Origin of the sequence: Algoriphagus sp. (assembly GCF_030694375.1) — a bacterium.
In the GTDB taxonomy this organism is placed as follows: Bacteria; Bacteroidota; Bacteroidia; order Cytophagales; family Cyclobacteriaceae; genus Algoriphagus.
This window is the reverse complement of sequence record NZ_JAUXYL010000027.1, coordinates 57,672-100,132: the sequence shown is the minus strand read 5'-3', so window position 1 is coordinate 100,132 and position 42,461 is coordinate 57,672. Positions and strand designations below refer to the sequence as shown.

Genomic DNA, 42,461 nt, shown 5'->3' with positions numbered 1-42,461 from the left:
AAAAGCCTTTGGAGCAATCCAGAGGCTTTTTTGCGTTTAAACCCTCCCTGTTTTGAAGGGAAGAAGCAGGAGCGAAACAGAAATACAAGCCTGACAGGATTTAGATCGCTCGCATCAGGTCAAACTCATCCAAGCTTGGTCCGGTTACTTCTTGGGTCAGGTATGCTGAGCGCGCTCTGCTTGAATCTATTGCCTTCTTATTATTCAAAAGAATTTGGTGACAATTGATTGTCTCTGAGTTAAGGTTTCTTGGTTTACTTAATGCTTAATTTTCTAGTGGAGACCGTATGAAACTATTTTTCGGAGTCTTTGAAATTTAAAATCCTGATTTTTATCATAATTCTTAACCACATAAGTCAGGCAACGCTGAAAAATCAAAATTTAGCTTTGGGTATAAAAACAACCCATGGAACTAAAATCACCACAAGCCCTGAGATTTGGTTTGCCTGAGGAAATTGTAAAGGAATTTTTCTATGAAAAATTACCTCCATCTTTTGCCCCGTCAATTCCTGAACTCGGGATTTACAGGCAAGAAGGTGATCCAACGCTGTTTGCCTTAGACTTATTCAAAACGCTTGAATGGTTGCATGATAAAGATTATCCTCGGCCCTTGGGGAATGAAGTTTGTTCAATTCCTGTTATGCTTTCTGTTCCTGATTTTTCAACAGAGCATTTATTGTTTCATTTTGATGGATCACCAAATTCTGTGGAACTGATTCGAAAATTCATCGATCTCTTCGGAGATTTGATAAAGGAAAGTAAAGCTACTATCATCTCACCCAACTTTATTCCCAAATCCAAAATTCGGGAAGAACGCGAAATTATTCAGTTAGTCACTTCTAATACAAAGGAAACCAGTTTTATAAAATTCAATTTTTCCAGAATTGGAGATTTTTGGTCTTATGGAGTTAAGAATGATTGTACACTCCTTGTGACGACGAAAAATTACCAGGCAGAATTAGCCAAAGTGCTTTTTCATTTCTACCAAGGAAAAATTTGGAGTAATAAGTTATCCTTTTACCTCTCGGTGTAAGTCATGGCTTTCAATGATTTTAGTCATGTTTTTTCAATCAGTGTCAGGGTAATTTTATAAAAATATTTCAGAATGCATCCAGTATTACCTTCAGAAATCCAATCCAAATGCTACCATTGCGGAGAGAGCTGTGAGCAGGAATTCATTTCAGTTGAAGATAAAAAATTCTGCTGTCAGGGATGTAAACTGGTGTATGAAGTTTTGACTCAAAACGATCTCTGCGAATACTATGAACTTGATGCAAATCCTGGAAAGAGTCAAAAAGATAATTCTAGGTTAAAAAATAGATTTGACTATTTAGATGATTTAGATGTTGGGCAGAAATTATTGGATTTCAAAAACGACTTAGAAAGTCATATTACTTTTTACATCCCTTTAATTCACTGTGCATCTTGTATATGGCTTTTGGAAAACTTATTCCAAATCAATAAATCTATATTTAGTAGCCGAGTTGATTTTATTAAAAAGAAAGTTCAGGTCAAGTTTCTTCATGATCAAATCAGTTTAAAAGAGGTAGTAAGTCTCCTTTCTTCTCTCGGATATGAACCCAAGATTAATCTTTCGGACTTAGATCATAAGTCCAAAAATCCAGTGGATCGCAAGACCCTGACCAAACTGGGAGTTGCAGGTTTTTGCTTTGGAAATATGATGCTATTCAGTATGCCTGAGTATTTTTCTGAAGCAGAATTGCTTGGCGAAGGGTTTAAAAGATTATTTGATTACCTCAATGTAGTCCTTTCGCTTCCGATTGTATTTTATTCAGCAAGTGATTATTACACGTCTGCTTGGAACGCTATCCGCCAGCGTAAAATCAATATGGATGTCCCCATAGTATTGGGAATTATTGCCTTTTTTCTTTATTCCCTTTGGGAGATTTTTGTTCAGGGAAATGCCGGATACATGGACAGCCTTGGGGGTTTGCTTTTCTTTCTACTATTAGGGAAAGTTTACCAGCAAAAGACCTTTGCTACGCTTGAATTTGACCGGGATTATAAGTCCTATTTTCCAATCGCTGTAACTCGCCTTATACAAGATCGAGAAGAAGTGATTCCACTTTTTAAGCTTCAGGTAGGTGATGTCGTTTTGGTCCGGGATGAAGAATTGATCCCCGCGGATGCCCTGTTATTGAGTGATCAAGCTGATATCGATTACAGCTTTGTGACAGGGGAAGAAGTACCGATTCCCAAGCGGAAAGGGGAGTTGATTTACGCTGGTGGAAGACAAAAAGGTGAACCCATTTTGTTGACTATTCAAAAATCTCCCTCTCAGGGCTACCTTACGGATTTGTGGAATAATGAGTCTTTTGAGAAATCCAACAAACGTCTTTTGGAGCCTTTGGCAAATCGAATCAGTGGAGTCTTTACCTGGACAGTGCTCAGCATTGCGCTTGTTGCATTTGTTTTCTGGATGGGCAAGGATCTCTCTATTGCGGTGAAAGCCTTTACCACTGTCCTAATTGTAGCCTGCCCCTGTGCACTTTCCATGTCGACTCCATTTACTTTGGGCAATACCCTGAGAATATTCGGTAAAGGGAAATTTTACCTTAAAAATGCAGCTGTAGTCGAAAGACTTGCCCTATTGGATACTGTTGTCTTTGACAAAACCGGGACCTTGACTGATCCTGCAAATGCTTCCATTGAATATTTTGGGGAGCCACTCTCAGCTGAAACCAAGTCAATTATCAAAGCGATGGTAGCTCGATCTACACATCCGCTTAGTAACAGAATTAATCTTTTTTTAGGCAAAATTCATCCGGTTCATTTGGAAAAAGTTCAGGAATTAAAAGGGGCTGGAGTTTTAGCTGTTTACAAAAACCAAGAATTCCGTCTGGGTTCGAAAAGCTTCACCGGTGTGAAGGGCGATCATTTTTCAGAAGGCGGAAATCATGTTTTCCTTAATGTGGAAGGAGTCAACTTGGGCTATTTTCACATTCAGTCCGGGTTGAGAAATGGGGCATCTAAGGTGGTAAAAGGACTAGCGGAGAACTATGAACTCCATGTACTTTCGGGGGATCATGCACATGAAAGGGAGTCTTTGGCTCTTCAACTTTCATCTGAGCTTAAGTTCAACTTTGAGCAAAGTCCTACAGACAAACTTAACTACCTAAAAGCACTCAATATCAAGGGGAAGAACACATTGATGATAGGAGATGGACTCAATGATGCAGGGGCACTTCAAGAAAGTCAGGTAGGGATAGCAATTACAGACCGAGTCAGTCATTTTTCTCCTGCAAGTGATGCCATACTCGATGCAGAATCTTTTGTCAGAATTCCAAATTTCCTTGCCTTTGCCCGAAATAGCCGATTGATAATCAAAGCCAGTTTTGGACTGAGCTTTTTATATAATATTCTAGGGATCAGTCTAGCAGTTCAGGGACTACTCAGCCCTGTTCTCTGCGCTATTCTAATGCCTCTGAGCAGTATTTCAGTGGTGGTCTTTACGACATTGGCTACCAATTTCATGGGGGTTCGCAAGAGTCTCATTCATTTAAACAAACACTAATATGGAAGTCATTTTCATACTCATTGCAGTGAGTCTCATCCTGGCAGTCACGTTTTTATTCCTCTTTTTCAGAGCAATGAAAGACGGGCAGTTTGACGATAGCTACACTCCTTCTATCCGAATTTTATTTGAAAATCAGCCTAAAAAATCAAAAAAAGATCAACCAAAAAAAACCAAGTCCTATGAATGATTCTACTTTGGAACGGTTCCACTATGACAATAAAATTGTCAAGTACTTCAGTGCCGCTACGATTATCTGGGGTCTAGTTGGTATGTTAGTGGGGCTACTCGCCGCCACCCAGCTTTTCCTTCCTGAGGCCAATTTGGGTAATCCCTACACTACATTTGGAAGGATTCGCCCGCTGCATACCAATGCAGTCATCTTCGCTTTTGTGGGTAACGCAATTTTCGCAGGGATTTATTATTCCATGCCAAGGCTGCTCAAAACACCGATGTGGAACAGCATGCTCAGTTGGTTCCACTTTTGGGGCTGGCAACTAATTATCGTAGCAGCTGCTATCACTTTGCCTTTGGGACTAACTACTTCCAAAGAATATGCGGAGTTGGAGTGGCCTATTGATATCGCAATTGCCATTGTTTGGGTAGCATTCGGTGCAAATATGATCGGTACGCTGATTAAGCGTAGAGAACGGCATATGTATGTAGCTATTTGGTTCTATTTAGCATCATTTGTTACAGTTGCAGTGCTCCATATTTTCAATTCGTTTGAGCTGCCAGTTTCATTTATGAAGAGTTACTCCGGCTATGCCGGTGTGCAGGATGCTCTAGTACAGTGGTGGTATGGACACAATGCTGTCGCATTCTTTCTTACGACTCCATTTTTGGGATTGATGTATTATTTCTTACCAAAAGCTGCAAATCGACCGGTTTATTCATATAAGCTATCTATTGTCCACTTTTGGTCGCTGATCTTCCTCTATATGTGGGCGGGTCCTCACCATTTGCTTTACACAGCGCTGCCAGAGTGGGCTCAAGTATTGGGAACAGTATTTTCAGTGATGCTTATCGCTCCTTCTTGGGGTGGTATGGTCAATGGACTTTTGACATTAAGAGGAGCTTGGGACAAAGTTAGGACCGAACCCGTTTTGAAATTTTTGGTGGTAGCTATTACAGCTTATGGTATGGCCACTTTTGAAGGGCCGATGTTGTCACTCAAAAATGTAAATGCTATAGCCCACTACACAGACTGGATAGTAGGGCACGTGCACATTGGTGGACTTGGCTGGAATGGCTTCCTGACTTTTGGAATGCTGTATTGGATGTGGCCAAGACTTTTCAAAACGACTTTGTACTCTACAAAACTTGCGAATACGCACTTTTGGCTCGGAACACTGGGTATTATTTTCTACGCGCTTCCACTTTATGTCTCAGGGCTGACTCAATTTCTGATGCTGAAAGAATTCAATGAAGCGGGTCGTCTAGCATATCCAAATTTCCTGGAAACTGTGATCCAAATCGTTCCGATGTATATACTTCGTGCTTTTGGTGGAGTACTTTACCTAAGTGGTGCCATTGTGATGATGTACAATATGTGGAAGACCGCGAAGCAAGGTGTTTTCCAGGAGACAGAAGAAGATCAAGCACCTGCCTTGGCCAAAGCATACAACCCTAGCGGTGAGTTCTGGCACAGAGCATGGGAAAGAAAGCCTGTATTCTTTACCATTTTGGCAACTCTTGCGATTGCCATAGGAGGTGCCATTGAAATCATTCCTACGATTTTGATAAAATCCAATGTGCCTACAATCAGTGCTGTAAAACCATACACACCACTCGAATTAGAGGGACGGGACCTTTATATAGCCAACGGTTGCGTGGGTTGCCACTCTCAGATGATCCGACCTTTCAGATCAGAGACCGAACGATATGGAGAATATTCCAAAGCCGGTGAATTCGTCTATGACCGTCCTTTCCTCTGGGGCTCCAAGCGAACCGGCCCGGATCTTCATCGAATCGGCGGAAAGTATCCTGACAGCTGGCATTATTACCACATGACTGATCCGAGATCAATGTCCCCTGGTTCTTTGATGCCTCCTTATCCTTGGATGGCTACCAATGAACTGGATAATTCGGATTTACCTGCAAAAATCAGAACCCTTCAAAAACTGGGCGTTCCTTATCCCGAAGGATTTGATCAGGAAGCGACTGCTGATTACGATGCCCAAGCAGCCAAAGTGGTTGCAAACCTTAAAGAGGCAGGTGTCGAGGTCGGTCCGAATACTGAAATTGTCGCCTTGATAGCTTATCTACAGCGAATGGGTACAGATATCAAACAATCCTCCGCATCCAACCAATAACCATTGAAGCCATGTATAAAGAAATTCTTAGATCAATCGACAACATAGAGATCTATCCGATCATTTCATTGATCATCTTCTTGCTGTTTTTTGTGGGGATGTTTATCTGGGTGGTGAGAACACCCAAAGACCATATTAAACACATGGAATCTCTCCCTTTTGACGACCAAGAATCAACCATCAATCAGCCATGAAGAAGCTATTTTCATTACTCGCAATTTTGGGGCTTACGACTTTTCCAGTCTGGGCACAAGCTGAAGAATCAAATTGGTATACCAAATTACAAGCCATGGATTCTGGTCAGTTGACGCTTTTGGTGATTTTAGGGATTGTACTAGGCGTCATCGTTCTCCTGTTGATTTTGATGGTTTATCTCATGTCTTTCATAGCGGCAGTGCTCCGCAAGGAAGATCCAAGTTTGGCTAATCAGCCTTCTTGGTGGGATTCCTTCAAAGAACGTTTTGTGACAGGACAAGTGGATGAAGTCGGAGGCAAAGCAGAAAAAGCCAAAATGATGGCCGATCACTCCTACGATGGAATTACTGAATTGGATAATTTCATGCCTCCCTGGCTTCAGGGCGTATTTGTGGGGACGGTTATTTTTGCGGTTGTTTATTTCGTCAACTATTCAGTGTTGGGAAATGGCCCCACAGGAGTAGAGGAATATGAAGAAGAATTGCGTATCGAAGCAGTTGCCGCTGAAGTCCGAAAAGCCAATATGGTAGCAGGGATTGATGAGAATACGGTAGTATTTGATGAATCAGCGACAGCCTTGGCCTCAGGAAAGACCATTTTCGAAACCAATTGTGCAGCATGTCATGCATCTGACGGAGGTGGCGGTGTTGGGCCAAACCTTACGGATGAGTATTGGATTCATGGTGGATCTATTGCTGATGTTTTCAAAATTATCAAATATGGTGTCGTAGAAAAAGGGATGATTCCTTGGCAAGATCAGCTGAGTCCTGAGCAAATGCAGCAAGTTTCTTCTTATATTCTTGCCATGAAAGGCACCTCACCTGCTGTTCCTAAAGAACCTCAGGGCGAGCGCTATGCCCCAACTTCTGAAGAGAAAGCACCTGTGACTGATAGCACATCTGTTGTTGCATCGATAGAGTAAATTTATCACTGCCGGGAGATTTTCTCTCGGCAGTATTTTGCTTAAACTATGGCTAAGAAGAACCAAAACCCACATTTGAACCCGGAAAGTTTCCGGGACGCACTCGCCACTGTCAAAGAAGACGGAAAGCGAAATTGGGTGTATCCAAAAAAGGTTTCCGGTTATTTTTATAGATACCGGACCTATCTGTCATGGGTTTTATTGGCGATTTTGTTTGCTGGCCCCTTTATTCAAGTTAATGGCAGGCCATACATGCTTTTCAATATTTTCGAACGAAAGTTCATCATCTTTGGAGCTGCATTTTGGCCCCAGGATACACACTTGTTGATTTTTCTCCTTCTGATATTCTTTGTGTTCATTATTTTGTTCACCGTTGTCTTTGGAAGGGTTTGGTGCGGTTGGGCATGCCCCCAAACACTTTTCATGGAGATGGTTTTTCGTAAAATCGAATACCTGATTGAAGGGGATGCCAATCAGCAGAGAACCTTAAATGAGTCACCTTGGAATGCTGAGAAAGTAATAAAAAAGGGACTGAAAATCAGTGTTTTCGCCTTGATATCCTTAATGATAGGGCATTTGGTAATGGCATACTTGATTGGAATTGATCAGGTGAAAGAAATTGTTTCCAAACCGCCCACTGAAAACATGGCCGGGTTTATCGGACTTGTTGCATTTTCAGGAATTTTCATGTTGGTATTTTCTTGGTTTAGAGAGCAAGCTTGCCTGGTTGTTTGTCCTTATGGCAGGCTTCAGGGGGTTCTTTTGGATAACAACAGTATCAATGTCTTGTATGATTATGTACGAGGAGAACCACGGACTCCAATCCGGAAAAATGAAGTGGCACCAGCGCCAAAGGGTGACTGTATCGATTGTGGTCTTTGTGTTCAGGTTTGTCCCACCGGTATTGATATCCGAAATGGAACCCAGATGGAATGTGTCAGTTGTACCGCATGCATCGACGCATGTGATGAGGTGATGATCAAAGTAGATAGACCGGTTGGACTGATTCGTTATGCATCTGAAAACAGTATTAAACAAGGCTTTCAAAAATTGCTAACCGGTAGAGTCAAAGGATATACCGTGGTCCTTTTAGTATTAGTGGCTGCATTTATTGCCCTCATAGCTACCAGAGAGGATTTGGAGGGGACGATAACACGTTTTCCCGGAATGACCTATCAGCAACGGGAAGCTGGTATGGTTTCCAATCTCTATAATATCACTTTGATCAACAAAACCTTTGAACCGCAGCGTGTGGACATTAAGGCAATGGCTGAGGGGATGAAGGTTGAAATCGTAGGGGCTACGGAATGGGTTTTGGAGCCTCAAACAAAGTTTGAAGGCAGGTTCTTCTTGGTAAGGGACCAATCTTCGGTAAAAATACCTCAGGAGAAGGTGATGCTTCAGCTCTTCAGTGAAGGGCGGGAATTTGATGAGATTCAAACAAACTTTATGGCGCCGGTGGGTGTCAAAAAATAACAGAAACTATGGATTGGGGAAAAGGAATTCTATTGACCATCATTGCCTTCGTTGGCTTCATTTTGACTTTGGTAGTCATTTCAGTAAGGCAGGATGATATCCATCTTGTCACTGAGAATTATTACGAAAAGGAGATCAAATATCAGGATCAGATAGATCGAGAGACTTCTGCAGCAGGACTGGACCGGGAAGTTTTGCTTTTTGATTCCCAATCAAAAAGTATGGTTTTGGATCTTCCTGTGGGGGCGAAGGGGAATTTGCAGCTTTTCCGACCATCTGATGCCAGATTGGATCAGGAACTTGCTCTGGACATTCAGGAGGAAGGAAAGACTACTGTGTCTCTTGATAAATTAAAATCGGGATACTGGAAAGTTCAATTGACGTGGACTGAAAATGGCACAGACTTTTATCAGGAAAAGAAAATAAGTCTCTGATGCTTTGGACGGCTTTGGTTTTGGGATTTTTAGGATCATTTCATTGCATTGGAATGTGTGGCCCTATTGCCTTGGCTGTCGGGGGAAACAAGGGACAGACTTTCCTTTGGAACAAAATCATTTACAATTTGGGTCGAAGTTTGACCTACGCTTTTCTGGGTTTGATTATTGGGAGTTTAGGTTTTTCCTTGTCGTTGGCAGGAGTGCAGCAAGGAATCTCAATCACAATGGGGGTTTTGGTTGTTTTGCTCTCTGTTAGTTATAAAAAAGCAGATCGATTTTTGACAATTCCGGCACTTTCGGGTGTAGTCACTTGGGTCAAAAGTCACCTTGCCCGTAACCTCAAATCAGGAAGCAAGCTTGCTTTTTTTGCCACAGGAATAGTTAATGGGCTTTTGCCATGCGGGATGGTTTACATGGCTTTGGTGGTAGCGATGGGGATGCAAAGTCCGCTTTTAGGAGCCACTTACATGTTCTTTTTTGGTATTGGGACAATTCCCATGTTACTTGGGTTGATGGTGTCCGGAAGTCTTTTACCTGCGATCCGTAGACAGCAATTCCAAAAGGCTATCCCATATTTAGGGATTTTGATTGGAGTATTAATGGTCTTTCGTGGACTTGGACTCGGGATTCCAGGTTTCAGTCCTGAATTGGCCACTTTTGATTATGGAGCACAGCAAGTTGAGATTACCATGTGTCATTAATTAGATAGACTTACTGAAGGTGGGTTTTTGCGCTTTAGAAGCGATCATTCTCATATCAAACAGCATACAAATATTCCTTACCACCGCCATCCCTTCAGATGTGACCGAAATAGTGCCTTCATCTATCCTGACCAAGCCCTCCTCCTCCATTTCAAAGAGGGATTGCATGTTTTCGAGCGGTAACTTCTCCCATATTGAAAAGGGAACATTAGCCCTTCCTTGGCAGATCAAATCCATAATCAATTTCCGGGTGACCTTATCTTCTTCTGTTTGAATGTGGCCCTTGATGACAGGGAGTCTGTTTTCCTTCAGAATTTGCTCATAGGATAAGCTGTTTTTTTCATTTTGGGCAAAGCCCAATCCAATATCACTGATACTACTTGATCCTAATCCAATGAGCATTTCCGAAGGAGAGGTGGTGTAGCCCATAAAATTACGATGCAGGTTACCTGATCTTTTTGCTTTGCAAAGTGGATCATCCGGCAAAGCGAAGTGATCCATTCCAACCTCTTCATAGCCCATTTCAATCAGCATTTTTTTTCCAGCATCATATAGTGCTCTTTTTTCTCGCTCATTGGGAAGGAAGGCTTCAAAGCTTTTTTGGGCCGGAAATGCAGATGGCAAATGTGCATAGCTGTAAAAGGCGATTCGATCAGGCTTTAATTCATACACCCGATCAAAGGTTTCTTTTAGGGTTTCCAAAGTTTGGTGCGGTAATCCATAAATTAAATCGAAATTCACCGAGGTATAGCCGAGTTTTCGGGCATTTTCAGTTGCTTCCCTGACTTTTTCAAATGGTTGAATTCTGTGAATGGCTTTTTGAACAGTCAGATCAAAATCCTGAATCCCATAACTCACTCGATTAAATCCTAATCGAGCTAATTCCTGCAGATGACCAAAAGTTGTGTTGTTTGGATGTCCTTCAAAGCTGAATTCGTGATCCGGTAAAACTTCGGCTGATTTTAAAATCTTTGAGATCAGAAAATTGAGATTTTGTGCCGAAAAAAAAGTTGGAGTACCTCCGCCCAAGTGAATTCCCGCGATTTTTGGTAAGTCTTCAAAGAGACCCAAATAATGCGACCATTCTCTGATTACAGCCTCGAGGTATGGGTCTTCGACGTCATGATTCTTTGTAATTCGCTTGGTACATCCACAATAAGTACATAGACTTTCGCAAAATGGCAAATGGATATAGAGCGTAAGCCCCTCCTTGCTCCCCGTCATCTTGAAGGCTTTCCTCACCAGATTTTCCCATCCCGATGAACTTAGCTCCTCCTCCCAAAGCGGTACTGTGGGGTAGGAAGTATATCTTGGGACAGGGCGATTATATTTTTGGACAAGTATTGGGGACAATGCCATCGATCAGTATTTTAATCAAAGATGTACATAAGCTCTTGGCTTTTAAGTGACCTAAATAATATCTAAACCTGACTTTTATCAGGCTTTTTGAGCCGCCACTTCAGCTAAAATTTATTATCAAAATCCAGAAGATTCTTTTTAAATTTTGACCAAATCATTCGCTCTATGTACAGCGGTTTAAAAAAAATTGGCTTCTTCAGCGCATTGATCCTGCCTGCTTTACTTGTCTCAGGGTATTATCTGGGAGGGTTCAATCTTTGGCTGATTCATGGGTTTGTTTTTGTGTTAGTCCCCTTGATGGATTATGTGATTAGTACCGATACTTCCAATGTCCCCAAGGAAGCGATAAGCCGCATGACTAAGGCGTATTTTTACAAACTTGTCACCTTTATTTGGGTCTATGTACAACTTGCAGTTTTGATTTGGGGGTTTTATGTGGTGAGTACAGCCGATTTTGTAGGGTGGGAGTGGTTGGCTTTTACTTCCGGTATGGCCTTGGTCACTGGTGGGATCGGGATTACAGTTGCTCATGAATTGGGGCATAAAGCTGAAAAAATCGAGCAGGTTTACGCGCAAATTTTGCTGATGACGGTGTCTTATATGCACTTTTTTATAGAACATAATCGTGGACACCATGTCCGGGTGGCAACTGCAGAGGACCCTGCGACGAGCCGTTTTGGAGAGAATTTCTATTCGTTTTGGCTCAGGTCGGTGAAAGATGGATACCTCAGTGCGTGGGAATTAGAACGAGAGCGACTATCAAAAAGGGGCTGTCCATTCTTTTCCTGGAGCAATCAAATGATCTGGTTTCAGGTTTTACCAATTGCATTTGCAGGTTTGGGATTTCTTGTTTTTTCAATGTTACAGGACAGATGGGTATGGGAAGTTCCCGTATTCTTCTTTGCCCAAAGTCTCCTTGCTTTCTCCTTGTTGGAGGCGGTGAATTATCTGGAACATTATGGAATGGAAAGGAAAAAACTGCAAACTGGATTTTACGAAAAAGTGACTCCACTTCATTCTTGGAATGCCAGCCAAAGAGTCAGTAATTTTCTTTTATTTCAGCTTCAGCGGCATTCTGACCACCATGCTTTTGCATTCAAGCGGTATCAGATCTTGAATCACTACGACGAAAGTCCACAGCTTCCGGCTGGATACTCGGCAATGATCTTGGTGGCTTTTTTCCCTCCACTTTGGTTTTCATTAATGAATCCTCGCTTAGAAAAATGGAAAGAAATGCGGATTTCCTGATTAATCCAGAAGGAAATTATTGAAGAATGTGCTCTTCAAAGCCAGCCAAATAAGGAAAAACAGCATTGCCCAAAAGAGATATATCCGATAATAATCTGCGGTCTCTTTGTATCGATTTTCCTGAATCTCTGCTTTTTCCAAAACGTCAATTCGATCAAAAATCTGCTGAAGGGTGTTTCCGTCAGCAGCCCTATAGAATTCTCCGTTTCCGATTCTGGCAATTTCCCGAAGGGTAGTCTCATCAAGATAACTCTCAACCATTTGTGGTCTTCCAAAAAAGTCGGTTCCATAAGGGACCATTCCGTCTTTGCCTACTGCGATAGTGTAGATCTTGATATTGAAAGCGGAGGCAAGTTGGGCCGCAAACAGGGGGTCGACATTGCCCGCGTTACTTTCCCCGTCAGAAAGGAGAATCATCACCTTTGAAGGAGTTTCGCTATCCTTCAGGCGATTGGTCCCTGCTGCGATGGCAGAACCAATGGCAGTGCCCTTGGGCTCGATCATGTCAAAGGAAATATCCGCAATCAAGGCTGTCAACAGTTCGTAATCATTGGTCAATGGGGCCAAAGAATAGGCTTCTCCTGCGAATATCACCATGCCAATTCGATCTCCGAATCGACCATTTATAAAATCCACAGCTGTGCTTTTGGCTGCTTCAAGCCGATTGGGCCTAAAATCCTGCAAATCCATTGATTCAGAAATATCCAGTACCAAAAGAATATCTATTCCTTCGGTAAACTGCTCTACCCGCTCATTGCTTCGCTGTGGGCGTGCCAATGCGATGACTATGCCCAACAGTGCCAAAAAGAAAAATCCGGTAGGGACGAGTCGCAAATAGGTCCAAGGATTACCTCTGGCCACTCGTTTGGGAAGCGAAAGTTCCAAAACCGGATTTTTCAAAAACTTGATACCTTTTCGCAAGAGAATCAGGAGTGGAATCATCCAAAGCAAATTCAACAGGATGGGGTTATCCCATTCATAGGTTTTGAAGGTCTCCGGAAGAAACCATGACCAATCAAAAAACTCAGCGACTTGCTTTCTCATTTCTGATTCGGTTTAATTTTTCCTGATACTTAGATTTGGCCACCTCCAATAAATAATTTGTTGCTTCTCCTGTTTTCGCCTCCTTACCGGCATAAATGATCATATCGATTGACCGAAGTGCCTGGAATATTTCCTTATCGTCGAGGGCCTCTGCTATTTCACTTGAGGTCCATTCTTGAAAAGGGAGATCAGTAATGCTTTCAAGATATCCTTTCCAAAGTCCAACGACCTCATCAGCCAATTCCAAAGCTGGATTTTGAGCCAGTAATCCGGTTAGTTTTTTCCATTTGCGCTCAAACTGAATCCACCTGAGTTTTTCGCGGTTTTTCTGGAATAAGGCTTTGATTCGCTTCGCAAAAAGTAAAGCAAGTCCACCAAGTAGGAGAAGTATTCCCGCTGTAATTACTGAAGCAAGGAGCCAGTTGAAAGTGGTTTCAATAGGTTGATAGACATTGTTTTCCTGAAAAACAGGCTGTTCAGGGATTGAGTCGAGCACTAATTTTAGCTTCAGTTCGGCTTCTGTGGAGAAATACGTGACGCTATCGTATCTGCTCAATTCATAGACAGGCAAGGAAAGAAAAATACTGGGATCCAGAGAAAAATTGGAAACGTAGTAAATCGCGCTATCCAAAGTTTCACCTTCTCGAGTTTGAGACATGAAAGTTTTCTTTTCCAGTAATACTAAAGGAGAGAAATCAAAGGTGGAATCCGGGAAGATCAACTGAGCGGATTCGGGGTGACGGACTTTTAATACAAAACCTACACGCTCACCAAGCCTGGCTGAATCCTGAGTGAAATAGCCATCCACTTGCACAGATTGTGCAAAGGATGATATACTTAAGCCCAGAAATAGGAGAAAAACACCGATTCTACCCACGTTTCATTCGTTTGTTTCGGTACTTAAAAAGGTCGATAAGTGGCCCTACGATATCCTGAGTGGTATCCATCGCAAGATAATTGATCTGATTTTTTTTACAGATATCCTTCAGATATTCCCGCTCGGTGGTAAAGGTTTCGGATATTCTTTTCGAAAAACTGCCAAACGCCGTGTTTACCCATGTAGTTTTTCCTTTCTCTTTATCATAGATTGGAATTATACCAAGTGAAGGTAAGGCAGATTCTCTAGGGTCGGTAAGTTGAATTGCCACGACGTCATGACGTTCTGCCAAAGCGCGAAAAGGCCGCTCGTAGTCTTGATCTATGAAATCTGAAATGATAATGATGATGCTTCGCTTCTTTATAAGATTCAGCGCAAAGGTAAACATCCCGTTGAGGTTTGTTCTTAAACTTTTATTTTGATGGTCAAATATTCCACGGATGATCTTGACCCCTTGCTTACTGCCTTTGGATGGGAGAATTAGCTTTTCCTGCTCATCTGAATAGGAAATAAGTCCGATTTGGCTTCCTTCATAAACAGCTGCGAGCGTCAATACCCCTGCTATTAATTTTCCCTGGTCAATTTTTTTATTTCCTTGCTGCCCGATGTCCTGACTGCCTGAAATATCCAAAAGAAAATAGACGGACTGTTCTTTTTCTTCACGGAAGGTCTTCACAAAGGTCCCGTGACCTTTTGCAGACACTTTCCATTCGATGGTCCTGATATCATCTCCGTACTGATATGGCCGTAAATCGTCAAATTCAAGCCCAGATCCTTTGAAAAGAGATTGGTATTCCCCTTGGAGATGGTTGTTGGCCACCTTCCTGATCATTATTTCGTATTTTCTAAGCTTGTTGAACAGCTGATCCATGCCAGAGATTTGAACTGGCTAAGTTAAAGTCTTGAACTGAATTATAAAATTTGAGTTAGGTAATCGGTCAGGTCATTATCAGTTAAAAAAACCTAATTTTAAGCCGTGAAACGAATTCTTACCCTTTTGCTTTTTCTGACGCTCTTCAGTAGTTGTGATCGCTACACTACGCCCTCTGGCATTTTGTCTGAGAATGAGTTGGTCAATGTGCTGATAGATATCCAGTTGACCGAAGGAATTGTAAGTGCACTTCCCATTCCCTATGATTCTTCCCAGATCCTTTATTCGCTGATGGAGAAAGATGTTTTTATTAAACATGGCGTTGAAGATTCGGTTTTCACCAGAAGTATGCTGTACTACCTGGAGGATGCCAAAAAAATGGACCGAATCTATGCCCGAGTGATCGATTCGCTTGTGGTAAGAGAATCTGTTCCGGAAAAAAAGGAGGATTTATTCTAATGCTTTACCCATCCAATCTCGATCAAAAGATCAATTTTGTCAAAATCAAAGACTTGCTCAAGGCGGAATGCACTTCTTCTTTGGGTCAGGACTATGTGGAAAAGGTTGCTTTTTCTTCAGATTATAACCTTGTCCAGCGGCTTTTAGACCAAACCGAAGAGTTTAGACAGATTCTCATAGCAGGTGAGGTTTTTCCAAACTCCAATTTCACCAATCTTCAGCCTTTTCTTGAAAAAGCCAAGCTGGAAGGAGCTTTTTTGGATCAGGAGGAATTCTACGAAGTAAAGCTTGCGCTTCAAACCCTAAAAGGCTGTGTTACTTTTTTCCAAAATCATGGAGAAAAATATCCAACCCTTAGCGCGCTATTGGGACTTCTGCTCGATCTGGACATGAATCTCCTCAAAGCAATTGATCTGATCATCGATGAGAAAGGGAAGATTCGTAGCAATGCCAGCAAAGAATTGCAACTGATCAGAACTCAGCTTTTGTATGAGGAAGGAAGGCTGCGAAAAGTGATGGAGCGGATTTTCAAAGAAGCGCGTGCCAAAGGATTAACCCCTGATGATGCCTCCATGACCATACGAAGTGGTCGGATGGTGATTCCTGTGTCTGCTGAAAACAAGCGAAAGCTCAGAGGATTTATCCATGACGAATCGGCCACGGGTCAGACCGTATTCATGGAGCCTGAGGAAGCGCTCGACATCAATAATGAAATCCGTGACCTGGAATACATGGAGCGTCGGGAGATCATCCGGATTTTGACTCGACTCACAGATCAGCTTAGGCCTGCAATTCCCGCTTTGCGCAAGGCAACCAACTTCCTTGGGTTAATGGATTTTATCCGTGCCAAAGCAAAGTTTGCCCAAAAGACAGACAGCTGCAGACCTGAATTGGTCAAAGAGCGAATACTGAGTTGGAATCGGGCAAGGCATCCAATCTTGGAGATGGCGCTCAAATCTCAAGGGAAAAAAATTGTTCCCATAGATATCAAGCTGGGTGGTCACGAGCGGCTACTGGTGATATCCGGACCAAATGCAGGGGGGAAATCTGTCACCTTAAAGACTGTGGCACTGCTTCAATACATGTTGCAGTGTGGACTGTTGATACCGGTTCATCCGGATTCCAAGAGTTCGCTTTTCGATAATTTCTTTATTGATATCGGTGACGAGCAAAATCTGGAAAATGACCTGAGTACATACAGCTCGCACCTGATGAGCATGAAGCATTTCACCCAATTTGCCAATAAGAAAACTATCCTTTTTATTGACGAATTTGGTACAGGCACAGAGCCCCAATTTGGAGGGGCGATTGCGGAATCAATTTTACTTTCCTTAAATAAACTTGGGGCCTTCGGAGTATTAACCACACACTATGGCAATCTGAAGCAGATTGCCAATAAAAATCAAGGCTTAGTCAACGGTGCTATGCGCTACGATGTGGATCGCCTGGAGCCACTTTATCAATTGGAAATCGGAAAGCCAGGCTCTTCATTTGCATTGGAGATTGCTTCTAAAATTGGTCTATCCAAGGAGATTTTAGCCTATGCCAAAGCGAATATTGGAGAAGAGCGCGTGCGTTATGATCGGCTTTTGACCCAATTGGAAAATGAAAAGAACCAATATTCAGGTTTGCTGAAGGACGTAAAGGAAAAAGATAAGTTTCTTCAGGTTAGGCTGAAAGAATACAATCAGCTGAAGGAAACCCTGGAATTGACTAAGAAGAAATACATCCAGGAGGCCAAGCAGGAGGCGAAATCTTTGTTGGATCAGACTAACAAAAAGATTGAAGCGACTATTCGGGAAATCCGTGAAGGAAATGCCGAAAAAGAAATAACCAAGCAGGTTCGTCAGGAATTGGAAGAATTCAAGAAAGAGGTTAAGCCTGAAAAATTGCTTGTCAAAGATCCTGAAATCGTGGTAATCGGTGGGAAAATCGAGTCAGGAGATTGGGTTAGATTGAAAGACAATGGTGCAGTAGCTCAGGTAGTTGTGGTCCGAAATAAGGACGTTGATATCACAATTGGGGATTTAAAGTCCAATGTCAAGCTTTCCAGATTGGAGAAAATCTCAAAAACGGAGGTCAAAAAAGAGCAGAAGGCATTGGCGCAGCGAGGAAATTACAATACCAATGCTAAGATGATGGACTACTCCCCAAATCTTGACCTGAGAGGCAAGCGAGGAGAGGAGATCCTATCCTTGATTCAGACATTCATCGATGAGGGGCATATGCTTGGTGTGAAACACTTACGGATTGTTCATGGAAAAGGAGACGGAATTCTTCGGGAAATCACCAGAAATCTACTTAGAGCCATGCCACCGGTAGGTAAAATGGAAGACGAACACGCCGATCGTGGTGGCGCAGGAGTTACATTGGTGACCTTGAAATAAAAAAGGGAGCTTAGTGGGCTCCCTTTCGATTTTTTAGAGTTTATTTTTATTTTTTCTGTATATCCGCTCTCTTACCAGTTGCCATAGGAAATAAGGCTAGAAGTCCGATGAGACGAGCTGTGGACTGTGGACGGTCGTCTGTCGACGATTATCCGCTCTTTTCATGTTCAATTTTAGCATACTGGTAGAATTGCGGATAATCACATTATTTTTTAATCAAATCAAACACATAATCCCCTGCAATGGCAAACTGCCCGTTAATTCTTGCGCCGGGTGCCGGGATGGAAAATACCAATTTTAGGTTAGTGCCGGTCTGGGTAAACGACATTTCTCTTGCAGCTGCAGGTTTTGTTCCAGTCAGTGTGATTTTATCAAAGTTGGTTCCTGCAAACGCCCAATTTCCGTTGGCATCAAATAGATCATTACTATTTCTGGTGGTGTAGGTTTTGGAAGAACCTGAGTTGAGAATCAGCTCAAAAGTCGAATAGAGGTCTGTAACATTATTTCCTCCTCGGGTGACTCTACCTCCACCGGCAATTCCCCAAGTTTGGGTTCCTGTTCCTGTCAAAGCTTCAGTAGCGATTTGTTCAGGTGTTTTTGGGGGAGTTGGAGTAGGGCCATCGCCGCCACAAGACTGCAAACCGACAAGCAATAAAGCCACAACGGCTACTTTCCACACGTTCAAATTCATAAAAACTAAATTTTAATGCTGTAAAATTAAAGATATCAAGCAGAGTTCAAAGGTTAATTTTTTACTTAAAATCTTCCAAAGCAAGTTTTTGTAAACAAAACTCATATTCTCGGGGCTCATTGGAGCATATAACGAGAATTCTGTCATTTTGGAAATTTTTAATCAAGTCAGTGTACCAGGAAATCCCCTTTTTATCAAGATTGGAGGTCGGTTCATCTAACAAAATAAGCGGCACGTCTGAAAATAACGCAATTCCCAATTTAAGTCGTTGCTTCATGCCTGAAGAAAATTGGGAAACAGGCTTTGTTGCATGCTGATCGAGGTAAAGTATCTCAATCAATTCTTTGGGTTGGACCTGATTGAGGGGACGCTTGAATTTAAAATGAAAGTCAATTAGTTCGATGAGGCTGAACTCCTCAGGTAACTCCAGGTAAGGTGCCGAAATGGAGAGATAGTTATACCATTCTGATTCGGGAATAAGATTTCCCTCAGATTCAAAAGTGATATTTCCGGATGAAAAAGGAATAGCTCCGGAAAGGCATTTAAGCAAAGTTGACTTTCCAGAGCCATTTCCTCCGGTTATTGCAAGAGAATCTCCCTTCTTGAGTTGAAGGCTTAAATTTTTAAAAATCCATTCGTATTGAAAGCGCTTAGAAGCCTCATGCAACTGGATTTTCATAGGATTAAAATTTGTTTTTTAAAGGCATCACCTGCCTACCGGAAGACAAGCTCGATTTCACCATATCAATTGATATAGCCTTTCATTACTCCTCGTTCTGAGGATCGAATAAAGTTTAGGATTTCATCTCGCTCCTTGGTTGCAGGCAGATTGACTTCGATCTCTTCAAGAGCCCGGCTGTTGTTGAGACTATTGAGGAAAAGGTAGCGGTAGACTTCCTGGATGTGTGAGATGGTTTCGCTGGAAAACCCACGTCTCCTCATTCCCAAAGAATTGACCCCTGCATAAGAAAGAGGTTCCCGAGCAGCTTTGGTGAATGGTGGAACATCTTTTCTGACTAATGAACCTCCCGAGATCATGGCATGCATTCCAACTTTTACAAATTGGTGAACCGCGCTGGATCCTCCAATGATTGCCCAGTCGTCTATCGATACGTGCCCGGCGATTTGAACGGAGTTTGCGATGATCACATTACTTCCGATGACACAGTCGTGTGCTACGTGTACATAGGCCATCAAAAGGCAATTGTTACCGATGATGGTGGTTTGTTTGTCGACAGTGCCACGGCTGATGGTGACACACTCTCTGATGGTGGTGTTGTCTCCGATGACGACTGTAGAATCTTCTCCCTGAAACTTCAGATCCTGTGGGATACCTGCAATCACTGCTCCTGGGAAAACACGGCAGTTTTTGCCGATTCTAGCTCCTGGGTAAATAGTTACATTAGAACCAATCCACGAATTCTCACCGATGATCACATCCTCATGGATCATAGTAAATGGATCTACTTGAACATTCCCCCCAAGTGTTGCGCCGGGATGAATAGAAGACATGGTGCTGATCATGATTCTTTTCGAGTTATACTGGCAGTCATCACAGCTTCACAGACGAGTGTATTTCCAACATAGGCTTCGCCTTTCATCTTTGCTATTCCTCTGCGGATTGGCGCCAAAAGTTCACATTTAAAAACTAAGGTATCGCCTGGCAATACCATTTTTCTGAATTTGCAATTTTCTATTCCAAGAAAGTAAGTCCAGTAATTTTCCGGATCATCGACGGTACTCAAGACCAAAATACCTCCGGTTTGAGCCATTGCCTCAACTTGAAGTACTCCCGGCATTACAGGATTCCCGGGAAAGTGTCCCATGAAAAATGGTTCGTTCATCGTTACATTTTTCACTCCAGCCACCACATTTTCATCCAGATAGATAATTTTATCAATTAATTGAAATGGATAACGGTGCGGTAGGATATTGCTGATCTGATTGATGTCCATTACCGGAGGGAGCTTTGGATCGTAATGTGGAATATGGGAGGCTCCGGCTTTTTCCATTGCTCTTTTTAGCTTTTTGGCAAAGGCCACATTCGCAGCATGCCCTGGGCGGGCAGCTAGAATTTGTGCTTTAAGCGGCCTACCGACCAAGGCTAGATCCCCAACGACATCGAGTAATTTGTGACGGGCAGGCTCATTTCTGTATCTTAAGTCTACATTATTTAGAATTCCTTCCTTCTTGACCTCTACGGATTGCTTATTGAACATTTTGGCCAGATTGGCCAATTCGTCTTTTTCTACGACCCGATCGACTACTACTATTGCGTTATTCAGATCTCCGCCTTTGATCAAGTTGGAGTTATAGAGCATTTCAAGTTCATGAAGGAAGCAGAAGGTTCTGCAGTTGGCAATCTCAGACCTGAATTGGCTGATGTCTGTAATAGAGGCGTGCTGACTTCCCAATACCGGTGAATTGTAATCCACCATCACAGTCACGCGATAATTATCAGTGGGAAGAGCTACCATTTCCACTTCGCGAGCGACATCTTTATATTGGATGCTTTCTTGAACTTCAAAAAATCTTCTGAGCGCATTCTGTTCTTCAAAACCGGCATCTTCCAAAACCTCAATAAACTGGATCGAGGATCCATCCATAATCGGAGGCTCAGGACCATCCAACTGAATCATCACGTTATCAATCTCAAGTCCTACCAATGCTGCCAAGACATGCTCCACGGTATAAACTCTTGCACCATTTTGTTCTAAAGTTGTACCACGAGAAACATCCACAACCAAATCGCAATCTGCGTCAACTGTAGGTCTGCCCTCCAGATCAATCCGCTGGAATTTGATGCCGTGATTGGGAGGGGCGGGCAGGAAAGTCATGTTGGAAACTACCCCGGTGTGAAGTCCTACTCCGGAAAGCTCCACCTGTCTCTTAATGGTATGTTGTTTTACTTTCATGTGTTTAAAATTGATTTAATAGGGCCATATGCCCGCCTGTAGTCGGACAGGGAATCTTCGCATGCATTCCCCGATAGCTCGGGGCATCCCTCTGTGTGTCGCTTTGGGTCATGCTTGATTTCATGTGTTTATAATTTTTTCTTTAAGGCCACATGGAATCTCGCATGGTCGATAATCATCCCAGTGTGTGACTTTTTAGTCATGCTCGATTTCATCTGTTTATAATTGTTTTTTATCGGTCAGATGGAATGCCCTGGATAATCATCCCCCTGTGTGAGAAGCTATTCTCATGGGCATTTCATATGATTATAATTTGCCCTTCAGAGGCCATATGCCCGCCTGTATTCGGACAGGGAATCTCGCATGGGGAATAATCATCCCAGTGTGTGACGTACTCGTCATGCTTGATTTCATGTTTTTTTTCCTTTCGGAATTTCAAGGCAACAAAATTAGCCCTTTTTTTCCAGTTCTCTGATTCGCTTCTCTAGCTCATCCAGATTTTTGAATAGCGCATAGGATTTCAAAAAATCTTTCATGTCCATGGACATGTACCCAAATAGTGTCTGACCTGATTTTTTGATGGATTTACTGATCCCTGTATTAGCTCCTATAGTAGTATGGTCTGCAATTTTGATGTGTCCTACAATTCCGGCTTTTCCTGCGATAACACAGTTTTTTCCGATTTCAGTTGAGCCGGAAACACCCGTTTGAGCTGCAATGACCGTATTTTCGCCGATGATCACGTTATGTGCTATGTGTACTTGATTGTCTATTTTAACCCCTTTGCGGATAATAGTCGAGCCCATGGTGGCGCAATCAATAGTGGTGTTTGAGCCAATCCTTACATCGTCTTCCAATATTACGTTACCGATTTGAGGGATTGCTTTGAATGTGCCGTCTGGCTGTGGTGCAAAACCGAATCCATCGGCTCCAATTACAGCTCCGGGTAGGATTTCACAATTGTTACCGATTTGCGTATCGGAATTGATTTTGGCACCGGAATGAATGATGCAATTATCACCCATTTTTACATTGTTGCCGATGAATGCTTGGGGATGGATTTTTACATTTTGGCCCAGTTGGCAATTTTTCCCGATGTAAGAAAATGCCCCCCGGTAACAATTTTCGCCGATTACACTGGAAGGATGGATGTAGCTGGGTTCTTCTACGCCCACCACCATGGCTTTGGTGAATTGAGTGTATGCTTCCAGCAGCTTAGTAAATCCCACATAGGCATCTTTTACCCGTATCAATGTGGTTTTATATGGTTTTGCGGGAATAAAATCCTCTGAGACAATGACTGCAGTTGAATTGGTCTCGTACAGAAAGTGCTCGTATTTCTCATTGGCTAGAAAACTGATTCCTCCCGATTTGCCATCTTGGATTTTGTCAAGCCGGTTTACCGTTTGATTTTCATCTCCTTCTGCTTTTCCTTCTAAAAGTGCGGCAAGTTGGCCTACTGTGAATTCCATAACTGGCTAACGAGTTTATTTAGTTAAAATTAGGTTTTTAGCCTTACATATGTAGTGTTTCTCCACGATCTTACTCATTACTTTGATATTCGGTAAATCTGCTGCCAAAGCCACGTCCATTACCTTTCCTTTTTTGGTCAAAATATTAATTCGATCGGTAGCCAAATAGCCATAGTTGCTCACTTTGCCTGAACAAAAAAAGTAATCGATGTCGATCGCAGGTATCTGAAGCTTTTTGAGCGTTTTAACTTTCATTTCTTCAAGTTCAGCGATTGAAAATGGCTCGTTGACCAAATTAATCTTGAAAAGATTTCGAGTCAAAAACATCTGAGAAATATTGCGAAGCACGTAGTCTTCGTGGCTTTTCCAAAGTTTGATTGCGCCCCAGATATCAAAATCATCCAAACTCAAAAAGCTTTCTAGGATTCTTCGGTCATTTCTGAAGTCTTTGAGTTCGAAGTCATTTTTGAGGAAAAATTCAAACTCCTCAGTCACAGTAAATATCATTCCGGCTTGAGCGAGATTTTTTGCTCTTTGGATGAGATTGATAAGCATTTTTTCTGCACTGACAGTCGTTTTGTGAAGGTAGACCTGCCAATACATTAATCTACGGGCACTCAGGAAATTTTCAATGGAGTAAATCCCTTTTTCCTCGATTACCAATTGTCCGTCCTTGACAGCCATCATTTTGATGATTCGATCTGCCCCGATTGTGCCTTCCGAAACTCCCGTAAAGAAACAATCGCGTTGAAGGTAGTCCAATCGATCAATATCCAATTGGCTGGACACCAATTGATTCAGAAATTTTCGATCATATTGATTCTTAAAAATTCGTAAAGCGAGCGCTAATTGACCTCCTAATTGTTCGTTTAGGAGTTCAATAGTCATAAGCGATAGCGCTTCATGAGGAATTCCTTTGAGTAGACTGGATTCGAGCGCATGAGAAAACGGCCCGTGTCCAATATCATGAAGTAAAATTGCAATCAAGGCAGCTTCATATTCCTGATCGGATATTTCCGTGCCTTTAATTCGTAGATTGTCCAGCGTTATACTCATCAGATGCATCGCGCCTATGGCATGATGGAATCGGGTATGGAGCGCACCGGGATAGACAAAGTCTGTCAAACCCAACTGTCTGATCCGGCGTAATCTCTGGAAGTATGGATGGTCAATGATTGTGAAAATTAACTCACTCGGGATGGTAATGAATCCATAAACTGGATCATTAATTATTTTCTGGCTTTTCAATCAGCGCTCATTTGATTGACTCAAAAGTAATTATAATTTTAAAAGAAAGGGAAATACACATGTCTCAAAAATTCAATATCCTCTGGGCCGATGATGAAATCGACCTGCTTAAGCCCCACATTCTTTTTTTGGAGCAAAAAGGCTATGCGATCACTACAGTTAATTCGGGTGTAGATGCGATAGAACAGGTTGAAGAGCGGAACTTTGATGTGATTTTTTTGGATGAAATGATGCCGGGGATGACGGGATTGGAGACCCTTCAGCAGATCAAGCAGATTAAGCCGCAGATTCCGGTGGTGATGATCACCAAAAGTGAAGAAGAGCACATCATGGACGACGCGATAGGCGGCAAAATTGCTGACTATCTGATCAAACCGCTCAATCCAAGTCAGATTTGGCTTTCGGTAAAGAAAATCCTTCAGAACAAACAACTGATCGACACCAAGACAACTCAGAATTATCAGCAGGAATTCATGCAAATCAGTATGGCTTTAGGAGATGCACAGGATCACAGAGACTGGGCTGACCTATACCGGAAGCTGACTTTTTGGGAATTACAGATTGATTCTACAGAAAACAAGAACATGCTGGAGGTCCTGGATAATCAAAAATCCGAGGCCAATACCTCTTTTGCCAGATTTGTCAAAGACAACTATTTGGATTGGATGGAGGAGAAAAACACCGATAAACCCCTGCTTTCCCACCGGGTTTTGAAGGAGAAAGTATTTCCTGTTTTGAAAGACAAAAAGCCTTTGTTCCTCATCGTGATCGATAACCTTCGCTTGGATCAGTGGGAAGTTTTGGAGCATCTGTTGAATCCATATTTCAATGTGCAGGAAAAGGATACTTATTACAGTATTTTACCCACCACCACTGCCTTTGCCAGAAATGCATTATTCAGTGGTATGATGCCAATGGATATGGCGCGATTTTATCCGTCGCTTTGGGAAGATGAAGATTCTGATGAAGGGAAAAATAAATTCGAAGAAGATTGGATTAGGATCAATCTGGACAAAAATCGTCTTCCGATAAAGTTTACCTACAACAAAATCATTCAGACCCAGCAGGGGAAGGCAGTTTTGGATCAATTCCACACCTTCCTACAGAATGATCTGAATATTCTGGTTTACAACTTTGTAGACATGGTGTCTCATGCCCGAACTGACATGAAAATGATCCGTGAATTGGCTCCGGATGAGTCGGCCTATCGCTCCCTTACCCGAAGTTGGTTTGAGCATTCCTCACTATTTGATTTATTCAAAAAAATCCAAAGTGCGGGAGCGGATGTCATTGTCACTACTGACCACGGTACCAAAAAAGTAAACAAACCCTATCGAATCATCGGAGACAAAAATGTGACGACCAATCTCCGTTACAAGCAAGGGAAAAACCTGAATTTTGAGCACGGAAAGGTATTTGAAATCAAAAAACCTGAGGATGCAAAGTTGCCGCGATTGAATGTTTCTTCCTCGTATGTTTTTGCAGTGGAGGATTATTTTTTCGCCTATCCAAACAACTATAATTATTATGTCAATTATTATAAGGACACTTTTCAGCATGGTGGTATATCTTTGGAGGAAATGATTGTGCCAATTGTGCACCTGACAGCCAAACGATAAAATACCATTGATTACCGTTCAATACCGACTCGATCAGATTCAAGATGCTGCACGTCAAATTATTGCATTTGCGGGTAGTGAAAAGATCTGGGTTTTTCAGGGCCAAATGGGTGCCGGAAAGACGACCATGATCAAGGCGCTTTCAAAAGAAATGGGCGTGTATGATCAGGTAAGCAGCCCGACCTTTGGGATCGTCAACGAATATGATGCTTCCTCAGGAATCAAAATTTATCATTTTGATTTTTATAGATTGGATGATCCTACCGAGGCTTTGGATATCGGAATAGAAGAGTATTTTTATAGTGGCGATTATTGCTGGATTGAATGGGCTGAAAAAATCGCTCAATTTCTCCCGAATGAATTTTTGCTCATTAGGATTATCTCGGATTCTGAACAAGATAGAACCATCACCCTTCAACACGCCCAAGATGTCAACTGAATTAAGCGAACTCACTTCTGTTAGTCTGATTGCTAAAGAATCACCTTTGCAGGTAAAAAAAGGTGCCAAGCCGCTTCATGTAGGAATTCCCAAGGAAATTTCTTCACAGGAAAAGCGGGTTGTACTAACGCCGGAAGCTGTTGGACTGCTGAGTAATAATGATATTCAGGTAATAGTGGAGACCGGTGCAGGCCTAAGTGCCAAGTTTAAGGATCAGGATTATTCAGATGCAGGGGCAAAAATTGCTTATTCCCGTAAGGAAGTTCTGTCGGCAGATGTAGTCCTGAAAGTTGATCCTTTGAGTGTGGAGGAGATTGCTGAAATGTCTCCTGGTAGCTGTTTGATTTCTGCGTTACAATTGGAAAAGCAAGATGCCGAGTTTATTAAAGCACTCAATGAAAAAAAGATTACTGCAGTAGCTTTTGAATATCTCGAAGACAAAGTTGGGGGAATGCCAGTAGTTAGAGCCATGGCAGAAATTGCCGGAAGTACCGTTATGCTCATTGCTTCAGAATACCTGTCCAGCGTAAATGAAGGTAAGGGAATGATTCTGGGAGGTGTGACGGGTGTTCCACCTACTCAGGTTGTTATTATTGGCGCGGGTACTGTGGCCGAATATGCAGCCCGAACTGCCATTGGATTGGGAGCAAACATCAAAGTATTTGACAACCATATTTACAAGCTTAGACGAATCAAGCAGCTTTTGGGTCAGCAGATTTACACCTCTACTATTGATAATTTTAGTTTAGGTCAGGCACTCTCAGAAGCCGATGTAGTGATTGGTGCCTTACGCGCGGAAAAAGGAAGAAATAAGATTGTGGTTACCGAGGAAATGGTTGCCAATATGATTCATGGCAGCATAATCATCGATGTAGGAATTGACCAAGGGGGATGTATAGAGACAGCACGAATGACCACTCATGATGAGCCGGTTTACAAAATGCATGACGTTATCCACTACTGCGTACCCAACATCGCTTCCCGGGTGGCAAGAACGGCCTCTTATTCGCTGAGTAATATTTTTACTCCACTTATTCTACAGATGGCTGATTTGGGTGGGGCAGAAGAAATGATTTTCAACTACAAGTGGTTCCTGCGTGGAGTCTATACCTATCGAGGTAGTCTTACAAATGCGTTTTTAGCACGAAAGTTTGGATTAAATCACAAGGAACTACAGCTGCTGCTGGCTGCCAGATATTGATATCAGGAAAGTAAATTCTGGCGAAGAAGAAATTCCAGTTGCTCATTTGCCTTGAGCAATGCATCGGTTAATCTTTCATTTTCCCTCCTGAGCGAGTAGACCTCAAATGCGTTTTTGATCACCGTTCTGAGGTAATCTTCTTCCCAAGGTTTGGTAAGGTAGTGGTAGACTTGGCCTTTGTTGATAGCGTCGATTACAGCCTGAATATCAGTGTATCCGGTAAGGAGAACTCGAATAGGCTTTGGATAAATTGGGATAATATCTTCTAAAAACTCCACACCTGTCTTTTCAGGCATTCTTTGATCAGTGATTATGATGTCAATCTCCTCTTTTTCAAGTATTTCGGTGCCTTCCTTGGCGGAGATTGCAAGAAATATTTTGTAATCCCTTCTGAAAGTAGCCTTAAACGCCTGAAGATTATTTTCCTCATCGTCGACGTACAGAATTCTAATTTTTTCTTCTTGCTGCGTGCTCATCAAATCCAATATTGCGATAAATCAGGTTAAAATTACTCTTTTTTCCAACTAATGAAACAAACCGACTTTATGGCTTTCTCATTTTGGGGAAAAGTTAGAAACAATCCGGTAAATAAATTGACTACTAAAAAGTTTTACATATGACTTAATAAATTATATTTACCGAGGTTCATCACCCCGAGTCAATATGCTTACTTATTCCAAATCTGATCTGGGAGATCAGGTTTACCCCGTATTTTATAACCCTTCTGATCAATCAGATTTGGAGAAAATCCAAAATCTAAAGTCCAATTCGTTTATTTACGTAGTAGATGAAATAGACAGTCAAGTTTCAGATTTAATAAAATCTCAATCTCCCGAATACCAATTCAGTAAAGAAGAGCTTCAAGAGCGGGTTAGTGATTTTTTTAGGGATAAGGATAAAGAGCGATTTGGAAATTGGGTCTATTATCCTTGGAAATACACCCTTGTACACCTATTACCGGAAAATGATTTTATTAAGGTCAGGACTGTACGTAATAATTACAAAATCACTCCTGAAGAACAACAAGAACTGGCAAAAAAGAAAATAGGAATCGTTGGACTTTCTGTTGGACAAAGTGTGGCTCTCGCAATGGCCTTAGAGCGTAGCTGCGGAGAAATGCGCTTAGCTGATTTTGATACTTTGGAATTAAGTAATCTCAATCGAATCAAAGCTGGAGTGACTAGCCTTGGGGTTGAAAAGTTGATAATTGCAGCTAGGGAAATTTCAGATATAGATCCGTACCTGAAAGTGACATTATTTCGAGAAGGAATTACTGAAGAAAACATTGATAGGTTTATCACTGAAAATGGCAAACTGGATCTGATAATAGAGGAATGCGATAGTTTCGATATCAAGATTTTGGTTCGCCAAAAAGCAAAAAAATATCAAGTTGCTGTAATGATGGACACATCGGATCGCGGCATGCTTGATATAGAAAGGTTTGATTTAGAGCCAGAAAGGGAGATTTTTCACGGGCTACTAGGTAATGTAGAATTAAATTCATTAAAAAATCTTACCTCGAATCAAAGAATCGCATTTGGGCTTAAAATCACCGGATTAGAAACTTTGTCTCCAAGAATGAAAGCGTCACTCTTAGAAGTTGGTCAATCGATTTCCTCTTGGCCTCAATTGGCCTCGGCCGTGTTTCTGGGCGGGGCTTCAATAGCCCATGTTGGACGAAGGGTTCTACTTGGAGACTCTGTAAATTCGGGCAGATTTTATGTAGACCTTGATCAAATAGTGCCAACTGAATATCAGGAATTTAACATTAATATTCCTGCAAAAAGTATAGTAGATTCACATTTTTTAATACCCAATAACGTAATGCCATCGGGTTATCTACTTTCAAAAAATGAGGTAATTGAGTTGGTAAACCAAGCCAATTTGGCCCCTTCAGGAGGGAATATACAGCCATGGATTTGGGTTTTTGATAAAAAAGGAAATCTTCACCTTTTTCATGATCAAAAGCGAAGTCATTCCTTATTAGATTATAAAGGTATAGGATCTCTGTTTGCATTTGGTGCAGCTCTTGAAAATCTGAGATTAGCGGCTGCAAAAAAAGGTATTGAAATTGAAATTATACAACAGATCAAAAACTTTGAAGAAGATTTGATAGTCAGTATCAGATTTCTTTCAAAAGTAAGTAAAGAAATACTGGTTCCATTCGGAGAATTGTATTCCGGAATCGCCATAAGAAATACAAACAGGAAAAATAATGGTAGGATCCCGCTGGAAGCGGCTCATTTTTCTCAATTACTGGAAATCACTAAAGACACTGAATTTGAATTGGAGACTATAAGTATGGTTTCAGAACTTGAGCAGTTGGCAAAAGTTATAGGAGGTATGGACCGACTTAGACTTTTTCATGAACAAGGGCTAAGCGATTTTATAAGTGAAGTAAGGTGGTCTGAAAATGAGGCTAAAGAAACAAAAGATGGTATTGATATTGCCACTCTCGAATTGTCAAGTACTGAACGGGCTGCAATGGGATTATTAAAAGATCCCAGAACTGTGCGATTCTTTCGGAAATTTCTGATGGGATATGGGCTAACAAAAATATCTAAAGAAACCATCACCTCTTCCTCAGCTATGTTTTTGTTAAGTGGAAAAGAATTTATTCCCAAGACGTACTTGGAATCGGGAAAAGTGGTCCAGCGAATTTGGCTATGGGCAAACATGAATGGAATGAGCTTTCAACCGGTTACGGCATCCTTATTTATTTTTCGAAAAGTTTTGGATGATCCCAAACATGGTTTTAAGGAACATGAGGTAAATGAGATTCATGAATTGAAACGTGCGTTTAATTTACTTTTCAATAAAGAGCTGAAAATGCTAGAAATTTTCATGTTTAGATTGAATTTTGCAGGAGAACCAAGTGTGAGATCTTATAGAAGAGATGTTATCGATACCCTAAAATTTATAGATTGATGTTTACTTTTACTGCTTTTCGAGCGATTGATGAACCGGAGCTTTGCAAAAAGTTCGTAGAAGGCCATGCCAACGTTTTGAAAGAATATGGTGTAACAAAAGTGACTTCTTCAAATAATGATTGGGTAAATAATCCTTACGTATTTGTAGTAACTGTGCAGGAGGATACCACAGGTCAAGTTGTAAGTGGGCTGAGAATCCATATTTCCCATGAAGATTATCAACTTCCGCTCGAAGGTGCAATAGCTCAAGTTGACAGTAAAATAAGCGATTTAGTAGCAGAGTATCGAAAAATCGGGACAGGAGAGATTGGTGGTTTATGGAATAGCAGGGCTATTTCAGGCTATGGGATCGGCGCTTTGTTTTTGTCAAGAACATCATTAGTTATTGCCGATCAGCTAAATGTACCTACGCTTTTTGCACTTTGTGCGGAGTATACATTGAAACCTACTCTTCAAAAAGGATTTGAAATTGAGGAAAAAATTGGAAACAAAGGAACATTTTTTTATCCAAAGTTAGATTTGGTTGCAACGCTTGCAGTCTTGAAAGACGTGAAAAACCTTCCCTTAGCGCTAAAAGAAGAACAAAATTATATTTTTGATTTGAGGCAAAATTTAGAGACCACAAGAGATGAAGAAACACCAAAAGGAATCGTAAGAATCAAATATAAATTAAAAATTAAAAACTCAGACTGGCGAAACTAATGTTGTTTTTTATACATTTCATATTTTCTTTAATTATTTCAACTGATTCACTATATATTAATTCAAGTGAGTTTTCAATCAATAAATATCACTATTTGATTGAGGCTGAAGGTGTTCAATTAAGTATTGAAGATGTGATGAGTTCAAAGGATTTTATCACTTTGGAAAATAAGAACGTTAATTTTGGAATTAATAAAGATGTTGTTTGGTTGAAGTATGATTTGATAAATGTGTCTGAGAATGATAATAAATTCTTTTTCATAAAAAACCCATCATTGGATAGTCTCAATCTATATGTTGTCAAAGATGGAATCGTAACGCAAACACTTTCAGGTGGACGTTTGTATAGCTTTGATTCAAAGATTATCCCTTCTAAATCAATTATTTTTGACCTAAAATTACCGCGTAATGAAATCATCACTTTATTTTTGAGGGTAAAAAGCATTAATAAAACAATTATTACTGCATCGGTCAACGACCCATCCGTGATGGAATCTTTTATTAATCGTGAAAATATAATATTTGGAATTTTTACAGGTACAATAGTTGGATTATTTTTTTACAATCTATTTTTATTCTTTTCCGTTAGGGACAAAATTTATTTGATTTATGTAATACATACAGTTTTAGTTTGGTTAGCACAATCTTCTATTTTGGGATATACAAATGAATTGTTATGGCCTGATTCAGTTTGGCTTAAGTTAAGAGCTGGAGTTATTTTTTCATCTTTAGTTAGTGTTGTCGGACTTTGGTTTTTGCGTGAATTCTTATCTACAAGAAAGTTTGTGCCTAAACTTGACAAGGGAGCTTATTTTATTTTTGTTGTTTATTCATTTATTTTGATTAATGCTTTTTTTATTTCTATAACTCTGAGTTATCAGGTGTTGCTTGTTACTCAATCGATAGTTGTTTTATATGTTTTGATTGTAGCTGTTTCGGTATTGAAAAAAGGCTACCGCCCGGCCCGCTATTACCTTTTGGCGTGGTCTGTTTTTATGATTGGGATCTTCCTTTTTGTGTTTAGCGAAATGGGTATTATTCCTACCAACAATCTGACGGCTTACATTATGCCTTTTGGTTCTGCCCTTGAAGTAGTATTGCTCTCTTTTGCATTGGCTGATAAAATCAATATTCTCAAAAAGGAAAAAGAAGACGAGCAAGCTGAAAAACTTCAGATTCTCAATCAAAATGAACAGCTGATCCGGGAGCAAAATAATATGCTTGAGCAAAAGGTGAGAATCAGGACAGATGAATTAGAGCATGCGCTCCGTACACTTCAAAATACCCAAAGCCAACTTGTAAACCAGGAAAAAATGGCCTCTTTAGGCCAATTGACCGCAGGTATAGCCCACGAGATCAACAACCCGATAAATTTCGTCAGCTCTAACATTACTCCGCTTAAACGTGACATTAAAGACATCATGGAAATCGTCGAGTTTTATAGGAGCTCCGGTCAGCGAGAATTTACCGAAAACACCAAAAAAGAAGCTAAACAACTAGAAGAAGATCTTGAACTTGACTACGTTCTTGAGGAAGTGGAACAACTGCTCAAAGGCATGGATGATGGGGCCAAGCGAACTGTTGAAATTGTCAAGGGACTTCGGATATTCTCACGAGTAGATGAGCAAGATGTGAAAAAAGTTGATCTTCATGACGGAATAAACAGTATAATAATTCTTCTGAATAGCACCATCCCAAGTAAAATCAGGATAGTTAGAGAATTTGGCGAACTTCCACTGGTTGAATGCCTTGCCGGTAAAATCAATCAGGTGTTTATGAATATCCTCAACAACGCCGTTCATGCTTTGTCAGATAATTTGGATAATATTAGCGATCCAAAGATAACTGTTCGTACTAAGCCCTTCGCGGATCATGTAATTGTTGAAATTGAGGATAATGGTCCAGGGATGCCTGAAAAAGTGAAACAACGAATTTTCGAACCTTTTTTCACAACAAAAGCTGTCGGGAAAGGTACAGGTTTGGGTCTTTCCATAGTTTATTCTATTATTGAAAATCACAAAGGAACTCTGGAGGTAGTGACCGAGGAAGGCCAGGGGACAACTTTTATTATTTCTCTTCCGATTTACCAAAATGTCCCAAAGAATGAATGATAAAATTCATGTGCTCTACATTGACGATGAGGATAATAACCTAAAGTCGTTTAGAGCTACCCTACGTAAGGACTTCAAGATTTTTACAGCAATAGATGCTGAAGAGGGTCTTCGAATCGTCAAAGATGAAGAAATTCATGTGGTCATTGCTGATCAACGGATGCCTGGCTTGACTGGTACCGAGTTTTTTGAGCAGATGATCAAAATCAATCCTGATCCTATTCGGATACTCTTAACAGGCTATTCTGATATAGCGAGTGTCATCGATGCGATCAATAAAGGAGAGGTCTATCGATTTATAGATAAGCCTTGGAATATTGAGCAGATTAAAAATTCCATAAAAAACGCAGCTGATATTTTCTTCATGAGGCGTGAATTGAAGGAAAAAAGCATTAAACTCCAGAAGCTTCATTCTGAAATGAATCAATTCGTTTACAGTTTGTCACATGAGCTTCGGGGACCCCTGATGAGTATTTCGGGTATTTCTAAGTTGGCGAAATTAGAAATTAGTGATCCCAACGCCTTGGAATATTTTGAAATGATCGATACAGCTACGGTCAAACTCGATGACTTTATTTATAAAATGCTGGACTTTTATCGGTCTACCAAGATTGATCATAAGATCACTGAAATCCACTTTCAGGATATAGTCAATCAGCAGATGGAAGCCTATCGCGAAAAATTTGATCTCAAACATTTTAAAATTGAAATTCAGGTTAATCAGCAATCACCTTTTTTCTCCGATGAGGCTAAAATTCGAGTAATCCTGAATAACCTTTTTAGCAATGCAGTTCAATTTCAAAAAGATCAAGGTGGTCAAAAGTGGATTAGCCTCACCATTGATGTGATGGAGGATGAAGCAATCATCGTTTTGGAAGATAATGGAATTGGTATCGAAGAACGCTTCCGGGAGGAAGTTTTTAACCTATTTACCAGAGCTACTCAAAAGAATGTCGGTACCGGTCTAGGATTGTACATGGTCAAGGAATCTGTAGAGCAAATGGGAGGGAAAATTCATTTGAATTCGGAAATTAACGAAGGCACAACTATTACAGTCACACTTCCTACCTTGAATAAAGGGGAATTTTAAAAGTAAAAAATTGCTTCGGGCTTGTATCTTTGCCTCGGCAATTGGCCATTTTTTATCAAAATCCAAAAAAATATGATTAACCCTTGGCATGATGTCAACATCGGGAAAGATGCCCCTGAATATGTAATGGGCGTAATTGAAATCCCAAAAGGATCAAAAGGAAAGTATGAACTCGACAAGAAAACAGGTATGTTGATGCTTGATCGGGTGTTGTTTTCTGCTGTCCATTATCCTGCTAATTATGGTTTTATTCCACAAACCTTTTGTGAAGACCATGACCCCTTGGACATCTTGATTATTTCGCAGATAGACATTCCTTCCATGACTCTCGTTCCGGCCAAAGTCATTGGAGTCATGCGAATGGTAGACGGTGGAGAAGCAGATGATAAAATCATTGCAGTTGCAGCTGGAGATCAGTCTGTCAATTACATCAATGACATTGACGAATTGCCGCCTCATTTAATGAAAGAAGTTCACAGATTCTTTGAAGATTACAAAAAGCTGGAAAACAAAGAAGTAAAAGTGGAGGATTTCTTGGGTAAGGAGGATGCCATGCGAATCATCCGTGAAAGTGTTGAACTCTACGACAAGAATTTTAGAACCAGAAAATAATCCAAAGCCTGAGCGATCAGGCTTTTTTGCTTTTGATCATCTGCTTTATTGCTTTTTTCTTCAGATAGTTGATCAATTCGGTATACGATTCATGCTCATGATTGGAGACTGAGATTGAATTTTTATCTGTAAATGCAATGGTCACCTGTTTGAATTCTTTTTTGTTTGCTACGACTACTTCTTCCTCCCAAAGCAGAATCTCATTAATTGGATAAACTTTGGTCATTCCTTTAAGCGGCAACTTGATGATAATGTGGTCCTTTCCGGCTGTAATAAATCTCCAGCCTGCCATCATTTTGACCAAAAGCATCAATAATACTAAGGTGATCAGGGAGCAGGCTACCAAATAAAACCAAAGCGCAAAGCTGCCTGTGTAGGCAAAATCCCTCAATAACAAGATCAAGCCGACCAAAAGCACCAACAAAATGAGCGTGAGTGAAATGTATGTGGATATTTTTGGCTTAATGGCTACCATGAATTCGTTGTAGTTCGAGGAGTTTGTGTCGGGCAAAAGTCTCTAATTCCTTGAAGAAAGCGAAAAAAATTACTTCAAATTCTTCTTCTTTTTCCAGCAAGACTTCCGGGGCTTCATTCATTTTGGAATCAAAAGTTGTTCTTCGGCTGAGTCCGTTGAGCGCTTTTTGAATCCCCTCAATTTCACGATAGTGATACAACCAATTCTGGCTTTTCATCCAGACAAACATATTTTTAAATGAGTCAGGAAGAAGATACAAATGTTGATCGATTGTTTGATAGGTTTGATTTGCAAAGCTTTCCAGCGGAATTTCCGAATACCTTTCCCAGTTTTTCCCCAAGAAATAGTCAAAGAAAATATCGGTAATCACTGTCGAATAATGCCTAAATCTTGGCCTGAGATAGCTTTGCCCTGCCTTGACCAATGGGTGAGAATCTGTAAAAGAATCGATCTCCCGATGGAGCAATATTCCAATCAGAATTTCTTTATCATACCGTTGTATTTCTTTTCCTTTAATAAAATCAGCTGCCAAATTGCCCACCAGGATTCCATCATGGCCGAAAGACAGGTAAGCGTGTGCAAGAAAGTTCATATTAATTCTACAAAAGGTAAACCGGCTGACTTTTGCTTAGTTTGTATTCTAAATTACCAATAGATGCCGAATATCCTCGAAGAACTCAAGCATGGTCTCCAACTTCTCAAACTTGAGTGGTCCGAAGACCTTGCCAATTACAAAAAGAAATTTCTGAATACCTCTATCGCGGATAAGAAAAAAGAAGGAATCACATGGCACCCAATCCTGCTCAAAAAGCATAAAATAGGGATGGGTGAGCGGCTTCTAGTCGAAGTGGAGCGGATGGATTCCAATTATCCCTCTTCATTCTCGTCCGGCAAATCGGTCACCTTTTTTTCAACGCACGAAGGCTATCAAGGCTCGGAAAATAGAGTTAATGGTGTCGTCAATCAAGTAAAAAAAGATTCCATGGTGGTAACACTTCAGGCGGATGAGATCCCCGATTGGATGCAGGATTCCAGATTGGGTGTGGATTTGCTTTTTGATGAGGCGAGCTATCGGGAAATGGAATCCGCGCTGAAAAAGGTGATCAAGGGAGAAAATATCCGTCTCGCTGAACTTCGGGATATCGCACTTGGGGAAGTGAAACCAAGATTCAAAGAAATGTCGGAGTTTGATCTGCCCGGTTTGAATTTTTCTCAAAATCAAGCCTGTCACAAAATCGCTGCCGCTCAGGATTTCGCCATTGTTCATGGCCCTCCCGGTACGGGTAAAACCACCACATTAATAGCTGCCATCCGACAGGCAGTGGAGATGAGACTGAGTATACTAGTCACCGCACCAAGCAATGCAGCAGTAGATCTGCTGGTTGAAAAACTGGTGGATTCAGGGGTTTCCACCCTTCGGCTTGGGCATCCGGCGCGGGTTGAGGAAAAGATCCTGAATCAGACTCTGGATGCAAAAATAGCTTTTCATGATAGTTTTCGCGATCTGAAAAAACTACGGAAAGAAACCGAGTCCTGCCTCAAAATCGCCAAGCAATACCGACGAAACTTCGGGCCTGAGGAACGAGCCCAACGCAAATTGATGTATCAGGAGATCTCACGTATCCGTGAGGCCGCCAGTCATTTGGAGGATTACATTCGATCGGATATTTTTCAGCGAACACAGGTTTTTGCCTGTACCTTGGTTGGAGCATCTTCTTCCAATCTGAGAGGAATGCTTTTTGACGTGGTATTTATCGATGAGGCTGCGCAAGGATTGGAAGCTGCGACTTGGATACCGATTTTGAAAGCAAAAAAGGTGGTTTTTGCCGGCGATCATTGCCAACTACCCCCGACGATCAAGTCCTATGAAGCCGCAAAAGCAGGGCTTTCAGTGACCCTTTTCGAAAAAATCATTCATCGACAGCCGATAACTGCCACCATGCTGGAAGTCCAATACCGAATGCCAGCTGCCATCATGGGGTTTTCAAATGAATGGTTTTACAAAGGAAAGCTTCAGGCTGCCGAAAACACGTTGTCACATGCACTTGGAGAGGATGAGCCAGTTTTGGAATGGATCGATACGGCAGGTTCGGGGTACACAGACCAGCAAGAGGCAGAAAGCCTAAGCACCTTCAATCCGGACGAAGCGAGGTTTGCATGTACTTACCTGAATGATACCATGAAACGAATCGGTTTTGCCAAGTTTCGTCAGGAAAACTGGACTATTGGCTTGATTGCGCCTTATTCTGCACAGGTGAGGATGATCAGACACTTGATCTTTGAGACTTTCGAGTATCCGAATCTAAAAGCCTTTGCGGACTGGATTACCATTGATACAGTAGATGGTTTTCAGGGGCAAGAGCGGGATTTGATGCTGATCTCACTCACACGATCCAATGAAAAAGGAGAGATTGGTTTTCTTTCTGATGAGCGAAGAATGAACGTTGCTCTGACCCGAGCAAAGCGGAAATTAATCTTGATCGGTGACAGCAGCACCTTGGCTAATCATCCGTTTTTTGATTCGCTATTGGGCTATTTTGAGGAAAAAGGGGCGTATCGGAGCGTGTATGAGTTTTTGTGAGGTAAGGAAGTATGGATGTTTGGAAGTAAGGAAGAATGGGAGCAGGTGGTTGGAAAGTGGTTCTGTCGTTAGAAGTTCAATTGGACGCTACTCCCCCTTTATTCCGGGATTTTGGTTTGCAATATTACGCTTTGTCAAAGGGGGTAAGGGGGATTTTAGCAGTTAGTTTTAGGGATTGTTGTTAAGAATCCTCCTCATTTTTCCCAAAATTCTCCGACTCCAACAACAACACCCGCTTTCCCATTTTCTTTTGTATCACTTTGAAGTGATGCAATTCCTCAGGAGTGATGAGCGAAATAGCTTCTCCGGTCGCTCCGGCTCGACCAGTTCGGCCGATGCGATGGATGTAATCTTTGGGTGAGCGGGGCAATTCGTAATTGATCACCAAAGGCAGAAACTGAATGTCAATACCCCGAGCAGCGAGATCTGTTGCCACCAATACTCGGGTCTTGCCGGATTTGAATCGTGCCAATGCCTCGGTTCGTGCTCCCTGACTTTTGTCTCCATGGAAAGCCACTGCTTCAATCCCGTTTTTACTCAGCTTCGTTGCCACATTATCAGCCGTTCGGATAGATGAAGCAAACACCAAAATCTGACTCCAGTCGCCCGAATTGATTAATTGGCGGAGAAAAGGACCCTTGTTTTCAGGACTGACCCGATAGGCTTTTTGATCAATCAAATCAGGGGTGAAATTGTCTCCTTCCACCTGAATTCTGACAGGATCCTTGAGTAGTTTTTGGATCAATACATCGACTTCATTATCTGTGGTGGCCGAAAAAAGGATGTTTTGTCTCCGACTTGGCAAAAGCTCAAGAATATGCTCCACTTCTTCGCGAAAACCCATATTCAGCACTTTATCGGCTTCGTCCAACACCAGCGTGTGTATTCTGGAAATCCCCAAGGCATTCCTGCCAAGCAAGTCAATCAAGCGTCCGGGAGTGGCAATCAGGATCTCCACACCATGAAGTTTCATCATTTGAGGATTGATCGAGACACCGCCAAACACTGCCATGGATTTGATTTTTCGCGGCAAAAAGCGGCTGAAATTTTCAGTCACCTCTGCGACCTGTACCGCAAGTTCACGGGTCGGAACGATCACCAAAACCGGAATAAAACGCTCCCTTGGGGCTTCTTTTGGCAGTAATCGCTGAAGGATCGGTAGAATGTAAGCTGCTGTTTTTCCCGAGCCTGTGGGAGCTAGTCCAAGGATGTCTTTTTGCTGAAGTATTGCAGGAATGGCCTCAATCTGAATCGGATAGGGGCTTTCATATTTTGCACGTTCGATTGAGCTAAGCAGATCTTTTGACAGTCCTAAGTCGGAAAAATTCATAGTAGGTATTTTGTGCAAAGTTAGGAGAAGTATGGAAAAGCCTTTCCTTTTTCCTGTCTAGTAAACCAAACTTTGCCCTTGCAAATTGGAATGCTTCCATTTGATGATTTGATCTTGTAAATCAGAAGAATAAAAACCAAATTGAAAACGCTCCTGAATGCGTAGGATTCTTTCTTCCTCATTTGCTCAAACCCAAAATACCTGATTGACTATGTTTCGAAGTGCCCTGTTGACTTGTGCGGTTGGTGTGTTGCTTTGTTTTTCCTGTAAAGAGTCCGGACCTCTTCCTGAAACACCCGATAGTCCTGCCCGGACTGCAGAGGAGGAGTTGAAAACTTTTCAAATTGAATCCGGATTTGAAGTTCAGTTAGTGGCTTCAGAACCGTTAGTCGAATCTCCTGTAATCATCCAGTTTGACGAAGACGGACGGCTTTGGGTGGTAGAAATGCGCGGCTATATGAGTGATATTGAAGGTTCGGAGGAGAAGCAACCTGTTGGTTCTGTCGCAATACTGGAGGATACCGACGGCGATGGGCTGATGGACAAGCGGACGTTGTATCTGGATTCTCTGATTATGCCGAGAGCCTTGGGTCTGTTCAAAAACGGAGCCTTGATAGCAGAGAATAATAAGCTATGGATCACCCAAGACCTCGATGGAGACTGGAAAGCGGATTCCAAAATTTTACTGGATTCGACCTATTCGGCTAATGGAATTCCCGAGCATTCCGACAATGGTTTTGTGAGGAATTCCGACAATTGGTATTATAGTGCCAAATCACGTCTTCGGTATCGTTTTCAAGACGGGGCTTGGATTCGCGACACTACCGAGTTTCGTGGACAATGGGGAATTTCTCAGGATGATCAGGGTCGTTTGATTTACAATTACAACTGGTCCCAACTTCACGGTGATCTTGTGCCAGCTAATTATTTATCCCGAAATAAAAACCACAAGCCTTCCACAGGCATAGACCATGGCCTGACAATCGATCGAAAGGTATTTCCCATCCGATCCAATCTTGCTGTAAACAGAGGATATATTCCCGGTACGCTGGATTCTGCCGGTCGTCTTTTTGAATTTACTTCAGCCTGTGCACCGACGGTCTATCGCAGTCAGCTTTTCCCCAAGGAATATCATGGGAATATCTTCGTGCTTGAAAATGCCGGAAATCTTGTCAAGCGGAATGTGGTGACCGAAAAAGGAGTTTTTCTGCAGGCACATGATCCCAATCCAGGTATTGAATTTTTTGCTTCCACCGATGAGCGATTCCGTCCGGTGCATGCTGCGGTTGGGCCGGATGGCGGTTTTTACCTTGCCGATATGTACCAGGGAATCGTTCAGCATAGCTCCTACATGACTCCTTATTTGAAAGAACAAACCTTAAAGCGCGGTTTGGATTCGCCTGGCCATATGGGGCGAATTTGGAGAGTGGTACCGAAAGGGTTTGCTTCCAAACAGATTCCAAAGCTTTCTCAAGCAAGCATCCAGGACTTAGTCCAACATCTTTCCCACCAAGACGGCTGGTTTCGGGATATGGCACAGCGGCTTTTGGTAGAAAAAAATGATCCCAATGCTGTAGGGCCTCTAGAAGATCTGGTGAAAAACGGAAAATCTGTGTTAGGGCGATTTCATGCACTTTGGACATTGGAAGGAATGGGGAAAGTTAATCCCGCGCTTTTGCTTGAAGTATTGAAAAATGGGGATGACCTGCTCAAAACTACAGCGCTTAGACAATTAGAAAATTCAGCTGTGAATGATCCCGGGATTTTGCGCCAACTGGAAGCTGTCGCAGTTGATCTGGCCGGCAAAGCTTCCGATAAAGTTGCGCTACAATTGGCGCTGAGTTCGGAGATTTTTTCACACGAAGCCAAAACCGATTTATTAAGCCAAATCATCGAAAACTATGGTCATTTAGCCTTGATACGGGATGCCGCTATGAGTAGTCTGGAGGATGAAGAGTATCGTTTTTTACAAAAACTGATGGCTAATAAAACCTGGACGGAAGCCAATCCTGATCGGGAAGTTTTCTTGGAAATGCTCACCTCAGCCATCATTACTAACAGCGAGCCGGCAGAGATTAGTGGACTTTTGGCTATTTCGGATACAAAGGAAATGGGATGGAAGGAATCTATCATCCTAGCAGGTATGGCTATTCAGGCAGGGGATATTGATAAACCCGGTCTGGTGGTATTACCAAGCGAACCTTCCATATTCAAACGGAATGATTTGCCCATTGATCAGAATAGAACGGCAATGCTGAAGCGACTTTTCTCCTGGCCTGGCTATCAGCCTTCCGCAAAAGTAATTTCCACCGGGAATCTGGATGAAAAAGCCATGAAGCAATTTGCCGACGGACGTCAGAAGTATTTGGTCTCCTGTGCAGGATGCCATGGGAATAATGGAAAAGGTGCCGCTCGAATGGGTCCGCCCTTAGCAGGTTCTGAGTGGGTGGTTGGAGACGAGGTTCGGCTTTCGCTGATTATGCTGCATGGATTGGAAGGCCCAATCGAAGTGGCCGGGAAAAAATACGATGCACCGGAGATATTACCGGTGATGCCTTCCCATTCGACGATGGATGATGCAGTGATTGCATCCATTCTTACCTACATTCGAAATGAATGGGGCAATGAAGCACCACCTGTCACCGGTAGGACGGTAGGTTCCACCCGTCACTTGAATCAGGGCAGGGTGTATCCTTGGTCTGCTGCAGAACTCAATAAACACATGGAAGCGCTCATAGCAAATTCCAAACCCTAGCCCAAAATATCCCAGCCTATGAAATCCAAGATCAGTACTGAAGAATTTTCCTCTGGTAGGAGGGAGTTTTTGAGAAAATCAGGACTAGCCGCGGCTGCCATGGCTTTTCCATTTTCGGCTTTGCCGGAAAGCTTAAAAGGCATGCCGATGGGTGTGGTGGTCCATTCCTATGGGATTCGCTACGGTTCCAAGGTGGAAAGCACCAAGTATCCCGGATTCCAAGATGCACTGGATTTCATGCGTCATTGTCATTCCATCGGTGCCGGCGGGATTCAGACGACAGTAGGTGGATGGGCGGAAGACTTCGCCAGAAAAGTCCGTGATGAGCGAGAGAATTTAGGAATGTATTTGGAGGGTAGCATCGGTCTTCCTAAAAGTGCAGCCGATATTTCGAGGTTTGAAAAAGAGGTGCTTTCGGCTAAAGAAGCTGGGGTAAGTATATTGAGGACGGTTTGTCTAAGTGG

38 protein-coding genes (1 of these 38 only partly in view) are annotated in these 42,461 nt (G+C 41.9%); 24 read left to right on the top strand and 14 right to left on the bottom strand.

Annotated features, from left to right (window positions below; all coding sequences use genetic code 11):
* The 10 genes from Q8M62_RS10995 to Q8M62_RS10950 all read left to right on the top strand — a co-directional run.
* Nucleotides 1-228 (top strand): hypothetical protein (locus tag Q8M62_RS10995; RefSeq protein WP_304902303.1); only part of this gene is annotated, 228 nt, incomplete at its 5' end.
* Between the two features lie 178 nt (nt 229-406).
* On the top strand, nt 407-1,033 hold the full coding sequence (locus Q8M62_RS10990; RefSeq protein ID WP_304902304.1) for a hypothetical protein: 627 nt from the start codon (nt 407-409) through the stop codon (nt 1,031-1,033).
* 72 nt (nt 1,034-1,105) lie between these two features.
* Nucleotides 1,106-3,535 (top strand): heavy metal translocating P-type ATPase metal-binding domain-containing protein, encoded by a 2,430-nt coding sequence (locus Q8M62_RS10985; protein ID WP_304902305.1) that lies wholly within the window; start codon nt 1,106-1,108, stop codon nt 3,533-3,535.
* Nucleotide 3,536: 1 nt separating this feature from the next.
* Entirely contained in the window at nt 3,537-3,725 is a 189-nt protein-coding gene (ccoS, locus tag Q8M62_RS10980) for a cbb3-type cytochrome oxidase assembly protein CcoS (RefSeq protein WP_304902306.1), read from the top strand.
* Complete coding sequence (gene ccoN, locus Q8M62_RS10975) at nt 3,718-5,850, top strand: cytochrome-c oxidase, cbb3-type subunit I (RefSeq protein ID WP_304902307.1); 2,133 nt, start codon at nt 3,718-3,720, stop codon at nt 5,848-5,850. Before ccoS ends, ccoN begins: the two co-directional genes overlap by 8 nt.
* Nucleotides 5,851-5,861: 11 nt before the next feature.
* Nucleotides 5,862-6,044, top strand: coding sequence for a cbb3-type cytochrome c oxidase subunit 3 (locus tag Q8M62_RS10970; RefSeq protein WP_304902308.1), 183 nt, complete (start codon nt 5,862-5,864; stop codon nt 6,042-6,044).
* The gene (locus tag Q8M62_RS10965) at nt 6,041-6,967 is read left to right on the top strand and encodes a cbb3-type cytochrome c oxidase N-terminal domain-containing protein (protein ID WP_304902309.1); all 927 of its coding nucleotides are present in this window, start codon (nt 6,041-6,043) and stop codon (nt 6,965-6,967) included. The genes Q8M62_RS10970 and Q8M62_RS10965 overlap by 4 nt, the downstream gene beginning before the upstream one ends.
* A 48-nt stretch (nt 6,968-7,015) precedes the next feature.
* Complete coding sequence (gene ccoG, locus Q8M62_RS10960) at nt 7,016-8,443, top strand: cytochrome c oxidase accessory protein CcoG (RefSeq protein WP_304902310.1); 1,428 nt, start codon at nt 7,016-7,018, stop codon at nt 8,441-8,443.
* An 8-nt stretch (nt 8,444-8,451) separates the two neighbouring features.
* Nucleotides 8,452-8,877, top strand: a complete 426-nt coding sequence (locus tag Q8M62_RS10955; protein WP_304902311.1) for a FixH family protein — start codon at nt 8,452-8,454, stop codon at nt 8,875-8,877.
* Nucleotides 8,877-9,581 (top strand): sulfite exporter TauE/SafE family protein, encoded by a 705-nt coding sequence (locus Q8M62_RS10950; protein WP_304902312.1) that lies wholly within the window; start codon nt 8,877-8,879, stop codon nt 9,579-9,581. The genes Q8M62_RS10955 and Q8M62_RS10950 overlap by 1 nt, the downstream gene beginning before the upstream one ends.
* Here Q8M62_RS10950 and hemN read toward each other — a convergent pair whose 3' ends face one another.
* Nucleotides 9,582-10,940 carry an oxygen-independent coproporphyrinogen III oxidase gene (gene hemN, locus Q8M62_RS10945; RefSeq protein WP_304902313.1) on the bottom strand — a complete coding sequence of 453 codons (1,359 nt, stop codon included), beginning with the start codon at nt 10,938-10,940 and terminating at the stop codon, nt 9,582-9,584.
* Between the two features lie 165 nt (nt 10,941-11,105).
* Between hemN and Q8M62_RS10940 the strand changes: the two genes are divergently transcribed.
* Nucleotides 11,106-12,188: an alkane 1-monooxygenase gene (locus tag Q8M62_RS10940; RefSeq protein WP_304902314.1), complete on the top strand. Its 1,083-nt coding sequence runs from the start codon at nt 11,106-11,108 to the stop codon at nt 12,186-12,188.
* Here Q8M62_RS10940 and Q8M62_RS10935 read toward each other — a convergent pair whose 3' ends face one another.
* Genes Q8M62_RS10935 through Q8M62_RS10925 form a run of 3 tightly spaced genes read right to left on the bottom strand, consistent with a single transcriptional unit; the run spans nt 12,189 to nt 14,980 of the window.
* Entirely contained in the window at nt 12,189-13,232 is a 1,044-nt protein-coding gene (locus tag Q8M62_RS10935; protein WP_304902315.1) for a VWA domain-containing protein, read from the bottom strand.
* Nucleotides 13,213-14,109: a hypothetical protein gene (locus Q8M62_RS10930; protein WP_304902316.1), complete on the bottom strand. Its 897-nt coding sequence runs from the start codon at nt 14,107-14,109 to the stop codon at nt 13,213-13,215. The genes Q8M62_RS10935 and Q8M62_RS10930 overlap by 20 nt, the downstream gene beginning before the upstream one ends.
* Nucleotides 14,102-14,980, bottom strand: a complete 879-nt coding sequence (locus tag Q8M62_RS10925; RefSeq protein ID WP_304902317.1) for a DUF58 domain-containing protein — start codon at nt 14,978-14,980, stop codon at nt 14,102-14,104. Before Q8M62_RS10925 ends, Q8M62_RS10930 begins: the two co-directional genes overlap by 8 nt.
* A gap of 105 nt (nt 14,981-15,085) precedes the next feature.
* On the opposite strand from Q8M62_RS10925, the gene Q8M62_RS10920 reads away from it, so the two are divergent.
* The gene (locus Q8M62_RS10920; protein ID WP_304902318.1) at nt 15,086-15,439 is read left to right on the top strand and encodes a DUF4296 domain-containing protein; all 354 of its coding nucleotides are present in this window, start codon (nt 15,086-15,088) and stop codon (nt 15,437-15,439) included.
* Nucleotides 15,439-17,826 (top strand): endonuclease MutS2, encoded by a 2,388-nt coding sequence (locus Q8M62_RS10915; RefSeq protein WP_304902319.1) that lies wholly within the window; start codon nt 15,439-15,441, stop codon nt 17,824-17,826. The genes Q8M62_RS10920 and Q8M62_RS10915 overlap by 1 nt, the downstream gene beginning before the upstream one ends.
* A 205-nt stretch (nt 17,827-18,031) precedes the next feature.
* Here Q8M62_RS10915 and Q8M62_RS10910 read toward each other — a convergent pair whose 3' ends face one another.
* From Q8M62_RS10910 to Q8M62_RS10885, 6 genes are all read right to left on the bottom strand, one after another.
* A complete protein-coding gene (locus Q8M62_RS10910; RefSeq protein WP_304902320.1) occupies nt 18,032-18,517 on the bottom strand; it encodes a hypothetical protein in 486 nt (161 codons plus the stop codon).
* 61 nt (nt 18,518-18,578) lie between these two features.
* Complete coding sequence (locus tag Q8M62_RS10905) at nt 18,579-19,196, bottom strand: ATP-binding cassette domain-containing protein (RefSeq protein ID WP_304902321.1); 618 nt, start codon at nt 19,194-19,196, stop codon at nt 18,579-18,581.
* Between the two features lie 65 nt (nt 19,197-19,261).
* On the bottom strand, nt 19,262-20,041 hold the full coding sequence (lpxA, locus tag Q8M62_RS10900; protein WP_304902322.1) for an acyl-ACP--UDP-N-acetylglucosamine O-acyltransferase: 780 nt from the start codon (nt 20,039-20,041) through the stop codon (nt 19,262-19,264).
* On the bottom strand, nt 20,038-21,432 hold the full coding sequence (locus Q8M62_RS10895; RefSeq protein WP_304902323.1) for a bifunctional UDP-3-O-[3-hydroxymyristoyl] N-acetylglucosamine deacetylase/3-hydroxyacyl-ACP dehydratase: 1,395 nt from the start codon (nt 21,430-21,432) through the stop codon (nt 20,038-20,040). Before Q8M62_RS10895 ends, lpxA begins: the two co-directional genes overlap by 4 nt.
* Before the next feature lie 449 nt (nt 21,433-21,881).
* On the bottom strand, nt 21,882-22,904 hold the full coding sequence (gene lpxD / locus Q8M62_RS10890; RefSeq protein WP_304902324.1) for a UDP-3-O-(3-hydroxymyristoyl)glucosamine N-acyltransferase: 1,023 nt from the start codon (nt 22,902-22,904) through the stop codon (nt 21,882-21,884).
* 15 nt (nt 22,905-22,919) lie between these two features.
* On the bottom strand, nt 22,920-24,152 hold the full coding sequence (locus Q8M62_RS10885; protein ID WP_304902325.1) for an HD domain-containing protein: 1,233 nt from the start codon (nt 24,150-24,152) through the stop codon (nt 22,920-22,922).
* A 59-nt stretch (nt 24,153-24,211) separates the two neighbouring features.
* On the opposite strand from Q8M62_RS10885, the gene Q8M62_RS10880 reads away from it, so the two are divergent.
* The 3 genes from Q8M62_RS10880 to Q8M62_RS10870 are packed head-to-tail and all read left to right on the top strand — an operon-like array spanning nt 24,212 to nt 27,411.
* On the top strand, nt 24,212-25,771 hold the full coding sequence (locus Q8M62_RS10880; protein ID WP_304902326.1) for a bifunctional response regulator/alkaline phosphatase family protein: 1,560 nt from the start codon (nt 24,212-24,214) through the stop codon (nt 25,769-25,771).
* A 7-nt stretch (nt 25,772-25,778) separates the two neighbouring features.
* Nucleotides 25,779-26,210, top strand: a complete 432-nt coding sequence (gene tsaE, locus Q8M62_RS10875) for a tRNA (adenosine(37)-N6)-threonylcarbamoyltransferase complex ATPase subunit type 1 TsaE (RefSeq protein ID WP_304902327.1) — start codon at nt 25,779-25,781, stop codon at nt 26,208-26,210.
* A complete protein-coding gene (locus Q8M62_RS10870) occupies nt 26,200-27,411 on the top strand; it encodes an alanine dehydrogenase (RefSeq protein ID WP_304902328.1) in 1,212 nt (403 codons plus the stop codon). Before tsaE ends, Q8M62_RS10870 begins: the two co-directional genes overlap by 11 nt.
* A gap of 2 nt (nt 27,412-27,413) precedes the next feature.
* On the opposite strand, the gene Q8M62_RS10865 is transcribed toward Q8M62_RS10870, so the two are convergent.
* Nucleotides 27,414-27,887 (bottom strand): response regulator, encoded by a 474-nt coding sequence (locus tag Q8M62_RS10865; protein ID WP_304902329.1) that lies wholly within the window; start codon nt 27,885-27,887, stop codon nt 27,414-27,416.
* Between the two features lie 187 nt (nt 27,888-28,074).
* Between Q8M62_RS10865 and Q8M62_RS10860 the strand changes: the two genes are divergently transcribed.
* The 5 genes from Q8M62_RS10860 to Q8M62_RS10840 all read left to right on the top strand — a co-directional run bounded on the left by Q8M62_RS10860 (nt 28,075) and on the right by Q8M62_RS10840 (nt 34,856).
* Nucleotides 28,075-30,339, top strand: coding sequence for an Rv1355c family protein (locus Q8M62_RS10860; protein ID WP_304902330.1), 2,265 nt, complete (start codon nt 28,075-28,077; stop codon nt 30,337-30,339).
* Nucleotides 30,339-31,043, top strand: a complete 705-nt coding sequence (locus Q8M62_RS10855; protein ID WP_304902331.1) for a hypothetical protein — start codon at nt 30,339-30,341, stop codon at nt 31,041-31,043. Before Q8M62_RS10860 ends, Q8M62_RS10855 begins: the two co-directional genes overlap by 1 nt.
* Nucleotides 31,044-31,138: 95 nt before the next feature.
* A complete protein-coding gene (locus Q8M62_RS10850) occupies nt 31,139-33,154 on the top strand; it encodes a 7TM diverse intracellular signaling domain-containing protein (RefSeq protein ID WP_304902332.1) in 2,016 nt (671 codons plus the stop codon).
* Nucleotides 33,147-34,244: a hybrid sensor histidine kinase/response regulator gene (locus tag Q8M62_RS10845; RefSeq protein ID WP_304902333.1), complete on the top strand. Its 1,098-nt coding sequence runs from the start codon at nt 33,147-33,149 to the stop codon at nt 34,242-34,244. Before Q8M62_RS10850 ends, Q8M62_RS10845 begins: the two co-directional genes overlap by 8 nt.
* Nucleotides 34,245-34,316: 72 nt before the next feature.
* Nucleotides 34,317-34,856: an inorganic diphosphatase gene (locus Q8M62_RS10840; RefSeq protein WP_304902334.1), complete on the top strand. Its 540-nt coding sequence runs from the start codon at nt 34,317-34,319 to the stop codon at nt 34,854-34,856.
* 16 nt (nt 34,857-34,872) lie between these two features.
* On the opposite strand, the gene Q8M62_RS10835 is transcribed toward Q8M62_RS10840, so the two are convergent.
* Both Q8M62_RS10835 and Q8M62_RS10830 read right to left on the bottom strand, forming a co-directional pair.
* Nucleotides 34,873-35,331 carry a hypothetical protein gene (locus Q8M62_RS10835; protein WP_304902335.1) on the bottom strand — a complete coding sequence of 153 codons (459 nt, stop codon included), beginning with the start codon at nt 35,329-35,331 and terminating at the stop codon, nt 34,873-34,875.
* On the bottom strand, nt 35,318-35,923 hold the full coding sequence (locus Q8M62_RS10830; RefSeq protein ID WP_304902336.1) for an ACP phosphodiesterase: 606 nt from the start codon (nt 35,921-35,923) through the stop codon (nt 35,318-35,320). Before Q8M62_RS10830 ends, Q8M62_RS10835 begins: the two co-directional genes overlap by 14 nt.
* Before the next feature lie 63 nt (nt 35,924-35,986).
* On the opposite strand from Q8M62_RS10830, the gene Q8M62_RS10825 reads away from it, so the two are divergent.
* Nucleotides 35,987-37,912, top strand: a complete 1,926-nt coding sequence (locus Q8M62_RS10825) for an AAA domain-containing protein (RefSeq protein WP_304902337.1) — start codon at nt 35,987-35,989, stop codon at nt 37,910-37,912.
* 181 nt (nt 37,913-38,093) lie between these two features.
* Here the strand turns inward: Q8M62_RS10825 and Q8M62_RS10820 are convergent, their stop codons facing one another.
* Nucleotides 38,094-39,242, bottom strand: coding sequence for a DEAD/DEAH box helicase (locus tag Q8M62_RS10820; RefSeq protein ID WP_304902338.1), 1,149 nt, complete (start codon nt 39,240-39,242; stop codon nt 38,094-38,096).
* Nucleotides 39,243-39,453: 211 nt separating this feature from the next.
* On the opposite strand from Q8M62_RS10820, the gene Q8M62_RS10815 reads away from it, so the two are divergent.
* Nucleotides 39,454-41,997, top strand: coding sequence for a c-type cytochrome (locus Q8M62_RS10815; RefSeq protein ID WP_304902339.1), 2,544 nt, complete (start codon nt 39,454-39,456; stop codon nt 41,995-41,997).
* 18 nt (nt 41,998-42,015) lie between these two features.
* Nucleotides 42,016-42,461, top strand: partial view of a sugar phosphate isomerase/epimerase gene (locus Q8M62_RS10810; RefSeq protein WP_304902340.1) — the beginning only. 646 nt of this gene lie beyond the right edge of the window; the window shows 446 of its 1,092 coding nt (coding positions 1-446); it begins with the start codon at nt 42,016-42,018; its stop codon lies off the right edge, out of view.

Coding starts and splice junctions, on each gene's coding strand:
- Q8M62_RS10845 (WP_304902333.1), top strand. CDS start 33,147: ATGAATGATAAAATTCATGTGCTCTACATTGACGATGAGGATAATAAC.
- Q8M62_RS10965 (WP_304902309.1), top strand. CDS start 6,041: ATGAAGAAGCTATTTTCATTACTCGCAATTTTGGGGCTTACGACTTTT.
- Q8M62_RS10970 (WP_304902308.1), top strand. CDS start 5,862: ATGTATAAAGAAATTCTTAGATCAATCGACAACATAGAGATCTATCCG.
- Q8M62_RS10955 (WP_304902311.1), top strand. CDS start 8,452: ATGGATTGGGGAAAAGGAATTCTATTGACCATCATTGCCTTCGTTGGC.
- Q8M62_RS10985 (WP_304902305.1), top strand. CDS start 1,106: ATGCATCCAGTATTACCTTCAGAAATCCAATCCAAATGCTACCATTGC.
- Q8M62_RS10915 (WP_304902319.1), top strand. CDS start 15,439: ATGCTTTACCCATCCAATCTCGATCAAAAGATCAATTTTGTCAAAATC.
- Q8M62_RS10840 (WP_304902334.1), top strand. CDS start 34,317: ATGATTAACCCTTGGCATGATGTCAACATCGGGAAAGATGCCCCTGAA.
- ccoS (WP_304902306.1), top strand. CDS start 3,537: ATGGAAGTCATTTTCATACTCATTGCAGTGAGTCTCATCCTGGCAGTC.
- Q8M62_RS10865 (WP_304902329.1), bottom strand. CDS start 27,887: ATGAGCACGCAGCAAGAAGAAAAAATTAGAATTCTGTACGTCGACGAT.
- Q8M62_RS10905 (WP_304902321.1), bottom strand. CDS start 19,196: ATGAAAATCCAGTTGCATGAGGCTTCTAAGCGCTTTCAATACGAATGG.
- Q8M62_RS10815 (WP_304902339.1), top strand. CDS start 39,454: ATGTTTCGAAGTGCCCTGTTGACTTGTGCGGTTGGTGTGTTGCTTTGT.
- lpxA (WP_304902322.1), bottom strand. CDS start 20,041: ATGATCAGCACCATGTCTTCTATTCATCCCGGCGCAACACTTGGGGGG.
- Q8M62_RS10925 (WP_304902317.1), bottom strand. CDS start 14,980: ATGGATCAGCTGTTCAACAAGCTTAGAAAATACGAAATAATGATCAGG.
- Q8M62_RS10880 (WP_304902326.1), top strand. CDS start 24,212: ATGTCTCAAAAATTCAATATCCTCTGGGCCGATGATGAAATCGACCTG.
- Q8M62_RS10935 (WP_304902315.1), bottom strand. CDS start 13,232: ATGAGAAAGCAAGTCGCTGAGTTTTTTGATTGGTCATGGTTTCTTCCG.
- Q8M62_RS10950 (WP_304902312.1), top strand. CDS start 8,877: ATGCTTTGGACGGCTTTGGTTTTGGGATTTTTAGGATCATTTCATTGC.
- Q8M62_RS10870 (WP_304902328.1), top strand. CDS start 26,200: ATGTCAACTGAATTAAGCGAACTCACTTCTGTTAGTCTGATTGCTAAA.
- ccoN (WP_304902307.1), top strand. CDS start 3,718: ATGAATGATTCTACTTTGGAACGGTTCCACTATGACAATAAAATTGTC.
- Q8M62_RS10895 (WP_304902323.1), bottom strand. CDS start 21,432: ATGAAAGTAAAACAACATACCATTAAGAGACAGGTGGAGCTTTCCGGA.
- Q8M62_RS10940 (WP_304902314.1), top strand. CDS start 11,106: ATGTACAGCGGTTTAAAAAAAATTGGCTTCTTCAGCGCATTGATCCTG.
- Q8M62_RS10860 (WP_304902330.1), top strand. CDS start 28,075: ATGCTTACTTATTCCAAATCTGATCTGGGAGATCAGGTTTACCCCGTA.
- hemN (WP_304902313.1), bottom strand. CDS start 10,940: ATGGCATTGTCCCCAATACTTGTCCAAAAATATAATCGCCCTGTCCCA.
- Q8M62_RS10830 (WP_304902336.1), bottom strand. CDS start 35,923: ATGAACTTTCTTGCACACGCTTACCTGTCTTTCGGCCATGATGGAATC.
- lpxD (WP_304902324.1), bottom strand. CDS start 22,904: ATGGAATTCACAGTAGGCCAACTTGCCGCACTTTTAGAAGGAAAAGCA.
- Q8M62_RS10855 (WP_304902331.1), top strand. CDS start 30,339: ATGTTTACTTTTACTGCTTTTCGAGCGATTGATGAACCGGAGCTTTGC.
- Q8M62_RS10990 (WP_304902304.1), top strand. CDS start 407: ATGGAACTAAAATCACCACAAGCCCTGAGATTTGGTTTGCCTGAGGAA.
- Q8M62_RS10910 (WP_304902320.1), bottom strand. CDS start 18,517: ATGAATTTGAACGTGTGGAAAGTAGCCGTTGTGGCTTTATTGCTTGTC.
- Q8M62_RS10825 (WP_304902337.1), top strand. CDS start 35,987: ATGCCGAATATCCTCGAAGAACTCAAGCATGGTCTCCAACTTCTCAAA.
- Q8M62_RS10820 (WP_304902338.1), bottom strand. CDS start 39,242: ATGAATTTTTCCGACTTAGGACTGTCAAAAGATCTGCTTAGCTCAATC.
- ccoG (WP_304902310.1), top strand. CDS start 7,016: ATGGCTAAGAAGAACCAAAACCCACATTTGAACCCGGAAAGTTTCCGG.
- Q8M62_RS10835 (WP_304902335.1), bottom strand. CDS start 35,331: ATGGTAGCCATTAAGCCAAAAATATCCACATACATTTCACTCACGCTC.